At 54.1% G+C, this 57,671-nt stretch carries 50 protein-coding genes, 4 tRNA genes and 2 rRNA genes; 33 read left to right on the forward strand and 23 right to left on the reverse strand.

Going from position 1 to position 57,671, the window contains the following annotated elements; genetic code table 11:
* Positions 1–8: 8 nt before the first annotated feature.
* The 3 genes from rrf (AC790_RS05945) (at position 9) to rrf (AC790_RS05955) (ending at position 363) form a co-directional block, all read left to right on the forward strand.
* A 5S ribosomal RNA gene (rrf, locus tag AC790_RS05945) occupies positions 9–124 on the forward strand.
* A 14-nt stretch (positions 125–138) separates the two neighbouring features.
* Positions 139–214, forward strand: a tRNA-Thr gene (locus AC790_RS05950).
* A 33-nt stretch (positions 215–247) separates the two neighbouring features.
* A 5S ribosomal RNA gene (gene rrf / locus AC790_RS05955) occupies positions 248–363 on the forward strand.
* 158 nt (positions 364–521) lie between these two features.
* Here rrf (AC790_RS05955) and AC790_RS05960 read toward each other — a convergent pair.
* The 14 genes from AC790_RS05960 to msrP all read right to left on the reverse strand — a co-directional run bounded on the left by AC790_RS05960 (position 522) and on the right by msrP (position 13,695).
* On the reverse strand, positions 522–1,283 hold the full coding sequence (locus AC790_RS05960; protein WP_007891947.1) for an amino acid ABC transporter ATP-binding protein: 762 nt from the start codon (positions 1,281–1,283) through the stop codon (positions 522–524).
* An 8-nt stretch (positions 1,284–1,291) separates the two neighbouring features.
* On the reverse strand, positions 1,292–2,392 hold the full coding sequence (locus AC790_RS05965) for an amino acid ABC transporter permease (RefSeq protein WP_007891949.1): 1,101 nt from the start codon (positions 2,390–2,392) through the stop codon (positions 1,292–1,294).
* Positions 2,393–2,407: 15 nt separating this feature from the next.
* Entirely contained in the window at positions 2,408–3,586 is a 1,179-nt protein-coding gene (locus AC790_RS05970) for an amino acid ABC transporter permease (protein WP_049851229.1), read from the reverse strand.
* A gap of 66 nt (positions 3,587–3,652) precedes the next feature.
* A complete protein-coding gene (locus AC790_RS05975) occupies positions 3,653–4,678 on the reverse strand; it encodes an amino acid ABC transporter substrate-binding protein (RefSeq protein WP_007891952.1) in 1,026 nt (341 codons plus the stop codon).
* A 540-nt stretch (positions 4,679–5,218) separates the two neighbouring features.
* The gene (gene fis, locus AC790_RS05980) at positions 5,219–5,515 is read right to left on the reverse strand and encodes a DNA-binding transcriptional regulator Fis (protein ID WP_007891954.1); all 297 of its coding nucleotides are present in this window, start codon (positions 5,513–5,515) and stop codon (positions 5,219–5,221) included.
* Positions 5,516–5,539: 24 nt separating this feature from the next.
* Complete coding sequence (dusB, locus tag AC790_RS05985; RefSeq protein WP_007891958.1) at positions 5,540–6,505, reverse strand: tRNA dihydrouridine synthase DusB; 966 nt, start codon at positions 6,503–6,505, stop codon at positions 5,540–5,542.
* A gap of 404 nt (positions 6,506–6,909) precedes the next feature.
* Entirely contained in the window at positions 6,910–7,791 is an 882-nt protein-coding gene (gene prmA, locus AC790_RS05990) for a 50S ribosomal protein L11 methyltransferase (RefSeq protein ID WP_049851230.1), read from the reverse strand.
* An 11-nt stretch (positions 7,792–7,802) separates the two neighbouring features.
* Positions 7,803–9,248: a sodium/pantothenate symporter gene (panF, locus tag AC790_RS05995; protein ID WP_007891962.1), complete on the reverse strand. Its 1,446-nt coding sequence runs from the start codon at positions 9,246–9,248 to the stop codon at positions 7,803–7,805.
* Entirely contained in the window at positions 9,238–9,480 is a 243-nt protein-coding gene (locus AC790_RS06000; RefSeq protein ID WP_007891964.1) for a YhdT family protein, read from the reverse strand. Before AC790_RS06000 ends, panF begins: the two co-directional genes overlap by 11 nt.
* Before the next feature lie 72 nt (positions 9,481–9,552).
* Positions 9,553–10,902 (reverse strand): acetyl-CoA carboxylase biotin carboxylase subunit, encoded by a 1,350-nt coding sequence (gene accC, locus AC790_RS06005; protein WP_007891966.1) that lies wholly within the window; start codon positions 10,900–10,902, stop codon positions 9,553–9,555.
* Positions 10,903–10,913: 11 nt separating this feature from the next.
* The gene (accB, locus tag AC790_RS06010) at positions 10,914–11,381 is read right to left on the reverse strand and encodes an acetyl-CoA carboxylase biotin carboxyl carrier protein (protein ID WP_007891968.1); all 468 of its coding nucleotides are present in this window, start codon (positions 11,379–11,381) and stop codon (positions 10,914–10,916) included.
* A 21-nt stretch (positions 11,382–11,402) separates the two neighbouring features.
* Positions 11,403–11,855: a type II 3-dehydroquinate dehydratase gene (gene aroQ / locus AC790_RS06015; protein ID WP_007891972.1), complete on the reverse strand. Its 453-nt coding sequence runs from the start codon at positions 11,853–11,855 to the stop codon at positions 11,403–11,405.
* 232 nt (positions 11,856–12,087) lie between these two features.
* A complete protein-coding gene (gene msrQ / locus AC790_RS06020; RefSeq protein ID WP_049851231.1) occupies positions 12,088–12,690 on the reverse strand; it encodes a protein-methionine-sulfoxide reductase heme-binding subunit MsrQ in 603 nt (200 codons plus the stop codon).
* Complete coding sequence (gene msrP, locus AC790_RS06025) at positions 12,691–13,695, reverse strand: protein-methionine-sulfoxide reductase catalytic subunit MsrP (protein ID WP_007891974.1); 1,005 nt, start codon at positions 13,693–13,695, stop codon at positions 12,691–12,693.
* 324 nt (positions 13,696–14,019) lie between these two features.
* Between msrP and csrD the strand changes: the two genes are divergently transcribed.
* From csrD to tldD, 8 genes are all read left to right on the forward strand, one after another.
* A complete protein-coding gene (gene csrD, locus AC790_RS06030) occupies positions 14,020–15,966 on the forward strand; it encodes an RNase E specificity factor CsrD (protein WP_049851232.1) in 1,947 nt (648 codons plus the stop codon).
* A 308-nt stretch (positions 15,967–16,274) separates the two neighbouring features.
* The gene (gene mreB, locus AC790_RS06035; protein ID WP_007891976.1) at positions 16,275–17,318 is read left to right on the forward strand and encodes a rod shape-determining protein MreB; all 1,044 of its coding nucleotides are present in this window, start codon (positions 16,275–16,277) and stop codon (positions 17,316–17,318) included.
* 206 nt (positions 17,319–17,524) lie between these two features.
* Positions 17,525–18,559, forward strand: coding sequence for a rod shape-determining protein MreC (gene mreC, locus AC790_RS06040; protein WP_007891977.1), 1,035 nt, complete (start codon positions 17,525–17,527; stop codon positions 18,557–18,559).
* On the forward strand, positions 18,556–19,044 hold the full coding sequence (mreD, locus tag AC790_RS06045; protein WP_007891978.1) for a rod shape-determining protein MreD: 489 nt from the start codon (positions 18,556–18,558) through the stop codon (positions 19,042–19,044). Before mreC ends, mreD begins: the two co-directional genes overlap by 4 nt.
* Before the next feature lie 8 nt (positions 19,045–19,052).
* Positions 19,053–19,646 carry a nucleoside triphosphate pyrophosphatase gene (locus AC790_RS06050; protein WP_007891979.1) on the forward strand — a complete coding sequence of 198 codons (594 nt, stop codon included), beginning with the start codon at positions 19,053–19,055 and terminating at the stop codon, positions 19,644–19,646.
* Positions 19,636–21,105: a ribonuclease G gene (rng, locus tag AC790_RS06055; RefSeq protein WP_007891980.1), complete on the forward strand. Its 1,470-nt coding sequence runs from the start codon at positions 19,636–19,638 to the stop codon at positions 21,103–21,105. The genes AC790_RS06050 and rng overlap by 11 nt, the downstream gene beginning before the upstream one ends.
* 46 nt (positions 21,106–21,151) lie before the next feature.
* Entirely contained in the window at positions 21,152–24,970 is a 3,819-nt protein-coding gene (gene yhdP, locus AC790_RS06060) for an AsmA2 domain-containing protein YhdP (RefSeq protein WP_049851233.1), read from the forward strand.
* 64 nt (positions 24,971–25,034) lie between these two features.
* Complete coding sequence (gene tldD, locus AC790_RS06065) at positions 25,035–26,480, forward strand: metalloprotease TldD (protein WP_049851234.1); 1,446 nt, start codon at positions 25,035–25,037, stop codon at positions 26,478–26,480.
* A 41-nt stretch (positions 26,481–26,521) separates the two neighbouring features.
* Here tldD and aaeR read toward each other — a convergent pair whose 3' ends face one another.
* The gene (gene aaeR / locus AC790_RS06070; protein ID WP_036621938.1) at positions 26,522–27,439 is read right to left on the reverse strand and encodes an HTH-type transcriptional activator AaeR; all 918 of its coding nucleotides are present in this window, start codon (positions 27,437–27,439) and stop codon (positions 26,522–26,524) included.
* Positions 27,440–27,697: 258 nt separating this feature from the next.
* Here aaeR and aaeX point away from each other — a divergent pair, with 258 nt between their 5' ends.
* The 5 genes from aaeX (at position 27,698) to AC790_RS06095 (ending at position 32,665) form a co-directional block, all read left to right on the forward strand.
* Positions 27,698–27,901 (forward strand): p-hydroxybenzoic acid efflux pump operon protein AaeX, encoded by a 204-nt coding sequence (aaeX, locus tag AC790_RS06075; protein ID WP_007891984.1) that lies wholly within the window; start codon positions 27,698–27,700, stop codon positions 27,899–27,901.
* A gap of 9 nt (positions 27,902–27,910) precedes the next feature.
* Entirely contained in the window at positions 27,911–28,840 is a 930-nt protein-coding gene (gene aaeA, locus AC790_RS06080; RefSeq protein ID WP_007891985.1) for a p-hydroxybenzoic acid efflux pump subunit AaeA, read from the forward strand.
* Positions 28,841–28,851: 11 nt separating this feature from the next.
* Positions 28,852–30,804, forward strand: a complete 1,953-nt coding sequence (gene aaeB / locus AC790_RS06085) for a p-hydroxybenzoic acid efflux pump subunit AaeB (protein ID WP_049851235.1) — start codon at positions 28,852–28,854, stop codon at positions 30,802–30,804.
* Positions 30,805–30,915: 111 nt separating this feature from the next.
* A complete protein-coding gene (locus AC790_RS06090) occupies positions 30,916–32,370 on the forward strand; it encodes an NAD-dependent succinate-semialdehyde dehydrogenase (protein WP_007891987.1) in 1,455 nt (484 codons plus the stop codon).
* 25 nt (positions 32,371–32,395) lie between these two features.
* A complete protein-coding gene (locus tag AC790_RS06095) occupies positions 32,396–32,665 on the forward strand; it encodes a hypothetical protein (RefSeq protein WP_036621939.1) in 270 nt (89 codons plus the stop codon).
* 51 nt (positions 32,666–32,716) lie between these two features.
* On the opposite strand, the gene yhcN (AC790_RS06100) is transcribed toward AC790_RS06095, so the two are convergent.
* The 4 genes from yhcN (AC790_RS06100) to argR form a co-directional block, all read right to left on the reverse strand.
* Positions 32,717–32,983, reverse strand: a complete 267-nt coding sequence (gene yhcN / locus AC790_RS06100; protein WP_049851236.1) for a peroxide/acid stress response protein YhcN — start codon at positions 32,981–32,983, stop codon at positions 32,717–32,719.
* A 101-nt stretch (positions 32,984–33,084) separates the two neighbouring features.
* Positions 33,085–33,351 carry a YdgH/BhsA/McbA-like domain containing protein gene (locus AC790_RS06105; protein ID WP_007891990.1) on the reverse strand — a complete coding sequence of 89 codons (267 nt, stop codon included), beginning with the start codon at positions 33,349–33,351 and terminating at the stop codon, positions 33,085–33,087.
* 90 nt (positions 33,352–33,441) lie between these two features.
* Positions 33,442–33,705: a peroxide/acid stress response protein YhcN gene (gene yhcN, locus AC790_RS06110; RefSeq protein ID WP_049851237.1), complete on the reverse strand. Its 264-nt coding sequence runs from the start codon at positions 33,703–33,705 to the stop codon at positions 33,442–33,444.
* 489 nt (positions 33,706–34,194) lie between these two features.
* Positions 34,195–34,665: a transcriptional regulator ArgR gene (gene argR, locus AC790_RS06115; RefSeq protein ID WP_007891992.1), complete on the reverse strand. Its 471-nt coding sequence runs from the start codon at positions 34,663–34,665 to the stop codon at positions 34,195–34,197.
* Positions 34,666–35,087: 422 nt separating this feature from the next.
* Between argR and mdh the strand changes: the two genes are divergently transcribed.
* A complete protein-coding gene (gene mdh, locus AC790_RS06120) occupies positions 35,088–36,023 on the forward strand; it encodes a malate dehydrogenase (protein WP_049851238.1) in 936 nt (311 codons plus the stop codon).
* 52 nt (positions 36,024–36,075) lie between these two features.
* Here mdh and mscM read toward each other — a convergent pair whose 3' ends face one another.
* The 3 genes from mscM to rsgA form a co-directional block, all read right to left on the reverse strand.
* Positions 36,076–39,411 carry a miniconductance mechanosensitive channel MscM gene (gene mscM / locus AC790_RS06125; RefSeq protein WP_049851239.1) on the reverse strand — a complete coding sequence of 1,112 codons (3,336 nt, stop codon included), beginning with the start codon at positions 39,409–39,411 and terminating at the stop codon, positions 36,076–36,078.
* 15 nt (positions 39,412–39,426) lie between these two features.
* Entirely contained in the window at positions 39,427–40,323 is an 897-nt protein-coding gene (asd, locus tag AC790_RS06130) for an archaetidylserine decarboxylase (RefSeq protein ID WP_007891996.1), read from the reverse strand.
* Positions 40,324–40,416: 93 nt separating this feature from the next.
* The gene (rsgA, locus tag AC790_RS06135) at positions 40,417–41,460 is read right to left on the reverse strand and encodes a small ribosomal subunit biogenesis GTPase RsgA (RefSeq protein WP_007891997.1); all 1,044 of its coding nucleotides are present in this window, start codon (positions 41,458–41,460) and stop codon (positions 40,417–40,419) included.
* Positions 41,461–41,563: 103 nt separating this feature from the next.
* Between rsgA and orn the strand changes: the two genes are divergently transcribed.
* The 4 genes from orn (at position 41,564) to AC790_RS06155 (ending at position 42,855) form a co-directional block, all read left to right on the forward strand.
* Entirely contained in the window at positions 41,564–42,112 is a 549-nt protein-coding gene (orn, locus tag AC790_RS06140) for an oligoribonuclease (protein WP_049851240.1), read from the forward strand.
* Between the two features lie 292 nt (positions 42,113–42,404).
* Positions 42,405–42,480: transfer RNA gene (locus tag AC790_RS06145), tRNA-Gly, on the forward strand.
* Positions 42,481–42,506: 26 nt separating this feature from the next.
* A tRNA-Gly gene (locus AC790_RS06150) sits at positions 42,507–42,582 on the forward strand.
* Positions 42,583–42,779: 197 nt separating this feature from the next.
* Positions 42,780–42,855: transfer RNA gene (locus AC790_RS06155), tRNA-Gly, on the forward strand.
* 433 nt (positions 42,856–43,288) lie between these two features.
* On the opposite strand, the gene queG is transcribed toward AC790_RS06155, so the two are convergent.
* On the reverse strand, positions 43,289–44,428 hold the full coding sequence (queG, locus tag AC790_RS06160; RefSeq protein WP_007892000.1) for a tRNA epoxyqueuosine(34) reductase QueG: 1,140 nt from the start codon (positions 44,426–44,428) through the stop codon (positions 43,289–43,291).
* On the opposite strand from queG, the gene nnr reads away from it, so the two are divergent.
* From nnr to nsrR, 12 genes are all read left to right on the forward strand, one after another.
* A complete protein-coding gene (gene nnr, locus AC790_RS06165; protein WP_072093398.1) occupies positions 44,427–45,944 on the forward strand; it encodes a bifunctional ADP-dependent NAD(P)H-hydrate dehydratase/NAD(P)H-hydrate epimerase in 1,518 nt (505 codons plus the stop codon). The two genes, queG and nnr, sit on opposite strands and share 2 nt — an antisense overlap.
* Before the next feature lie 3 nt (positions 45,945–45,947).
* Positions 45,948–46,424 (forward strand): tRNA (adenosine(37)-N6)-threonylcarbamoyltransferase complex ATPase subunit type 1 TsaE, encoded by a 477-nt coding sequence (tsaE, locus tag AC790_RS06170; RefSeq protein WP_007892003.1) that lies wholly within the window; start codon positions 45,948–45,950, stop codon positions 46,422–46,424.
* Positions 46,421–48,082, forward strand: a complete 1,662-nt coding sequence (gene amiB / locus AC790_RS06175; RefSeq protein WP_049851241.1) for an N-acetylmuramoyl-L-alanine amidase AmiB — start codon at positions 46,421–46,423, stop codon at positions 48,080–48,082. The genes tsaE and amiB overlap by 4 nt, the downstream gene beginning before the upstream one ends.
* Before the next feature lie 42 nt (positions 48,083–48,124).
* Complete coding sequence (gene mutL / locus AC790_RS06180; RefSeq protein ID WP_049851242.1) at positions 48,125–49,981, forward strand: DNA mismatch repair endonuclease MutL; 1,857 nt, start codon at positions 48,125–48,127, stop codon at positions 49,979–49,981.
* Positions 49,974–50,915 carry a tRNA (adenosine(37)-N6)-dimethylallyltransferase MiaA gene (gene miaA / locus AC790_RS06185; protein WP_036621940.1) on the forward strand — a complete coding sequence of 314 codons (942 nt, stop codon included), beginning with the start codon at positions 49,974–49,976 and terminating at the stop codon, positions 50,913–50,915. Before mutL ends, miaA begins: the two co-directional genes overlap by 8 nt.
* A 110-nt stretch (positions 50,916–51,025) precedes the next feature.
* Entirely contained in the window at positions 51,026–51,343 is a 318-nt protein-coding gene (gene hfq / locus AC790_RS06190; RefSeq protein WP_007892010.1) for an RNA chaperone Hfq, read from the forward strand.
* A gap of 80 nt (positions 51,344–51,423) precedes the next feature.
* Positions 51,424–52,704: a ribosome rescue GTPase HflX gene (gene hflX / locus AC790_RS06195; RefSeq protein WP_007892011.1), complete on the forward strand. Its 1,281-nt coding sequence runs from the start codon at positions 51,424–51,426 to the stop codon at positions 52,702–52,704.
* Positions 52,705–52,933: 229 nt separating this feature from the next.
* The gene (hflK, locus tag AC790_RS06200; protein ID WP_007892012.1) at positions 52,934–54,166 is read left to right on the forward strand and encodes an FtsH protease activity modulator HflK; all 1,233 of its coding nucleotides are present in this window, start codon (positions 52,934–52,936) and stop codon (positions 54,164–54,166) included.
* Positions 54,167–54,169: 3 nt separating this feature from the next.
* Positions 54,170–55,174, forward strand: a complete 1,005-nt coding sequence (gene hflC, locus AC790_RS06205) for a protease modulator HflC (protein WP_007892013.1) — start codon at positions 54,170–54,172, stop codon at positions 55,172–55,174.
* 57 nt (positions 55,175–55,231) lie between these two features.
* Complete coding sequence (locus AC790_RS06210; RefSeq protein WP_007892014.1) at positions 55,232–55,432, forward strand: DUF2065 family protein; 201 nt, start codon at positions 55,232–55,234, stop codon at positions 55,430–55,432.
* 178 nt (positions 55,433–55,610) lie between these two features.
* Positions 55,611–56,909, forward strand: coding sequence for an adenylosuccinate synthase (locus AC790_RS06215; protein WP_007892015.1), 1,299 nt, complete (start codon positions 55,611–55,613; stop codon positions 56,907–56,909).
* A 314-nt stretch (positions 56,910–57,223) separates the two neighbouring features.
* A complete protein-coding gene (nsrR, locus tag AC790_RS06220; protein WP_007892016.1) occupies positions 57,224–57,667 on the forward strand; it encodes a nitric oxide-sensing transcriptional repressor NsrR in 444 nt (147 codons plus the stop codon).
* Positions 57,668–57,671: the final 4 nt, after the last annotated feature.

Below are 57,671 nucleotides of genomic sequence, written 5' to 3' on the forward strand. Positions count from 1 at the left end.
AGAATTTGCCTGGCGGCTTTAGCGCGGTGGTCCCACCTGACCCCATGCCGAACTCAGAAGTGAAACGCCGTAGCGCCGATGGTAGTGTGGGGTCTCCCCATGCGAGAGTAGGGAACTGCCAGGCATCAAATTTAGCGTGCTGATATGGCTCAGTTGGTAGAGCGCACCCTTGGTAAGGGTGAGGTCCCCAGTTCGACTCTGGGTATCAGCACCAGTTATAGGCATGAGTTCGGTTTAAAAGAATTTGCCTGGCGGCTTTAGCGCGGTGGTCCCACCTGACCCCATGCCGAACTCAGAAGTGAAACGCCGTAGCGCCGATGGTAGTGTGGGGTCTCCCCATGCGAGAGTAGGGAACTGCCAGGCATCAAACACAGAAGCCCTGAACGAAAGTTCAGGGCTTTTTTGTATGCGTAAACCCTTAAGCTGCCATCCAAAAGAAGCCCTTTGCGCGTTTCAAATTAAAGATATAAAAAAGCCTCTGCGGTAAAGCAGAGGCCATTTTCAACATAACTGACTGAATATTAGTGAATAACTTGCGAAAGGAAGGCTCGCGTACGTTCTGATCTCGGATTAGCGAAGAACTCCTGCGGCGGCGCCTCTTCGACTATTTCACCGCGGTCCATAAAGATCACGCGATCCGCCACGGTGCGCGCAAAACCCATTTCATGGGTTACGCACAGCATGGTCATGCCATCTTCTGCCAGGCCAATCATCGTATCGAGCACTTCCTTTACCATCTCTGGGTCGAGCGCTGATGTCGGCTCATCAAACAGCATAATTTTCGGCTTCATACAGAGTGAACGGGCGATCGCCACGCGCTGCTGCTGGCCACCAGAAAGTTGGCCAGGAAACTTATGCGCATGTTCAGCAATCCGCACTCGCTGCAAGTAATGCATAGCTAACTCTTCCGCTTCTTTCTTCGGCATTTTACGCACCCAAATCGGCGCCAGCGTACAGTTTTGCAGTACGGTAAGATGCGGGAAAAGATTGAAATGCTGGAATACCATGCCTACTTCAGTACGAACACGCTCAATATTGCGCACATCGTGATTAAGATGAATGCCATCAACCACGATGCGCCCTTGCTGATGCTCTTCCAGATGGTTGATGCAGCGAATAGTAGTGGATTTACCGGAACCCGATGGGCCGCACAGTACGATACGCTCGCGTGGTTTCACCTTTAAATTGATGTCTTTCAGTACGTGGAATTGGCCATACCATTTATTCACGTTTTCGAGTGTAATCATCATGGCATCAGCCGCATTAGTCATAGTTTGTGTCATGTTAAACCTCAGTGCGATGCACGCCCGGTGTGAAAACGCTTCTCCAGATACTGGCTATAGCGCGACATGCTAAAACAGAAAATCCAGTAAACCATGGCAGCAAAAACATAGCCCTCTGTCGACATACCCAACCATGTTGGGTCAACGGTGGCTTGCTGCACGCTACTGAAGAGATCGAATAAGCCGATGATGATCACCAGGCTGGTATCTTTAAACAACGCAATAATGGTGTTCACCAGGCCGGGAATGGTGAGCTTGAGCGCCTGTGGTAAAATCACTAGCGCCTGTGTTTTCCAATATCCCAATGACAGCGACTCGGCCGCTTCGTATTGACCTTTCGGCAGTGCCTGCAAACCGCCGCGCACCACTTCCGCGACATAAGCCGACTGGAATAGGATTACGCCGACCAGCGCCCGCACCAGCTTGTCGATGGTGGTACCTTCTGCCATAAACAGCGGCAGCATGACTGACGACATAAACAGCACGGTAATCAGCGGCACGCCGCGCCAGAACTCAATGAAGATGACCGATAGCGTACGCACCACCGGCATGTCTGAACGGCGTCCTAACGCCAGCAGAATGCCCAGCGGCAGTGCGCCGGCAATCCCCACTGAAGCGATAATCAGCGTTAACGTCAGACCGCCCCATTGGCGAGTTTCAACACGCTCTAAACCGAAGTATCCGCCGTACATCAGGAACCAAACTACGATCGGATATACCACCGCCCAGCAGGCGATATAACGGCCGCGGCGTGGCATCGCTTTGATAAACATCGGGATAATGGAGAGTAAACCGATGATTAGCGAAAGATTGATGCGCCAGCGCAACTCATGCGGATAGAGCCCATACATAAACTGGCCAAAGCGCGCATGGATGAACACCCAACAAGCGCCTTCTTTAGTGCAGTCTGCGCGCGTGTCGCCAATCCAGTTGGCTTGAAAAACCAGCCAGTTCAATGCCGGTGGGATCACGTTCCAAATCAGCCAGATGCTGAACAACGTCAGGAGTGTGTTCAGCCAGCTGGAAAACAAATTTTTTCGTGCCCATAGCCAAGCCTTACTGAGTGGATTGGTTGGGATCGGCGGTGTTTCGTGTGTGGTAACAGACATAATGATCCCGTTCTCTTAACGCTCAACCAGCGCAATTTTGCGATTGTAGAGGTTCATCAGCAGTGAAATGATCAGACTGATAATCAGGTAGACCGCCATGGTGATCGCGATGGTTTCTATCGCCTGGCCGGTTTGATTCAGCACGGTGCCGGCAAACAGCGAGACCATGTCTGGATAACCGATAGCTGCCGCCAGGGAGGAGTTTTTCACGATATTGAGATACTGACTGGTGAGTGGCGGAATAATCACACGCATCGCCTGCGGAATAATCACCTGACGCATCGTCACTGGATTAGGTAAACCGAGCGAACGTGCAGCCTCACTTTGACCATGCGGTACTGACTGAATACCCGAGCGAATCACTTCAGCGATAAACGATGAGGTATAGACCGACAGCGCTAGCGTTAAGGCAGCGAGCTCAGGAATCATCACGAAACCACCGCGGAAGTTAAATCCACGCAGCTCCGGCACATCCCAGTGCATAGCAGCACCAAACAAGGTATGGGCAATCAGCGGCAGCAAAATTACCAGCCCTACCGCAGCGGGCCAGGTGCGGCGCAGCTGGCCCGTTTTTAGCTGATGCTTGCGGTTATAACGAAATAACGCCAAGCAGCCGAGCACCGCAATAGCCAGTGCAATCACAAAGGGCCAGGTACCCGGCGCATATTCCGGCCAAGGGATATATAAGCCACGATTACTGACAAACGCCAGATCAAAGGCGTTCAGCGCCTGACGCGGCCCGGGCAGGTTACGCAGCACCGCAAAGTACCAAAAGAAGATTTGCAGCAGCGGCGGGATATTGCGGAAGGTCTCAATATAAATGGTTGAGAGCTTACGCAGCAGCCAGTTTTCTGACAAACGCGCCAGACCGATAGCAAAGCCAAGAATTGAGGCAAACACAATACAGAGCGCAGAAACCAGCAGGGTGTTGGTTAACCCCACCATAAATACGCGCGCGTAGGTGTCTCCTTCGGTGTAATCGATCAGGTGCTGGACAATGCCGAAGCCGGCACTGCGATCAAGAAACCCGAATCCGGACGTGATGCCACGATTGGCCAGGTTGATTACGGTGTTATGGATTAAATATCCCACCACAGCAAGCACGGCAACAATCGCGACGATCTGGTAAAGCCAGGCGCGAACCGTAGGATTACCGAACGAAAAATCCCTCTTTACGGTTGGGCGTTGCGACATGTTAAAACCTCAGTGAAGATTACGCGTGGGCACCGCAGGATGCGGTGCCCGACTGGCAGGACGAAATTAACGCACTGGTGGAGCGTACTGGATGCCGCCCTGGTTCCAGAGCGCATTCTGGCCGCGTTTGATTTTCAGCGCGCTATCTTTACCGACGTTACGGTCGAACACTTCCTGATAGTTACCCACTTGTTTGATGATGTTGTAAGCCCACTTGTTATCGAGCTTCAGGTCTTTACCGAAGTCACCTTCCGCGCCCAGCAGATGTGCCATATCCGGTGTAGTTGGCTTCGCCACCATGTCATCGACATTTTTAGAGCTGATACCCATCTCTTCCGCATTCAGCATGGCGTACAGTGACCATTTGACGATGGTGAACCAATCATCATCACCGCGGCGTACTACCGGGCCCAGCGGCTCTTTAGAGATCACTTCCGGCAGCACGATGAACTCATCTGGTTTGCCGAGCTTAATGCGCAGCGCATACAGCTGTGATTGGTCGGAAGCGAGGGTGTCACAACGACCGCTGTCGAGTGCCTTGGCGGATTCGTCAGAACGGTCAAAGGTCACTGGCGTGTACTGCATTTTATGGGTCTTAAAGTAGTCAGCCACGTTCAGCTCGGTATCGGTACCGGCCTGAATACATACGGTGGCGCCATCCAGCTCTTTAGCGCTTTTTAAACCGGCTTTCTGGTGAGTCAGGAAGCCGATGCCGTCGTAATAGTTCACGCCAGCAAACAGGAAGCCCATGCCGCCATCGCGCGACGACGTCCAGGTGGTGTTGCGTGACAGGATGTCCACTTCGCCCGACTGCAACGCGGTGAAGCGCTCTTTAGCGGTGAGCGGGGTGTATTTCACTTTGGTTGCGTCGCCAAATACAGCAGCAGCGGCAGCGCGGCACACATCCACGTCGATACCCGTGAATTTGCCGTTGGAGTCAGCATAAGAGAAGCCTGGCAGGCCATCGCTGATGCCGCACTGTACAAAACCTTTCTTCTTAATGGCATCCAATGTGGTGCCGGCGTGCGCTTGTTGAGCAACAGCTAACAGCGAGGCTGCAGCGACCAGAGTGGAAAGCATCATCTTTTTCATAAAGCATCCTGTGTGGCGATATCGTGTGTTGTTATGTTTGCGCGCACTTTAATGTGCACTTTTTTATGTCTGTGGTGGTTAGCCATCCACAACTCTGCAAACCTGATGCCAGGTTTGCAGAATCCTGAATTCTCTGGAAAGATCTTTTAATAAACTGAAGCACTCAGAAGATTCTGGCTAATATGGCGCACCAAAAGGCAGCATGACGAGACGACACGATCACAAATAGTGCAAAAAGTTTCACTATATGGAAGCAGTGTGAGCTAACGCTCACGAGTGGATGTATGACTTTGCACACTTACGGCTGAAGCGGTTGATGATCACAGAGATAGCGGCTTGAGGTCGGGTGGATGGATTAATATCTGAGTAACTGAAGAAAGAGAATAAGGTGCTGAGAAGGGCTAAATATCACTGATGCAATTGCAACTATCGTTACCATTATCGCGACAATTGTTTCATGCGTTGCTACCGCTACGGAACTAAAAGCATAAAAACAAAAACGCCAGCCGCAGGGCTGGCGTTATCGCAGCAACGAACGAATTAGTTCATGCCGTATTTTTTCAGCTTCTTACGCAGGGTACCGCGGTTGATACCCATCATCAGAGCTGCACGGGTCTGGTTGCCACGGGTGTACTGCATCACCATGTCCAACAGAGGCTGCTCGACTTCTGCCAATACCAGCTCATACAGGTCACTAACGTCCTGACCGTTCAGTTGAGCAAAATAGTTCTTCAGTGACTGTTTAACCGAATCACGCAGTGGCTTTTGAGTCACCTGATCCTGAGAGTTAACGGTAGAAACGGTGAGTACGTCAGAATTTACGCGTTGTTCGAACATAGTTCTTTCAGCTCTTTATTTCGTTTACGCAAGATTTTCGAAGTATGCCTCCAACGCCTCCAGCTGTTCGCTGGCATCCTCTATGGCGTTGAATGTGCGCCGAAACTGGTCATCAGGAGCACTTTCCTGCAAATACCAGGAAACGTGTTTTCGGGCAATACGGTATCCTTTGCGCTGACCGTAAAAGTCGTGCAGCTCCCGTATATGTCCAATCAGCATTTGCTTCACTTCAGCCAGCGGCTTCGGTGCCAGCAGCTCCCCTGTGTCCAGATAATGCTGGATTTCCCGGAAGATCCACGGTCTTCCCTGAGCGGCACGGCCAACCATAAGAGCATCGGCTCCGGTATAGTCGAGCACCGCTCTGGCTTTATGCGGGTCAGTAATGTCGCCATTCGCGATAATCGGAATGGAAACACTCTGCTTAACTGTCCGAATGCTATCGTATTCAGCAAACCCCTCAAACAAACAGGCGCGCGTGCGGCCATGAATGGTGAGAGCCTGAATGCCACAGCGTTCAGCCAATTGGGCAATCTCTACACAATTACGATTTTCTTTGTCCCAGCCGGTGCGAATCTTCAGCGTAACCGGTACATCAACTGCGTTAACGACCGCGGTGAGAATCGACTCCACCAGTTGCGGATGTTGCAGCAGCGCAGAACCTGCCATCTTACGATTCACTTTTTTGGCCGGGCAGCCCATGTTGATATCGATAACCTGCGCGCCAGACGCCACATTAATGCGCGCGGCAGCAGCCATCTCATCAGGATCGCAACCGGCAATTTGCACGGCACGAATACCAGGCTCGTCACTATGCACCATACGCAAACGGGATTTGTCACTGGCCCAAACTTCCGGGTTAGATGACAGCATCTCGGAGACAGTCATACCGGCGCCGTTCTCATAACACAGGGTGCGAAATGGCTTATCGGATACTCCGGCCATAGGCGCAGCAATGAGTCGATTACGTAGCTGATGATGTCCAATGCGCATGAAAAAGAAGTGACCCCAACTGTTCGCAAGGCGGCGTATATTACGCATTTTTTAAAGAAGATGAAAGGCCAAACTTTGAACAATTCGCCGTTAAACAACAGGGGAAATGGCTCAAAGGTGTGGGTGATGGATAATATTCTTTATAATTCAGTTAATTAAAAAAATATGATGAAATTGTGTACAAAAATTTTTCTCAAAACATGAGCTAAATCACAACATAAAAACCGCCACATCTGGTAATTAGCCAGAGAAATGACGGCAATATGATTATTAAATGTACTAATTGAGCTAAAGCTGAAAGTCCTGATTAACTTTATCAAGCAATAATCGCGAACGAAAATTATGCCTTTCGGTTATTACCTGAAAGCGCCGAACCGGCCAACCACCGCTGGCCGGTCGGTGAGTTAGCGAAGCACGCCCGTGATACGGCACCACTCTTCTTTCTCAGCTACCGGATCTAAGTCGAAACGATCTACGTAGGCTTCACACACACCTTCCGCCTGGCTCGCTAACACGCCCGATAGCCCAAGATGGCCACCGGCTTTTGGCAGCACGCTAATCAGCGGCGCCAGTTCGCGCAGCGGGCCTGCAAGAATGTTGGCGACCACCACATCTGCCTGCAGGTTTTCCGGCTGCTGGTGCGGCAGATAGAGCGCTAAGCGCTCGGACACGCCATTACGTTCGGCGTTATCACGGCTAGCCTGAATCGCCTGGGGATCGATATCAATACCGATGGCTTGTGCGGCACCCAGTTTCAGCGCGGCGATGGCGAGAATGCCGGATCCACAGCCAAAGTCGATCACCGTTTTACCCTGCAGATCCAGCCCGTCGAGCCAGGTTAAGCACAACGATGTGGTGGGATGGGTGCCCGTACCGAACGCGAGGCCCGGATCCAGCATCACATTGACGGCATCTGGATCGGGCACGTCGCGCCAGCTTGGGCAGATCCACAAACGCTCGCCGAAACGCATCGGGTGGAAGTTATCCATCCATTCGCGCTCCCAATCTTTATCCTCGATCTGTTCGATCTTATGGCGAAAAGCCGATCCCAGCAGAGGATGCTGGCTGAGCTCTGCTACCACATCGCGCATCTCGGTTTCGGCGTCAAACAGGCCGATCACATCGGTATCGCCCCATAAAAGCGTTTCACCGGGCAGCGGCTCATAAACCGGATTGTCGTGGGTATCCTGGAAAGTCACCGACACGGCACCCACATCCATCAGCGCATCGCTTAGGGTCTCGGCATTGGCGCCGGTGCTATTAATTTTGATTTGAATCCAAGGCATCGCGTTTCTCTTTATTCCAGTGTCGCAGCCTGCGTTGCAGGCGTGCGACCAAACAGATTGCCTACCAGGAAGGCCAGCAGGCTTAAGGTCAATGACGGAACGATCGGGTGGAATCCCCACCATTCAATATTCAGGCTGGCCAGCAGCGTATAGCATCCGGCGCCGACCAGCATGCCGCTGATTGCGCCGGTAGAATTGGCACGTTCCCAGTATAAACCCAGCACCAGCGGCCACAGGAATACGGCTTCCAGGCCACCAAAGGCCAGCAGGTTTAACCAGATAATCATGTCGGGTGGATTCCACGCGGCTAGCAGCAGCAACACGCCGAGCACGAAGGTGATGGTGCCCGACAGCATGCGCAGGCGCGCCTCATTTTCACTGTGCTGCGGCGCGATACGCAGATAGAGATCTTTGATCAGCGTAGCGGAGGATTGAAGCAGCTGCGCGTTAATGGTCGACATAATGGCCGCCATGGGTGCCGCAAGAAATACGCCCGCCGCCATCGGCGGTAATACCGTGATCATCAACGTGGGAATCACACGATCGGGAATGGTCAGATCCGGCAGGATGACCCGTCCTAGCGCGCCGGCCAGATGCATGCCGAACATCAGAATCACCACGACGATAGTGCCGAGCACGATACCGCGATGCATGGCTTTGCTGTCTTTATACGAAATACAGCGCACGGCAGTATGCGGCAGGCCAATCACGCCAAAACACACCAGCACCGCAAAGGAGCTCAGGAAGGTGGGGTTGATGACATTACCAACACCTTCCGGTGACGTCAGCTGCGGATCGATAGTGTGCAATTTGCTCACCGCAGACGCCAATCCGCCGGCATGGTGGATCACCGCGAACAGCAGTAAGAAAGTGCCGATCAGCATTACCAGGCCTTGCATGGCGTCGTTTAACACGCTGGCGCGGAAGCCGCCGAAAGCGGTGTAGAGCGCGATGGTGCCGCCGAAAATCAGCAGGCCGGTATCGTAAGGAATGCCCGCCGCCGTCTCAAGCAGGCGCGCGCCGCCGATGAACTGCACGGTCATGGCACCGATAAAGGCAACTAACAGACTAATGCTGGAGAGCCAGATCAGCAGCGTGCTGCCATAGCGTCCATACAACATATCGTTAAGCGTGACGGCATTGTAGCGGCGCGCCAGAATCGCGAATTTCTTCCCTAACACGCCCAGGGAGAGCCAGACGGCCGGTACCTGAATCATCGCTAGCAGCACCCATCCGAGGCCATATTTATAGGCCGCACCAGGGCCGCCAATAAACGAGCTGGCGCTGATATAGGTAGTGGTGATAGTCATGGCCAGCACAAAGCCGCCCATCGAACGGCTCCCAAGGAAGTATTCACTGAGGAAGTTGCCCTGACGCTGTTTGCGCATGGCAAACACCGACAGCGCGGCAATCAGCACCAGGTAGGCTAATAGCGGAAGAATGATTTCAGAGTCCATCGTTATCCTCCAGCGACATGTCGCGGAACAGCACGCGCACCATCAGCCAGCACAACACAATAAACAGCAGCGGCGCGAACACACACGAAAGCTCAAACCAGCGTGGTAAGCCAAACAAGCCGATCTCATTGCCGCCCAGCCAGGCAGAAAGTCCCCATACGGCGAGGTAGGCCAGCGTCAGATAAAATGACCAACGCGCCTCTTTGTTTGCTTGCAAAAAACGCCAATCCATTATGTAACCTCAAAGGCAACAAAAATGAAAAAGGCCGGAGTTAACCGGCCTCTGTTTTGCTCTGCGCTGCAATTACTTCTCTTGCAGGCCGAGTTTCTTCTCCAGATAGTGGATGTTAGTCCCACCTTGCTGGAAGTTTTCGTCGGACATGATTTTCATCTGCAGCTCAATGTTGGTCTTGATGCCATCGATGATCAGTTCCGCCAGCGCATTCTTCATGCGCGAGATTGCCACGTCACGATTTTCACCATAGGTAATCAGCTTACCAATCATGGAATCGTAGTACGGTGGCACGCTGTAACCGGCATAGATATGCGATTCCCAACGCACGCCAAAACCGCCTGGCGCGTGGAAACGAGTGATCTTGCCCGGGCTTGGCAGGAAGGTGTTAGGATCTTCGGCGTTGATACGGCATTCCACCGCATGACCGCGAATAATCACGTCTTCCTGTTTAATTGACAGCGGCTGACCAGCAGCGATGCGCAACTGCTCTTTGATTAGATCCACGCCGGTGATCATCTCGGTTACCGGATGCTCAACCTGAATACGGGTGTTCATCTCGATGAAGTAGAACTCACCGTTTTCGTACAGGAACTCGAAGGTACCCGCACCGCGATAGCCAATGTCGATACAGGCTTTGGAGCAGCGCTCGCCGATGTAGCGACGCAGTTCCGGCGTGATGCCTGGCGCTGGTGCTTCTTCGACAACTTTCTGGTGACGTCGCTGCATAGAGCAGTCACGTTCGGCCAGATAGATGGCGTTACCCTGGCCATCGGCCAGTACCTGAATCTCGATGTGGCGTGGGTTCTCGAGGTATTTCTCCATGTACACCATGTCGTTGTTGAAAGCCGCTTTGGCTTCCGCTTTCGTCATGTTGATGGATTGCTCAAGATCCTTGTCGCTGCGCACGACGCGCATACCGCGACCGCCGCCGCCGCCGGAGGCTTTAATGATCACCGGATAACCGATGCGCTTGGCGAAGGCACGGTTTTTTTCCATGTCGTCGGTCAGCGAGCCGTCAGAGCCTGGTACGGTTGGCACGCCGGCTTTCTTCATGGCGGTGATAGCTGACACTTTGTCGCCCATCAGGCGAATGGTGTCGGCTTTCGGGCCGATGAAGATAAAGCCTGAGCGCTCAACCTGCTCGGCGAAATCGGCGTTCTCAGAGAGGAAGCCGTAACCCGGGTGGATGGCAACCGCGCCGGTAATTTCGGCGGCGGAAATCAGTGCCGGGATGTTCAGATAGCTTTTGACCGAAGGTGGCGGGCCGATGCAGACAGTTTCGTCCGCCAGCAGCACGTGCTTCAGGTCACGGTCCGCGGTGGAGTGCACAGCAACAGTCTTGATACCCAGCTCTTTACAGGCACGCAGAATGCGCAGCGCGATCTCACCACGGTTAGCAATGACAATTTTATCCAGCATGCTTCGCCTCGTTATTCGATGATGACCAGCGGCTCGTCAAATTCAACCGGTTGGCCGCTTTCGACCAGGATTGCCTTCACAACGCCGGATTTGTCGGCTTCGATCTGGTTCATCATTTTCATCGCTTCAACGATGCACAGCGTGTCGCCGGCGTTCACTTTCTGGCCGACTTCAATGAAGGCTTTCGCGTCCGGGCTTGGGGTGCGATAGAAGGTGCCAACCATCGGTGAACGCACGATGTGGCCACTGATTTCTGGTTTTGCGGCTTCTGCTGCAACCGGTGCCGCAGGAGCAACGGCGGTCGCCAGCGCAGGCTGCTGCATCATTGGTGCAGCGTACGCCTGCTGCATCATCGGGTAGCCGGCATTTGCAGGTGAACGGCTGATACGAACGGACTCTTCGCCCTCGGAGATTTCCAGCTCGGAGATGCCAGACTCTTCAACCAGTTCGATCAGTTTCTTAATTTTACGAATATCCATGAGTGTGGTTCCGTACTCTGTTTAATTGGAATGTGACAGGCGTTTTACTGCCGTTTGTAAAGCCCAAGAGTATCCATCAGCGCCAAGTCCACAGATGACGCCGGCAGATACATCGGAAAGATAGGAGTGATGTCGGAACGGCTCGCGTGCATGCACATTTGAGAGATGCACCTCTATAAAAGGAATGCTAACCGCCAACAGGGCATCACGCAGTGCAACGCTGGTATGCGTGAACGCAGCAGGATTGATGATGATGTAATCCACATTGCCGCGGGCTTCGTGAATACGGTCAATCAACTGAAACTCTGCGTTCGATTGCAAATGACTCAATTTCACATGGTGCTGATCGGCCTGTTGCGTCAGATCGCCGACGATTTGCGCCAGCGTGGTGTGACCATATTTATCAGGCTCGCGCGTTCCCAGTAAATTCAGATTGGGACCGTTCAAAAGCAGTATGTGAAATTTGTGCGCCATCTTGCTGCTATCTCCTGCAATCAGTAAGGCATCGCGTAAAATACCGCGGCGTCTTGCATTTGTCACCCTTGCGGATGAAAAAGAAGACGTGGCTTGCAATAAAGCCGGGCATTATATCCGTTTCGTCGCCATTCGCAGCAAAATACTGGTCTTATCTGCGAAGTTGATCGGATGTGGCCCGAAGGCCACACGTTTTAACAGATCTCGCGGGAGGAACACAACCTTGCGGGGATTATCTCTGCAGAAGTTTACGCAACTTATTGTAACGGCACGCTAACAGCCCAATCGCCAGTACTGCGTAGATCACGGGCTGCGGTGACAGCACTTTCACTGACCATAAATAGTGAATTGGCGCGAGGATCGCCACAAGATAGATGCCATTGTGCAGCGTTTGCCAGCGACGGCCCAGTTTGCGCTGCATACGCTGGAATGAGGTGATGGCGAGGGCGCAAAGAGTGATCCAGCTGATCATTCCCAGTAACAGATAAGGACGCGAAATGATCTCACTGCCCAGTAAACCGAGATGATCGTAACCTAGCTCCAGCAGATAATAGCTGGTGAGATGCAAGCTCGCCCAGGCGAAACACCACACGCCGAGCAGGCGGCGGGTACGAATCAGCAGCGGATGTTTAAGATAGCGGGTCAGCGGAGTGACCAGCAGCGTGGCTAAAAGCAACTTTAGCGCCATTCTGCCGGTAAAATGCTGGATATCTTTCGCCGGATCGGCGCTGAGCCAGCCCTGGCTCGCCGCCATAAAGAGATAGACGAACGGCAGGAAAGCCGCCAGATGCAGCACGACTTTTAGGCCGGTGATGTGGCGTAAAGAGAGGCGCACTCAATAGTTCTCCCGTAAATCCAGGCCACGATACAGTGAAGCCACTTCTTTAGCGTAGCCATTAAACAGCAGCGTAGGTTGGCGATCCACCTTAAGAATGCCGCCCGCACCGATGAAACGTTCGGTGGCCTGTGACCAACGCGGATGATTCACATGTGGGTTCACGTTGGCGTAGAAGCCATACTCATTGGCGGCGATCTGGCTCCAGGTGGTTGGCGGGCGATCGTGCGTCAGGGTGATCTTCACAATCGATTTAATGCCTTTAAAGCCGTATTTCCACGGCACCGTCAGGCGAATGGGCGCGCCATTCTGGGGTGGCAGCGCTTTGCCATACACGCCGGTGCTCAGCAGCGTCAGCGGATGCATCGCTTCATCAAGGCGCAAACCTTCAACGTAGGGATAATCCAGCCCACCGCCGATAAAGCGATCTTTCTGACCCGGCATTTGGTCTGGCGCGTACAGCGTTTCGAATGCGACATAGCGCGCATTGCTGGTGGGTTCCACCAGCTTCAGTAGCTTGTTCAGTTCAAAACCAACCCATGGAATGACCATCGACCAGGCTTCGACACAGCGCATGCGATAAATGCGCTGTTCCATCGCAAAACGCTTGAAGATGTCATCCATATCCAGCGTCATTGGTTTGGCGACTTCACCCTCAATGCGCAACTGCCATGGATCGGTTTTCAGCGTTCCGGCGTTGGCAGCAGGATCGGCTTTATCCAGACCAAATTCATAGAAGTTGTTGTAGCCGGAAACCTTATCAAAGGGCGTAAGCGGCAAATCCGCCTGCCATTCGGCCGGTTTAGTAAAATCTAACTCTCTACCTGCAGGCGCGGGCGGGCGGTTATTGCCTTTAAACCAGCTCAGTACATCGGCCTGCGCCGTTCCCGGCAAGCTGGCTGCGGCTGCGCCTAATCCTAACGCTTTCAACACCTGGCGGCGGCGCATATTAAAGACGCTTTCTGGCGTGACGTCGGCTTCTGTCAGCAAGTGCTTCAGGTTCATGACGTGCTCCTGTAAATAGTAAATTAGCGTTAGCATGCGCAACTTCAGCTTCGGGCGCGAACCTGGCGGAAAAAATGTGAAATTTCCTGGCCAAATCCTCCTTTTGAGAATAGGACGAAAAAGCCCACGTCAAAGTCGGGCGATCATCGTTTGACGCTATACTCGCGCCGTAGCGCTTATTAAGTTTTGCAGGGTGCGATTTTGATGTCAGTCTGGCGCTGAATCACACCATGATATGTGCTATTTTGCTCAGGTTTGCGCCAATGCTAAAACTGGCGTCGACGGATTAACACCGTTCATAACCGCAGTGATGCAGGCACAGGGATGCGATTAACAACTAAATTTTCTGCGTTTATTACCTTTTTAAGCTTACTGGCAATGTTATTAATGCTGGTTGGCTGCGTTTTTAGTTTTATCTGGCTGTCGCAGCAGCGGGTGGAAACACGGATGCAAACGCTGGCAACCGAAGTGGATAAAGCGCTTGCTACACAATCGCCGCAGGAGATGACGCAGTGGCTGACGCGCATGATGCCCGTGGTCAACGCCGAACAAATGCAATTGATCAACGGCGATACGGTAGTGTTCAGTTTAGCCCGCCACGAAAATCCAATGTTAGAAGATGAGCCCAATCGCTTCGTTCAGTTCGATTTGCCGCTGACGCACTCGCCAGGGCTTGAGCTGCGCGTAGTGGTACTCGATCCCGCTAAAACCTGGTTTCGTTCCTTTACGGGGGCTTATACGCTGATCGTGCTGCTCACCGTCGTGGCCATCATGTCTGCGCTGCTGGTGATGACCCATCGCTGGCTTAATCGCCGCTGGCAGAATATGGAACTGCTAGAAGCGCGTGCCGATCGTATTTTGGCGGGTGAACGCGTTCCGCGCAGCGACAATGCCGCTGAGTGGCCGCCAAAAGCCAGCCGCGCAATCGATACGCTGCTGGGAGATTTACGCGAAGCGGGTGAGCAGCGTTTACGCATCGATACCTTAATTCGTGCCTTTGCCGCCCAGGATTCACGCACCGGTCTGAATAATCGCTTGTTCTTCGATAACCAGCTCGCGACGTTGCTGGAGGATCAGGAGGATGTCGGTACGCACGGCGTAGTCATGATGGTGCGTCTACCCGATCTCGACACGCTGCACGAAACGCTCGGTCCGACACTGGTGGAAGAGTATCTGTTTGACCTGATTAATATGTTATCGACCTTTGTGCTGCGCTATCCGGGTGCTTTGCTGGCGCGTTATTTCCGCAGTGATTTCGCTGTACTGCTACCGCACCGCACCTTAAAAGAAGCCAACAGCATTGCCGATCAGTTGATTAATGCCGTCGATTCGCTGCCGCCAATGCGCATGGTCGATCGCGATGACCTGATTCACATCGGCATCAGCGCATGGCGCAGCGGACAAAGCGTGTCGCAGGTGATGGAAAATGTCGAGATGGCAACGCGCCGCGCAGCTTTGCAGGGCGGCAATAGCTGGTCGGTTGGCGAAGGTAATACGCTCGATATGGGACGTGGCAGCGTGCGCTGGCGTACATTGCTCGAGAATACCCTGAACCGCGGCGGCCCGCGTTTGTACCAAAAACCGGCGGTGCTGCTGGATGGGAAAGTCCATCATCGTGAAGTTCTGGCGCGGGTGTTCGATGGCGATAAAGAAGTGGTTTCGGCGGAATTCATGCCCTTAGTGTTACAGCTTGGCATGACGGATAGCTGGGATCGCCAGCTTGTTACACGTATCGCCGCGCTGTCTGAAGTGTGGCCGGATGAAACGCTGGCACTACCGGTGAATATTGATTCCCTGCTGCAGCGGCCCTTCCAGCGTTGGCTGCAGAAACTGCTGCTGCAGTGCAGCAAATCGCAAAGAAAACGTTTTTTATTTGAACTTGCTGAGGCTGACGTTTGTCAACACCTCAACCGTTTAGAGCCGGTTTTCCATATGTTAACCACATTTGGCTGCCGCATTGCGGTGGATCAGGCGGGTTTGACGGTGGTGAGCAGCGCTTACATCAAGCAATTCACGATTGAGGTGATCAAGCTTGCGCCGGGTTTAGTGCGAAATATTGAACGACGTACTGAAAATCAGCTGTTTGTGCAGAGTTTGCTGGAAGTATGTAAATCGTCCTCGACGCAGGTTTTTGCCGCGGGCGTGCGCACACGCGCAGAGTGGCAAACGCTGTCGGGATTGGGTGTTTCGGGCGGGCAGGGCGATTTCTTTGCGCCATCGTTGCCGGTCAATAGTAATGTGAAGAAACACTCACAACGTTATCGAATTTAAACCTTCAGCTCGAGAAAAGCAGGCTGAGGTCTGTTTTTAACTTATTTGTGCCGGAGCGCGCGATCCTGGCGGCTGGAAATGTTAGATTTTATGTCGAAATTGCCCCGTTAACGCCGGGTAAATTTAGGTTAAAACGGCGTGTTAACGCCATTTAACAGCGGCGTAAGGCGAGACTATCAGGCCAAAAAATTATTCAGCGTATTTTTTCACCGAAGCAGAACGTTTTTGCGCCTTGTAGCGGCTTCGCGTGGTTGGTAAAGTAGGCGGATTTTATTTTCCGCCCCCAGCTTGCAGGATTATCCCTTAGTATGTTTAAAAAATTTCGTGGCATGTTTTCCAATGACTTGTCCATTGACCTGGGTACCGCGAATACCCTGATTTACGTAAAAGGACAAGGCATCGTGTTGAACGAGCCTTCTGTGGTTGCCATTCGTCAGGATCGTGCCGGCTCCCCAAAGAGCGTAGCGGCTGTCGGTCATGACGCTAAGCAGATGCTTGGCCGTACGCCGGGCAACATCGCTGCTATCCGTCCTATGAAAGATGGCGTTATCGCTGACTTCTTCGTTACTGAAAAAATGCTCCAGCACTTTATCAAACAAGTGCACAGCAACAGCTTTATGCGTCCAAGCCCACGCGTGCTGGTCTGCGTACCGGTGGGTGCGACCCAGGTTGAGCGTCGTGCCATCCGTGAATCTGCGCAGGGCGCAGGCGCACGTGAAGTCTTCCTGATCGAAGAACCTATGGCCGCGGCGATTGGTGCTGGCTTGCCGGTTTCAGAAGCGACCGGTTCAATGGTGGTTGATATCGGTGGTGGTACCACTGAAGTGGCGGTGATCTCGCTGAACGGCGTGGTTTACTCCTCTTCTGTACGTATTGGTGGTGACCGCTTCGATGAAGCTATCATTAATTATGTGCGCCGCAACTACGGTTCACTGATCGGTGAAGCAACGGCTGAACGTATCAAGCATGGCATTGGCTCTGCCTACCCGGGTGACGAAGTGCACGAGATTGAAGTGCGCGGTCGTAATCTGGCTGAGGGTGTTCCGCGTGGCTTTACGCTGAACTCCAATGAGATTCTTGAAGCGCTGCAGGAACCGCTGACCGGCATCGTGAGTGCGGTGATGGTTGCGCTGGAACAGTGCCCGCCGGAACTGGCTTCTGACATCTCCGAGCGCGGTATGGTACTGACCGGTGGTGGCGCCTTGCTGCGTAACCTCGATCGTCTGCTGATGGAAGAGACCGGAATTCCGGTGGTTGTCGCAGAAGATCCGCTGACTTGCGTAGCGCGCGGTGGTGGTAAAGCGTTGGAAATGATCGACATGCATGGCGGCGATTTGTTCAGCGAGGAGTAACTCCTCACCGGCTGAGGCCCTGGTCAAATTGCGCAGGGAATAGCGCCTATACCCAAAGTCATTCAAACGCATCTGAAGTTTGAAGGACGAGGGATATATGCTGACGCTGGTGCTCCTGCGCACCACGGCGAGATGCGTCCAGCCCTGGAGGCGTTGGCGATTTAGGCTAACGCTTCTTCCCTGATGTCGAGGAACACGCAGAATTTATGAAGCCGATTTTTAGCAGGGGACCTTCCCTGCAGTTGCGCCTCTTTCTGGCAGTCATCGTAGCTATCGCGATTATTATCGCTGATAGCCGCGTGAGCTCCTTTTCCCAGATCCGCAACTACCTGGACACGTCGGTCAGTCCATTTTACTTTTTGGCCAACGGCCCAAGACAGCTGCTTGATGGCGTTTCCGAAACGCTGGCATCACGTCAGCAGCTGGAGCTGGAAAATAAAGCACTGCGCCGTGAGCTCTTCCTGAAGAACAGCGACTTGCTGATGCTGGGGCAATATAAGCAGGAAAACGCGCGTCTGCGTGAACTGCTCGGCTCGCCGCTGCGCCAGGATGAGCACAAGATGGTGACTCAGGTTATTTCAACCGGAACCGATCCTTATACCGACCAGGTGGTTATCGATAAAGGCAGCGTAAACGGTGTTTACGAAGGTCAGCCGGTGATTAGCGATAAAGGTGTAGTAGGGCAGGTCGTTGCGGTCGGTCAGGTGACCAGCCGCGTCTTGTTGATTTGCGATGCCTCGCATGCGTTGCCAATTCAGGTTCTGCGTAATGATATTCGTGTGATTGCGGCTGGCAACGGTTGTAGCGAAGATCTGCAGCTTGAGCATCTGCCGGGCAACACGGATATTCGCGTGGGCGATGTGCTGGTGACTTCCGGCCTTGGCGGACGTTTCCCGGAAGGTTATCCGGTCGGCGTGGTCTCCTCGGTTAAAGTCGATACACAGCGTGCTTACACGGTGATTCAGGCGCGTCCGGCTGCAGGTCTGCAGCGTCTGCGCTATTTGCTGCTGTTGTGGGGCGCGGATCGCAATGGCGAAACGCCGATGGCGCCAGATGAAGTACATCGCGTTGCCAATGAACGTCTGATGCAGATGATGCCGCAGGTTCTGCCGCCAGCAGGCGAAATGGGCCCGCCGGCACCGGACATGATGCAACCCGCGCAGCAAATGGGGCCCCCGCAGCCGGCTAACAGCAGTCGTTCGCAAGGGAATTCTGCGAACACACGCGGAGGCCAGCCTTGAGTCGATATCGCAGCCAGGGCCGATGGGTTATCTGGCTGTCCTTTCTGATTGCCCTCATCCTGCAAATCATGCCCTGGCCGGAACAAATCTTTATGTTCCGGCCTTCATGGCTATTGCTGATCCTCATTTACTGGGTGCTGGCGCTACCGCATCGGGTGAATGTCGGCACGGGTTTCTTCCTGGGTGCGATTATGGATCTGGTGGCAGGTTCAACGCTGGGCGTGCGTGCTCTGGCGTTTAGCATCATCGCGTATCTGGTGGCCTTTAAATTTCAGTTATTCCGAAACTTAGCGTTGTGGCAGCAGGCATTAATGGTTATGGTGCTGTCCCTTGCGGTGGATGTGATTGTTTTCTGGGCAGAATTCCTGGTGATCAACGTCTCTTTCCGGCCAGAGATCTTCTGGAGTAGCGTGGTCGACGGCATCCTTTGGCCCTGGCTATTCTTATTGATGAGAAAGATTCGCCGTCAATTCGCTGTTCAGTAAGGAATACTATGATTAGCCTGTACCTCGCGTCTGGTTCACCGCGTCGCCGTGAGCTGTTAACGCAGCTTGGTCTGCAATTTGAACGCCTGATCACCCACGTAGAAGAGCAGCGTCAGCCAGAAGAAGCGGCTGAAGCCTACGTGCGTCGTCTGGCGTCTGATAAGGCGCGCGCGGGAGTCGCGGTAGCACCACAGGATCTGCCGGTTCTCGGTGCCGATACCATTGTGGTACTAAACGGTGAAGTACTGGAAAAACCGTGCGATGCCGCCCACGCCGCCGAGATGCTGAGCAAGCTGTCTGGACAAACTCATCAGGTGATGACCGCCGTGGCACTGGCCGATACGCAGCGCGAGCTGGATTGCCTGGTGACCACCGACGTGACATTCCGCAAGATGTCGGCGCAAGAAATTTCGCACTATATCGCCAGCGGCGAGCCGATGGATAAAGCCGGCGCGTACGGAATTCAGGGCCTTGGCGGCAATTTTGTCCGCAAGATTAATGGAAGCTATCACGCTGTAGTGGGATTGCCGCTGGTTGAGACCGGCGAGCTGCTGAGTCATTTTCAGTCACTGCGCGCGTTAAGGGGACAAGATGACGGCTGAACTGCTGGTAAATGTGACACCTTCGGAAACGCGTGTTGCTTATATTGATGGCGGCATTCTGCAGGAAATCCACATTGAGCGCGAAGCACGACGCGGCATTGTGGGCAATATCTATAAAGGACGCGTCAGTCGCGTCTTGCCGGGCATGCAGGCGGCCTTTGTCGATATCGGCATGGATAAAGCCGCCTTCCTGCACGCCTCTGACATCATGCCGCACACCGAATGCGTGGCGGGTGATGAGAAGAAAAATTTTGTGGTGCGCGACATCGGTGAACTGGTGCGTCCTGGCCAGGATTTGATGGTGCAGGTGGTAAAAGATCCGTTGGGCACCAAAGGCGCGCGCCTTACCACCGACATTACTTTACCTTCGCGCTATCTGGTGTTTATGCCTGGCGCCTCGCACGTTGGCGTGTCACAGCGTATTGAGAGTGAAGCGGAGCGTGAACGCCTGAAAGCGGTGGTTGCAGCTTACTGTGACGATCTCGGTGGTTTTATTATTCGTACCGCCGCAGAAGGTATTGGTTCTGAAGAGCTGGCGCAGGATGCTGCGTTCCTCAAGCGTTTGTGGACCAAAGTCAGCGAACGTAAAAAGCGCAATCAGACGCGCTGCCTGCTGTACGGTGAGCTGGCGTTAGCACAGCGCGTGCTGCGTGATTTCGCTGGCGCGGCGCTGGATCGCATTCGCGTGGACTCGCGCCTGACCTGCGATTTGCTGGTGGAATTCACCAGTGAATATATTCCGGAAATGGCCAGCAAGCTGGAACTGTACAGCGGCAAACAGCCGATTTTTGATCTGTTCGATGTTGAGAACGAAATCCAGCGCTCGCTGGAGCGTAAGGTGGAGCTGAAGTCCGGCGGCTATTTGATCATCGATCAAACCGAAGCGATGACCACGGTAGATATCAACACCGGCGCGTTTGTCGGACACCGCAACCTCGACGAAACTATTTTCAATACTAATATCGAAGCGACGCAAGCTATCGCGCGTCAGCTGCGGCTGCGCAATCTCGGCGGCATTATCATTATCGATTTCATCGACATGAGTAATGATGAACACCGTCGTCGCGTGCTGCATTCGCTGGAAAGCGCGCTGAGCAAAGATCGGGTGAAAACCGGCATTAACGGATTCTCGGCGCTGGGTTTGGTGGAAATGACGCGTAAACGTACGCGTGAAAGCATTGAGCATGTGCTGTGTGCCGATTGCCCGGTGTGCAAAGGACGCGGCACGTTAAAAACGGTTGAAACCGTCTGTTATGAGATCATGCGTGAAATTGTGCGCGTGCATCACGCCTACGATTCCGACCGCTTCCTGGTGTACGTTTCACCTGCAGTGGGTGATGCCCTGAAGGGTGAAGAGTCACATGCGCTGGCGGAAGTGGAGATCTTCGTCGGCAAACAGGTCAAAGTTCATGTTGAGCCGCTCTATACCCAAGAGCAGTTTGACGTCGTCATGATGTGATCGTGAGGTTCAGCTCCGTAAGCCAACGGACAGCAAGGAGAGGTGTGTGAGGCGGTTGCCGAGGATTTTGTTACTGCTGCTCGCCGCAATCATCGTTATTGTGGCGCTGCTGGTCAGCGGGTTGCGCCTCGTGATGCCGCACCTCAACCATTATCGCAGCGATATTCTGCAGACGATCTCGCGCGTCAGCGGCGTCACAGTGGACGCCAGCGAGCTGCAGGGTAAATGGGAGAATTTTGGCCCCACGCTGCAGGTGCGTAACCTTAACGTTTCGATGCAGGAGGATGGTCAACTGACCATCGGCCGCGTCAATCTGGCACTCAACGTCTGGCAATCGCTGTTGCACTGGCGCTGGCAATTCCGCGATCTCACCTTCTGGCAACTGCGCCTCGAAACCAATCACCCGTTGCTCACCAGCGACGAACAGAAAAACAGCTTCAAACCAGCACAAATCAACGATCTGTTTTTGCGTCAGTTCGACCACTTCGATCTGCGTGATAGCAGCATTCGCTTTCTTACGCCGTCCGGCCAACACGCCGAACTGGCGATTCCGCGCCTCACCTGGTTAAACGAAAATACCCGTCACCGCGCCGAAGGTGAAGTGAGCCTTTCCAGCTTTACCGGGCAGCATGGCGTGGTGCAGGTACGGCTCGATCTCAACGATAACAACGGCTTGCTTAGCGATGGTCGCATCTGGATGCAGGCCGATGATGTTGATGTGCGGCCGTGGATTGGCCCATGGCTACGCGATAATACCAGCCTCGAAAGCGCGCGTTTCAGCCTCGCCGCATGGGTGAATTTGCGCGATGGCGACGTCTACGCCGGCGATCTGCTGCTGCGGAAAGGCGGGGCGCGCTGGCGCGGCGAGCAGGGCGATCATCAACTGCAGGTCGATGGTTTAACTGCACATATGTCGCGATTCCAGAACGGCTGGAGCCTTTCCGTACCGCAAACCCGTTTGAGCACCGACGGCATCGCATGGGCGCCGGGACATTTTTCACTGCTGTGGAAACCGGAAGATAAGCAAATGCTCGGTGCCAACAGTGCGCCGGAAGTACGCGTACGTGCTACGCAACTTGATTTAGAACGTCTGGCGCCGATCCTTCCGCTGTTTGCCCCGCTTTCACCGACCTTGCTGGACAACTGGCGTTCGCTGCAACCGCGTGGCCACATCGACGCGCTGGCGCTGGATATTCCACTGCAGCAGCCAGACCAGACGCGCCTGCAGGCGAAATGGCGCGATCTCGCCTGGCAACAGTGGGAACTGCTGCCGGGCATCAGTAACCTCAGCGGTAGCGCCAGCGGCAGCTTGAACAACGGCTTGCTGGATGTGGCGATGGGCCAGGCCGAAGTGCCATACGGTGATATGTTCCAGGCGCCGCTGCAGATTAAGCAGATCACCGGTCAGCTTAACTGGTTGCGCGATGCCAATGGCTTGACGCTGGATGGACATCAGCTTGATGTGCAGGCGCGTTCGCTGTGGGCGCACGGTGATTTCCGCTACCAGCAAAATCTTGGCAAGGCGCCGCGCCTTGATATTCTCGCCGGGATTCGCGTCACCGATGCCGGCGATGCCTGGCGCTATTTCCCACAACAGCTGATGGGGCACGATCTCACGCACTATCTTAGTGATGCGATTAAAGGCGGGCAGGTGGATAACGCCACGCTGCTGTTTGCCGGCGATCCCTCGCTGTTCCCGTTCAAGCACAATGACGGCATGTTTGAAGTCTGGGTGCCGCTGCGCAACTCCACCTTCCAGTTCCAGCCCGGCTGGCCGGCATTGGAAAACCTCGACATCAATCTCGACTTCCTCAACAACGGTTTGTGGATGAAGGCGGAGAAAACCAAACTCGGCGAAGTGGATGCACGTAACGTCAGCGCGGTAATTCCGGATTACCTGAAAGAGAAGCTGATCGTTGATGGCGATATCAGCGGTGAAGGCAAACAGATCGCTGACTATTTCGAGCAAACCCCGCTGAAACCGACACTCGGCGCAGCGCTGGAGCAGTTGCAGATAGGCGGCAATGTGCGCGGCTCGCTGAATCTCGACATCCCGTTGGATGGCGAACAGGTGCACGCCAGCGGCAATGTGGTGATGAACAACAACACTCTGCACATCAAGCCTTTAAATACCACGCTCAATAACCTCACCGGCCGGTTCCGTTACAACAACGGTAATCTGGAGAGTGAAGAGATGCAGGCGAACTGGTTCGGTCAGCCGACGGGCGTTAGCTTTAGTACTCAGGAAAATCCAGACGATTTCGGCGTTAACGTTAAGCTGCTGGGGGATTGGCAGCCAGGTAAACTGAAAATGCTGCCGCAAGCGATGGCTCGCCAACTGGGCGGAAGTTTGCCGTGGCAGGGGAATGTCGATATTACGTTGCCGCATAAAGGTGGCGCGAGTTACAAGGTTGAACTGAAAGGCGATGGCAAAACAGTAAGCAGTCACTTACCTGCGCCGCTGGATAAACCAGCCGGTAAAGCGATGCCGATTACCATCAACGCCAACGGTGATTTAAAAGGCTTTACCTTGAGCGGCAGCGTGCGCGACCAGCATCGTTTCAACAGTCGCTGGATTCTGGAGCCACAGCTGCGCGTTGATCGCGGTATCTGGCTGAACGATGCGAAAACGACGCCGAAACTGCCGGAAAAACGTGGCATGGAGCTGAATCTTCCTGCGCTGGATGGTGAAGCCTGGATGGGAATGCTGGCTGGTTCGGGCGGCTCACGCAATGCGCAGGGCGAACCTGAAGTGGGTGGCGCGCTGCTGCCGGGCGATTTCATTATCCGCACGCCAGCGTTGACGCTCGGCGGTCAGCAATGGCATGACGTTAATGCCACCGTTACTCAGGGCCCAAGTGGCAACACGCGTTTGCAGCTGGAGAGCCGTGAAGCACGCGGCAGTTTGCAGACGGCGCAGCATGCCCCCTGGCAGATCGACCTAAGCTATCTTTACTACAATCCTGAATGGGCCGATAAAAACGACGATAAATCCTCGCCGTTTAGCGGTGGCAGCAGCAACATCAATTTCAGCAGCTGGCCCGCATTGCAGCTTAATTGTGATGAGTGCTGGCTGCGTGGGCAGAAGTTTGGCCACATGCAGGCGAAGCTGCAGCCACAGGGAGATACGTTAGCACTTACTAACGGGTCAATCGACTCCGGCAGCTCGAAGCTCAATGTGGCGGGCGAATGGGTGAATAAACCCGGCAATCAGCGCACCTCGTTGAAGGGCAGCCTGAGCGGCGAGAATATCAATGACGCGGCTAACTGGTTCGGCATGAACACGCCGCTGCGCGATGCGCCGTTTAAACTCGATTACGACCTGCATTGGCGTTCTGCACCCTGGCAGCCTTCGGAACAGACGCTGAGCGGCACGCTGAAAACCCACTTTGGCAAAGGACAGATCGCCGATGTGAATACCGGTCGCGCCGGGCAGCTGCTGCGTCTGTTTAGCTTCGATGCCTTGCTGCGTAAGCTGCGTTTCGATTTCAGCGATACCTTTAACGACGGCTTCTATTTTGATTCCATCAACGGCACCGCGTGGATTGAAAACGGCGTGATGCGCACCGATAACCTGCTGGTGGATGGTCTGGAAGCGGATATCGCCATGAAGGGCAACATTGATTTAGTGAAGCGTCAGATTGATATGGAAGCGGTGGTCGCACCGGAAATCTCCGCTTCGGTCGGTGTGGCAACCGCCTTCGTCATCAACCCGGTGGTTGGCGCCGCGGTGTTTGCCGCCAGTAAAGTATTGGGGCCGCTGTGGAACAAGATTTCACTGCTGCGTTACCACATCAGCGGGCCGCTGGATAAGCCGGAAATCAACGAAGTACTGCGCAAACCGCGCGAAGACGAGAAGAAGTGAATTTGACGCCGTCGGGTAATTGCCGCAGGCTATGACTATCCGAGCACATAATGAGTGAGAAACGATGACTCTGAATCTGGTAAGTGAGCAGTTGCTAACTGCGAACAGCATTAATCAGCAGGACCTTTATTCCCTGTTAGGGCAGCTTTCAGAACGTCGTCTGGATTATGCCGATCTCTATTTCCAGTCCAGTTTCCACGAATCCTGGGTGCTGGAAGACAAAATTATCAAAGATGGTTCTTACCACATCGATCAGGGCGTTGGCGTGCGTGCCGTGAGCGGTGAGAAAACCGGTTTTGCCTATGCCGACCAAATCTCCCTGAATGCACTGCGTCAGTCATCTGAAGCGGCGCGCAGTATCGTGCGTGAGCAAGGCAATGGCAAAGCGCATACGTTGTCGGCGGTACTGAACCGTTCGCTGTATGCGCCAGTGAACCCACTGGATAGCCTGACGCGCGAAGACAAAATCGCCCTGCTACATCGTGTTGATCAAGTGGCGCGCGCTGCCGATCCGCGCGTGCAGGAAGTGAATGCCAGCCTGAGCGGCGTTTACGAACAAGTGCTGGTGGCCGCCACTGATGGCACGCTGGCGGCGGATATCCGTCCGCTGGTGCGTCTTTCCATCAGCGTACAGGTGGAAGACCAGGGCAAGCGTGAGCGCGGCTCGAGCGGCGGCGGTGCGCGTACCGGTTATGAATTCTTCCTCGCCGATGAAAGCGGTGATGTGCGTGCCGATGCCTGGGCGCGTGAAGCGGTACGTATGGCGCTGGTGAATCTGTCTGCCGTTGCGGCGCCAGCCGGTATGTTGCCGGTGGTGTTGGGCGCGGGCTGGCCAGGCGTGCTGCTGCACGAAGCGGTTGGACATGGTCTGGAAGGGGATTTTAACCGTCGCGCGACATCGGTATTCAGCGGCAAAATGGGCCAGCTGGTGGCTTCAGAACTCTGCACCGTGGTTGATGATGGCACTATTGAAGGTCTGCGCGGTTCATTGGCGGTTGATGATGAAGGTGTACCGGGCCAGTACAACATGCTGATTGAAAATGGCGTGCTGAAAGGCTACATGCAGGACAAGTTGAATGCGCGCCTGATGGGCGTTAATCCAACCGGTAACGGTCGCCGTGAGTCCTATGCGCACCTGCCCATGCCGCGTATGACCAACACCTATATGCTGGCAGGTAAATCAACGCCGCAGGATATCATCGAAAGCGTGGAATACGGCATCTATGCGCCGAACTTTGGCGGCGGTCAGGTTGATATCACCTCCGGCAAGTTCGTGTTCTCCACCTCGGAAGCCTATCTGATCGAGAACGGTAAAGTGACCACTCCGGTGAAAGGTGCAACGCTGATTGGCTCTGGCATTGAAGCGATGCAGCAGATTTCGATGGTCGGCAACGACCTGGCGCTGGATAAAGGCGTCGGCGTGTGTGGCAAAGAGGGCCAGAGCGTGCCAGTGGGCGTCGGCCAGCCAACGCTGAAGCTGGATAAAATCACCGTTGGTGGTACCGCTTAATCCGCTGTAAGGTCGCCATTTCCGGCGACCTTAATCTCTCTTCACCCTTTCCGATGCTGCTGATATTGCTGCGCCACCTGTTTGAAATACTCCGTCAGATAATCAATACACACCTGTACTTTCAGCGGCAGCTTATCCTTCTCGGTATAGAGCGCATAGACCGGGCGCGGCTCCGAGTGGTATTGCGGGAACAGAATATCGATCTCACCGGCGCCGATCTCATCAATCACCCACATCAGCGGCACATAGGCGATGCCACAACCGGCTTTCAGCCAGCGAATCAGCGTTTGTGAATCGTTGGTCACAAAACGGCCCTGCGGCGTGAGACGCGTCACCAATCCTTCCGGTGCCACCAGTTCAAAGGTGTTATCTGGCCGCACGCTATATTCCAGCCAGGAAAAATTGTCGATCTCACCCGGCTTTTCCGGCGTGCCGTGCTGTGCCAGATAGCTTTTGGCCGCACACACCACCATCGGCATTGCCCCCAGACGGCGTGAGAACAGATTCGAATCCTGCAACGCACCTACACGTACCACTAAATCGAGGCCATTGGCGATCAGGTCCGGTGCCGGAATGCCGGTCACCAGATTGACGCTTAAACCCGGATATTCACGTAACATTTCGCTGGTCATCGCCGATAAAACATTCTGCGCCATCGTTGATGAGCAGCCGATGCGAAGAATACCTATCGGCGTGTTATTAAAGGCATACAGCTGCTCGTGCACCTGTGATGCCTCAGCTAACATGCGGCGGCAGCCTTGAAAATAGATTTTCCCGGCTTCAGTCAGTCCAAGGCTGCGCGTGCTGCGGTTGAGCAATTTAACCTGTAGCTCATCTTCCAGTTTGGCGACAATCTGGCTGATAGACGAAACGCTAAGCTGAAGCTGGCGTGCTGCGGCGGTAAATGAGCCCAATTCAACCACTTTGGCGAAAATGGACATGCTTTTAAGTCGATCCATTGTTTACTCTGACTAAAAAGTGATTTAGCTCACAATATGTAGAAAACGTATAGTCAAGCGCGTTACTATACGCGCGCTGGGTCTCTTCACTGCACCTGAACACGGCTGTGTTAACCCGATGATACGCTATGATTAGCTCAACGCGGCCTGAATGTTGCCATCAGTTTATCCGTCTTCCCCTGAGCATAAACCCAACGTGCCGCTCGGCATGTGGGCAGGTATCGGTGCAATCCGGCAAGGTCGAACTAAGGATCCGAAATGAGTGTGCTTCCGGTATTTGTCGTATTCGGGCTGTCTTTTCCGCCCATCTTCGTAGAACTATTGGTTTCTCTGGCGCTGTTCTGGCTGGTGAAACGCGTGCTAACGCCTAGCGGGATCTACGATCTGGTTTGGCATCCAGCACTGTTTAACACCGCGTTGTATTGCTGTGTGTTTTACCTTGTATCCCGTTTATTCGTCTGAGGTTTTTAAGTGAAAGCGCTAATAAGAAAAATCGCGCGATACGCGATTACGCTCCTGCTGGTTGTCATCGCAATCGTGATCATCTTCCGCGCCTGGGTGTTCTACACCGAATCACCGTGGACGCGTGATGCTAAATTCTCCGCCGATGTCGTGGCGATCTCGCCAGACGTCACCGGCATCATCACTGACGTGCCAGTGCACGATAACCAGCTGGTGAAAAAAGGCGACACGCTGTTTGTGGTCGATCGTCCACGTTACCAAAAAGCATTGGATGAAGCGCAGGCAGACGTTGAATATTACCAGGCGTTGGTAAGCGAAAAACGTCGTGAAGCCAGCCGCCGCAATCAGTTGGGCACCAGCGCCATGTCGCGTGAAGCGATTGAGCAATCCAATAACGATCTGCAAACCAGCGAACATCAGCTGGCCAAATCGGTTGCGACGCGCGATCTGGCGGTAATCGACCTCGATCGTACCACCATCAAAGCGCCATCAGATGGCTGGGTCACTAACCTCAACGTGTATCAGGGCGAATTTATTACGCGTGGTTCAGTGGCGGTCGCGCTGGTACAGCAGCACTCCTTCTATGTGCTGGCCTACATGGAAGAGACCAAGCTGGATGGCGTGCGTCCCGGCTTCCGCGCGCAGATTACGCCGTTGGGTAGCAATGTGGTGCTGCGCGGTACCGTCGACAGTATTGCTGCGGGTGTCACGAACAGCAGCAGCACCAGCGACAGCAAAGGCATGGCGACCATTGACTCGAATCTGGAGTGGGTTCGTCTGGCGCAGCGTGTGCCGGTACGCATTCGTCTCGACGATCAGCCAGGCAACCGCTTCCCGGCAGGTACTACCGCGACGGTGGTGATCACCGGCGCGCAGGACCGCGAAACCAAAGTCTCGCCGCTGACGCAGTTGTTCAACCGCCTGCGTGAGTTTGGTTAAGCGAGGGCGATATGATTGAGTTTTTGCGTTTCCCGGTAAAGCTAACCTTCGCGCTGGTTGCGGCGTTGATGATTGGCTTTCACTTCAATCTGGAAACGCCGCGTTGGGCGGTGATGACCGCCGGCATCGTGGCCGGTGGTACCGCTTTTGCTGCAGGGGGCGATCCCTACTCTGGCGCACTGCGCTATCGCGGCATCTTGCGCATCATTGGTACCTTTATTGGCTGTATCGCCGCGCTCACCATCATGATTGCCACGGTACGCGCGCCGGTGGTCATGTTGCTGATCTGCTGTCTGTGGGCGGGCATGTGCGTCTGGCTCTCTTCGCTAATCAAAGTGGAAAACTCCTACGCACTTGGCCTTGCGGGTTACACCGCGCTGATCATTGTGGTGACGGCGGATGCCAGCGGCGGCTTAACGCTGGCGCCGCAATATGCGGTTGAGCGCTGCAGTGAAATCGTTATCGGTATTCTGTGTGCGATTCTCGCCGACATGCTGTTCTCGCCGCGCTCAATCAAAAAAGTGATTGAGCAGGAAGTCGATGCGCTGCTGGTGGCGCACTACAAGCTGCTGCAAATGTGCGTGGCTCATGCTGATAAAGACGAAGTGGACAAAGCCTGGAGCGCGTTAGTGCGTCGCACCACGGCACTCAACGGCATGCGTAGCCAACTGCTAATGGAGTCGTCACGCTGGAAAAATTCCAGCCGCCGTCTGCAAATGCTGAATACGTTGTCGCTGACGCTGATCACTCAGGCCGCCGAAACCTTTCTGATTCAAAATTCACGTCCGGAATACATTCCACCGCACTACCGCTTGCTGATTGAAAAAGAGGTCAACAACGTCAACGATGTGCATAAACGCATGAAGTTGATGCGTCGCTTAATTGGCGTGAGCAGTAAAACCGTGCCGGTCACGCTGGCGAGTTGGGTGGGTGCGGCAACCGAATATCTGCTGCTCATCAATGGCATAAAAAGCAACAGCCGTATCACCACGCTCGAAGAGAGCATACTGCAACGCGAAGTGGTGATTCAGGCGCGCTCGGCCGAAACGCATCACGCGATGATTAACGGCGTGCGTACCTTTGTCGCCACCGCACTGGGTTCGCTGTTCTGGTTGTATACCGGCTGGACGTCGGGCAGCGGCTGCATGGTGATGCTGGCGGTGATTACCGCGCTCGCGATGCGCATGCCAAATCCGCTGATGGTGGCGAAAGATTTCCTTTACGGCATGACGGTGGCGGTACCGCTCGGTGCGCTCTACTTCATCTTTATTCTGCCCGCTACCCAGCAAAGTATCTTACTGCTATGCATCGCCATTGGTGCGCTGGGCTTTATCGGTGGCATTTTTGTACAGCGCCGTCAGTTGGGAACGTTGGGCGCGCTGATTGGCACCCTAAACGTACTGGTACTCGATAACCCGATGAAGTTTGAGTTCAACGTGTTCCTCGATAACGTGCTGGGCCAGGTTATCGGCTGCTTCGTGGCGATGATGGTGATTCTGCTGATTCGCGATAAATCGAAAGACCGTACCGGACGTAAACTGCTCAATCGCTTTATGTATGCTGCTGTGGCTGCTCTTACCACTAATCAGGCGCGTCGGCGTGAAAACCATCTGCCGGCGCTGTATCAGCAACTGTTCTTGCTGCTCAATCTGTTCCCCGGCGATATTAATAAATATCGCATCGCGCTGACGCTGATTATCGGGCATCAACGCCTGCGAAATGCCGAAGTGCCGGTCAATGCAGATTTGTCAGCCTATCACCGCCAGTTGCGCTCTACCGCCGATCGCATCGTTTCTGCGACCAGCGATGACAAGCGGCGTTACTATTTCGAGCGCTTGCTGCAAGAGTTAGAGGTTTATCAGGAGAAGCTGCAGCACTATTCAGCGCCGGATAACGTCACCGAGCCGGTGAAACGGTTGGCACTGATGTTGGATAAGTACCAGAACACGCTAATACAAATCTGAAACTGGCCGCTGCAGCATGCAGCGGCCTTTTAGATCCCACGCTGACACAAAAACCTCTGATAATGGCATCTATACTTTCCTGACAGGACGTAAACTGACAGGAGAAAACCGATGTCCACTTCCCTGCAACAACACGAATTATTCAAAACCGGCTACTTCGCCGATGGCCAATGGCAAAAAGCCAGCGCGACCTTTGATGTCACTAATCCCGCCACCGGCGAGGTATTGGCGCAGGTAGCGAAAGCCGGCACAAAAGAAACTGAACAGGCGATTGCCGCTGCGCAGCGAGCCTTTCCCGCCTGGCGCGATAAAACCGCTAAGGCGCGTGCCGAAATCCTCAATCGCTGGTATCAGCTAATCATCGAAAACAAAAGCTGGCTGGGCCAACTGATGACGGCGGAGCAGGGTAAACCGCTCAAAGAAGCCGAAGGCGAAGTGGAATATGCCGCCAGTTTTATTCAGTGGTTTGCTGAGCAGGCAAAGCGCGTTAATGGAGAAATTATCCCGCCCGCTAAACCTGGCTCGCGCATTCTGGCAACGCGCGAACCGATTGGCGTGGTTGCCGCGATCACGCCGTGGAATTTCCCGATGGCGATGCTGACGCGCAAACTCGGTCCCGCTTTGGCCGCCGGATGTACTGGCATCATTAAACCTGCCAATAACACGCCGTTAAGCGCGTTTGCGCTGCTGGCTCTGGCGCAGAAAGCCGGCGTGCCGGATGGTGTGCTCAATGCGGTAGCGGGCGATACGCATGCGATCAGTGATGCGATTATGGCCAGCAAGGCGGTACGTAAAATCTCCTTCACCGGTTCAACCGCCGTGGGTAAAACGCTGATGCGTAACGCTGCGGAAACCATGAAAAAAGTCTCGATGGAGTTAGGCGGGAACGCGCCCTATATCGTGTTTGAAGACGCGGATATCGATGCCGCGGTGCAGGGTGCGATTGCCAATAAGTTCCGTAATGCCGGACAGGTGTGCGTCAGTGTTAATCGCTTCTATGTACACAACGCCGTGTACGATCGTTTCGTCAACCAGCTGGCCGAGGCGGTGGGGAAACTTAAAGTCGGTAACGGCGCAGAAGAGGGCGTCATTGTAGGCCCGCTGATTGAACAGTCCGCGTTGGAAAAGGTGGAAGAGCATGTCAAAGACGCGCTGAGCAAAGGTGGCAAACTGCTGGTCGGCGGTGAGCGTCATCCGCTCGGCGGTAATTTCTGGCAGCCGACGGTTATCGCGGAAGCGCATGAAGCGATGAAGCTAGCGCAGGAAGAGACGTTTGGGCCGGTAGCGGCTTGCTTCCGTTTTGACGATGAAGACGATGTCATTCAGCGCGCCAATAACACTGAATATGGTTTAGCGGCCTATTTCTACACGCAGAATCTTCAACGCGTATTCCGGGTTTCTTCGGCGCTGGAAGCCGGCATGATTGGCATTAACGAATGTGCGGTGTCCACCGAACTGGCGCCGTTCGGCGGCGTGAAAGAGTCCGGACTGGGACGCGAAGGTTCGGTACTGGGTATGGAAGAGTATTTGGAAGTGAAAGCGCTGCACCTCGGCGGACTAAATTAGCCGCTGCGATTAAGAGGGCGTCATGATGAGAACCGAGCGTTTCGATTTCGACGAAATTGTCGATCAAGCCCATTTCTATCGCCAGTTTAGCGATCGTTTTGCACTGGCCGATCTCACCATCAACGATCTTGATGATCTTTGGGATGCGATCGTCGGTGAGCAACTGCCGTTGCCGCTGGAGATTGAGTTTGTAAATCTGGGGAAAGGGCAGAAACGGCGGTATGGCGCATTGATTCTGCTATTTGATGAAGCAGAAGAGGAGCTGGAAGGCCAGCTCCGCTTCAATGTAAAGTAAAAAAGGGCCCCGGCGAGCGGGGCCAAAGGGTTCGTCTTAATTGACGAGGAATTACTTATACAGCTCAGCGGTGACGTGATAGCTGTCGCCGGTTTTAGCTTCAATAACTTTGTAGGCGCTGGCACCTTGCTCATCCGCTTTCTGTGAAAGCTCGGCACGGTAATCCATCGGTGAACCGCCGGTTCCGCTAATTGAAATAGTGCTGCCGGTAGGTTGCAGATTCTGCGCCTGTTGTTCGGTAACCAGTTGTGCTGCAGAAGCACCAAAGGCGAACAGGGAAAGCAGGCTAGCAGTTGCGATGGTTGTTTTGATTTTCATAATTTTCTCCTCGTTTAATCAACAACCTGCGGCAGAAAGGGGTGGGCGGGTCGTCGATCTATTGCCTGGCGCCGTCTGGGCGCCGGACGTTCAATTAATAATTATTTATACAGTTCAGCAGTCACGTGGAAGGTATCGCCACGGTTGCTCTCAATGATGCGGTAATGGCTGGCACCTTGAGCATCGGCCTTCTGCGACAGTTCCTGGCGAACATTGGTCTGGTCGCCATCAACACCGCTTACGCTGATGGTTTGGTTCAGAGATTGCAGCTGTTCAGCTTGTTGATTGGAAACCAGGCTTGCGGCGCTTGCGCCAAAAGAAAGAACAGAAGCCAGGCCCAGTACTGCGATAGCTAATTTGGTTTTCATGATTCACTCTCCTGAAATTTGGGTCGGCAACCTGAGAGGCAAGTGCGTCTCAAACGGGTCGCCGTTCGCATTGCGTCTTGAATCTGTAACTTATTTGTACAGTTCAGCGGTCGCGTGGTAGTTGTCACCGGTATTCACTTCGATCACTCGGTAAGCTTTTGCCCCTTGCTGATCGGCTTTGTCATTTAACTGCTGACGAATATCCATTGGGGAGCCACCCACGCCGCTGACGCTGATGGTGCCAGCGGGTTGCAGATTCGCAGCCTGTTCGGCATTGATAGAATCTGCTGCAAAAGCACCAAATGACAGGGCAGAGAGAACACTTAGCGTTGCGATAGTAGTTTTAACGTTCATGATATTTTTCCTCGTCGTCTACTTTTATCTTTTTCTTTCGTGTGATTTGCATCACGAAACTAAGTATAGATCTAATCACTCACGAAATTAATATCTAGCTAATAATGTTTGGTTGTAATTCTTTATCCTTATGGCACTTTTTTAGAACCGGAAGTTATAAAAAACGCCTGGATCTTAACCAATGACAGCTATTTCAATGTAAAAACAATGATCTACATCAAATTATCTTTTAGTGCGAAAGATCATGGTTGATCTCGCTGGCTGATACGCTGCGGGTAGGTAATGACACTTAGGACCATATGTAAAGCAGCGTAAAATAGCGCATTAGGCTAAGCAGGCGCAAAGGTCGTACCAATATTCATGGAGGAAAAGAACCGCTGGGTATATGGATAACTTATTATTTACAAAGGAATTTGTAACAGCATGGTTACGGATGATGCGGGTGAGGAGAAATAACCGGCAGAGATTCTGCCGGCATGCAGCAGGTTTTTATAGCTCTTGTTCGAATAAAACCAGTACAGCATCGTGCAGCTGTTTCACCGAGAAGGTGCGCGCAGGAGTAATAAAGATGGTGTCATCACCAGCGATGGTACCGAGGATACCTTCGGCTTTGCCGAGCGAATCCAGCAGGCGTGCAATCAGCTGCGCCGCGCCGGGGCTGGTGTGAATTACCACCAGGGCATCGTTGTAGTCGATATCCAGTACCAGATTTTTCAGCGGGCTGGTGGTGGTGGGGACGCCGAGCTCGGCGGGCAGGCAGTAAACCATCTCCATCTTGGCATTGCGCGTGCGCACCGCGCCAAACTTGGTCAGCATACGAGAAACTTTGGACTGATTGATGTTCTCGAAGCCGTCTTCCTGCAGCGCCTGCACAATTTCGCCCTGGGAGCTGAATTTCTCTTCCTTCAATAAGGCTTTAAACGCCTTAATCAAGTCGTCTTGTTTTGATGGGTTTCGCATAAGCTACCAATAAAAGAGGGTTGCAGCAGGCAACAGGCCTACGGCAGATAAATTATTATGCATTTAGATGAATTTTTATGCAATAAGTCTGGTGAGAGAATCGCGGTTACATCCTGCGGGGGCGAGATGATACCAGAGTTTTACGCTGCGCCAAAATAGCGGGTTGGCGCGCAAAGCGAAGGTTGCAAAGTTGTTATATTATTGATGTGGTAACAACTATATCGATGATCATTGCCGTCCATTGTCTTCTGGCTGCGAATGTATCATTCAGGCGACTTCTGAAGTGGAGATGTCTCGGGAGCCGATTGCGGCGTAGTTTAAGTGCGCGACAGGTTTAGTCGCTATCGCCTGAGAAGTTGATTAAACTCGTAACCTGATGGATTTTCGGCATATCTCTGCCCCACCTTAATAAGGAGTTCAGGATGAAAGTTGCCGTTCTCGGTGCCGCTGGTGGTATTGGCCAGGCGCTCGCACTGCTGCTCAAAACGCAATTACCCGCAGGCTCAGCTCTCTCACTTTATGACATCGCGCCGGTAACGCCGGGTGTGGCGGTGGATCTCAGCCATATCCCAACGGCAGTCACCGTTGAAGGGTTCAGCGGTGAAGATGCCACGCCAGCGCTGCATGGTGCCGATGTGGTGCTGATCTCTGCGGGTGTGGCACGTAAACCGGGCATGGATCGCGCCGACCTGTTTAACGTCAACGCCGGCATCGTGCGTAACCTGATCGAACAGGTTGCCAGCACCGCGCCGAAAGCCCTGATTGGCGTCATCACCAACCCGGTGAATACTACGGTGGCCATTGCGGCCGAAGTGCTGAAGAAAGCTGGCGTGTATGACAAAAATCGCCTGTTTGGCGTTTCAACCCTCGATATTATCCGCGCCAATACTTTTGTGGCCGCGCTGAAAGGCAAGCAGCCGAACGAGATTGAAGTGCCGGTTGTTGGCGGCCATTCAGGCGTGACTATCTTGCCGCTGCTGTCGCAGGTTAAAGGCGTGAGTTTTAGCGAACAGGAAGTGGCGGATCTGACTAAACGAATTCAGAATGCCGGCACCGAAGTGGTGGAAGCCAAAGCCGGCGGCGGGTCGGCTACGCTGTCGATGGGACAAGCGGCGGCACGTTTTGGCCTGTCGCTGATTCGCGCATTGCAAGGTGAAGCTAACGTGGTGGAGTGTGCGTATGTGGAAGGCGAGGGTGAATACGCGCGCTTCTTCTCGCAGCCGCTGCTGTTGGGTAAAAATGGCATTGTCGAACGCCGCCCGCTTGGGACGTTGAGTGCGTTTGAACAGCAGGCACTGAAGGGCATGCTGGAAACGCTGAAGAAAGATATCGCGCAGGGCGAAGAGTTTGTGAAGTGATTGGCTCTGTGCTGCAGTGAATAACGCCCGGCTTCTGCCGGGCGTTTTGTTTTTATAATCCGCCGGACTTAAACGTCTGGCTGGAGGGGGTTCCGTTGCTGGCGGGGGTTTTCCTGCCCAGCGTTTCCATACGCACCTGGAACGGTGGGAACGGCATCTCAATCCCGTGCTCTTCAAAGCCGCGCAGAATCAGCTGATGCAGTTCATGGCGTAGCGGCATGCGATGTCCCATCTCCGCAGCATGCACACGCAGTTCAAACAGCTGAATACCCTGCTGCAAATCGACCAGGAATACATCCGGCGCCGGCATATCGAGCACATAAGTACAGCGATCGGCTGCCTGCTTAAGAATATTGGTCACTTCATCACTGTTAACCCGCGCGGGAGCAGGAATGGTCAGCACCACGCGCGTGACCGAATCCGACAGCGACCAGTTAACGAATTGCTCAGTGATAAAGGCCTTATTCGGCACGATAATCTCTTTGCGGTCCCAATCGGTAATGGTGGTGGCGCGCGTGTTGATGCGGGTAATGCTGCCGGTCAGGTCGCGAATGGTAACGGTATCGCCGATACGAATCGGTTTTTCGAACAGGATAATCAAGCCGGAGATAAAGTTGGCGAAGATCTCCTGCATACCGAAGCCCAATCCCAGACCTAACGCGGCAACCAGCCACTGCAGCTTCGACCACTCAATGCCCATCATCGAGAAGCCAATCAAACCGCCAATCAGCATCAGCGCATATTTGGTCAAGGTGGTAATCGCGTAGCCGGTGCCGGGCGCCAGGCTGAGATGCTGTAACAGCGCCAGCTCCAGCAGAGCAGGCATATTGCGCACCAGCTGCGTGGTGATAATCAGCACCAGAATCGCGATCAGCACCGCGCCCAGCGTAATCGCCTGCACGCTATCAACGCCCTGAATAGTGGTGCTGGCATTCCACAGCGGAATGTTATCGAGGAAGCTAAACGCCGAATGAATTTCTGACCACAGCACAATCACCGACACCAGGGCAATCAGCGTGAGAAGTGAACGCACCAGACGCAGCGACTGCGCGCTGATCTCATCCAGATCGATGCTCGGCTCCTCAATTTCGATGGTGTCCGCATTCACCGGCGTTTGTTGCTCTTTCTCTTCTTCACTGCGCGCGCGGTTGGCCAGCATATCGGCACGACGCTGGCGCGCACGATCAAAGGCGATACGGCGACGTTGAATCAGCATCCAGCGGCGGATGATGTGATACACCACCAACAAGAAGAACCAAATACCTACCGAGGTTTCCAGACGCGCCAGCAGCGCTTGCGCCGTAGCGAGATAACCGATGCAGGAGGCGAAGGCGGCGACCAGCGGCAGGGCGATCATCAGGTTCCACAGAATGCGGTTAACGAAATTGTCGCCGTTGCCTTCTTTATCCAGATAGAGCGGAATGCCGGCGCGTTTCAGGCTAACGGTGACGATACTCAGCGCGCCACAAATCAGGATGAAGCACACGCGTCCCAGCGTGCCTGAGAATTGCGGATCGTCGAGATTCGCAAAGGCGATCAGCAACATGATTAGCGGCACAATCAGCCCAACGGACAGCGAGTAATAGCGCATCGCACGCGCCACGCGCGCCTGAGGCCAACGGAAATGCACCACAAATAAACCATCAGGGCGGGCAAACGCGGCGCTGATCATAAAGGCCCACAGCAGCGGCAGCGTAGCGGTGATGCCGTCGCCAATCGCTACGGCAAATGGATAGGGCCAGGCGTGCTGCAAACCATAACCGAGCGCGGCCCACAGCACTGGCAGCGGCACCGCCACCAGAATCGACCAGAATACCGTGCGCAGCGTCAGGCTAAAGCGATCCTGGGTCACTTTACCGACGCGGCTGGCCGAGCGCTCCATAAAAGCGTTGTAATGACGACGTGAACTGATGCTGAAGCCAACCAGCAAAATTGCGCCAATGATCGGCAACACGGTTTCGCGATTCGTGAACATCATCGCCAGCGCTTTGCCGAGCTGGCCGGCAGTATCCAGCGACAGCAGACGCTTAAGATCATGCGCCATCTCTACCGGGAAATTCAGGCCGATGGTGTTTACGTCGGCGGTCCAGAAGAGATAGCGATGCGTCGCATCTTTTACTTCGGCTAAGGCATCCTGCAACTGCGTATTGGAAACTTTAAGTTTGGTGATTTCCAGAATCAGCGTATCGCAGCCGGAAATCAGGGAATTCAGCAGTTCGCGCTGAGTTTTGAGTTGTGCTTCAAGGATGCGCACCTGATCGCTGCTGAATGGCGTGCCATCATCCTGCTTGGCTTTGCGCAGGTCCTGCTGGCGTTCTAGTAAGTCTTCATAATGCAGGCGCTGCACCCGCAGCTGGCCCATTTCGCTATCAATCTGTTGAGATTTCGGCATCTCCGGCAGACGCGCCACCTGAGCTCGCAGCGCTTCACCTAACAGATTGGAGGCGCCCAGCCATTGCGACTGCTCGCGCAGCGTGCTTAACGCCTGACGCACCTGCAGAGTTTGATTGGTGGCAAGGCGCTGCTGCGAAGCGACGAGATCCATGCGCTGCGCTTGCTGATTGAGGTCTGCCGACAATTCGCGGTTAACGCGGAACTGATCGCTGATGGCGCTCGGCAGATCGCCGCTGTTTTCCGCCAGTTGCTCGGTGCGCTCCAGCGCCAGTTCAGCCTCGCGCTGGCGCTGGTTATTCAGTTGATTGCGTAGCGCCTGCAGATAGTTATCCAGCTGAGTGGCTTTACGCTGGTGCACTTCGGCACGCATGCGCGCCAGCTCCTGGCGATTATTCGCCGACAGCTGCGCCAGCTCTAACTCATCAACGCGCGCTTTGTTAGCGGCATTCTCTGCCTGACGTGCGTAAATCTGCGCCTGCGCGAGCGGCGTGGTCGCCGCAGATGAGCTCTGCGCGCGGCGATCGCTTTCGGTCATCGCCCGGCGCGCATCGGTTTGCTGCTGCGGCAGTTGCGACAGTGAATCGCTGATTTCGCGAGCACGATCCTGCTCTTGCTGTGCCTGGCGGCCTTCCTCCAACAGCTGGCTGCTCACCTGCAACAGCTCTTGATCCAGCTCGGCGCTGCTCATATTGCTGCGTACCGCCTTGCTGCTATCGGTTAGCGTGGCAACCTGCTGACGCAGTTCGCGCGCCAGTCGCGGGAAATCATCGATCACCTGTTGATACTGCTTCGCGCGCTCCAGCGACTCATCGCGCTCGTTGAGGAAGTTGATTGCCGCTTCCAGCGCCTGAACCTGTTCGGTTTGAGCAGGTGAGCTTTTCGCGGATTTAGCCGCATCCAGTTCCTGCTTAAGCTGACTGGATTGCGGAACGGTAGCGGCAAAGACAGAACTGCTGAGCACAAGGCTCAGCAGCAGAGAGAGGAGAACGCGCACGGGAGAGGTTCCGGGTTATTTGCTAAGTGAGACGCTGTCGCCGGGCTGAGGCAGGGCGATGGCCAGCGGCTGACCGAGGCGGGTTTTACTTTCGGCTTCGAGGCTTTCGGCCAGCTTCACGCGATGAGGCGCGAACAGGTTGATAACCGTTGAACCCAATTTGAAGCGGCCCATTTCCTGGCCTTTCAGCAGCACCACCGCACCGTCATGTTCAGCAGAAGGATAGCGCCAGCGTTTGATCACCCCTTCGCGCGGTGGCGTAATGGTTCCCGCCCACACGGTTTCGATGCTGCCAACAATGGTGGCGCCGACCAGGATCTGCACCATCGGGCCATGATCGGTATCGAAAACGCAGATCACGCGTTCATTACGTGCGAAGAGGTTGGGAATGTTGCGCGCGGTCAGCGGGTTCACCGAATAGAGATCGCCAGGCACGTAGATCATCTCACGCAGGATGCCGTTACAGGGCATGTGCACGCGGTGATAATCGCGCGGGGCGAGGTAAGTGGTAACGAACTCACCGTCGTTAAACTGCGCCGCCAAATCGTCGTTACCCGCCAGCAGCGCCTGCAGGCTGTAGGTGTGGCCTTTGGCCTGGAAGATCTGATCGCCGGCAATGCGGCCCAGCTGGCTAATCGCGCCATCGGCTGGCAGCGCCAATAAAGTGGCATCAGGATCGATGGGACGCGCGCCCTCTTTTAACGGACGCACAAAGAAATCGTTGAAGGTGCGGTAGCTGCCGGTATGTGGCTTGCTGGCTTCTGCCATATCCACTTTGTAGTACCAGACAAAGATGTCGATGACCGCTTTGGTGAGCCAGCCACCACGACGGCTAGCGCCCCAACCGGCGAGCTCGGTGAGCCCTTTTTTAGGCAAAATATGATTCAGGCCGAGTTTAAAACGATCAAACACCGTTGCCTCCTGGCTTAATTACGTGTCGTTAACAAAAAGGGGGGCGGATTGTAGCAGCGCCCCAGCTCGTTGGCGAATGTGCCGTTGTACTCGTTAATCTGCGTCGGAGGAAAAGTTTTTACGCGTCTTTACCTGCGCCATACTCTCCAGAATTCGGTGGTAGTTATCGAAGCGGGAGATATCAATTTTGCCTTCTTCTACCGCTTCGCGAATCGCGCAGCCGGGATCGGTATCATGCTTACAGTCGCGGAAACGACAACTGCCGAGAAACTCACGGAATTCGACAAATCCACGCGTCACTTGTTCCGGCTCCAGGTGCCATAAACCGAACTCGCGCACGCCCGGGGAGTCGATCACGTCGCCACCTGCCGGGAAGTGATAGAGGCGTGAAGCGGTGGTGGTGTGTTGTCCAAGACCAGAAACGTTCGAGACATCGTTGGTCAGAATTTCAGCCGCCACATCCAGGCCAAGCAGGTTATTCAACAGGCTGGATTTGCCCACGCCGGATTGACCAGCAAAGATGCTGACGCGACCGGTTAAGGCGCTTTCCAGCTCAACCAGGCCATCTTTGGCGTGGCTGGACACCATCAATACGCGATAACCAATGTTGCGATAGATCTCCATCTGTTCGTCGACAAACGCGCGACCTTCGGCATCCAGCAGATCGGTTTTATTGAGAACCAGCAGTGGCTCGACGCCAAGGGTTTCGCTGGCCACCAGATAGCGATCGATGATGTTAAGCGACAGCTCCGGCAGGATCGCCGAAACAATAATGATCTGATCGATGTTAGCGGCGATCGGTTTCACGCCGTCATAGAAGTCGGGGCGGGTTAGCACCGTTTTGCGATCGTGCACCGCTTCAACGATCCCTTTGCCGCCGCCAATGGCCACGCGCCACAACACACGATCGCCGGTGACCAGCGAGCGAATGGTGCGGCGGATGTTGCAGCGATGCACAACGCCTTCGCTATCTTCCACGTCTGCGTGCATGCCGAAACGGCTGATCACCACGCCATCAGCCGCTTCTCCAAACAGGCTATCATCCGGCTCCGGCTTATCACTCCGTTGCTGCAGACGACGCTGATGGTTGGCGCTTACGCGACGTTGTTGACCTTTCGACAGTTTGTTTTTACTCACGCATCCTCTCACGGCTTTCGCCAGGCTTCGCCCTGCTGGGCAAAACGTCTATGATACACCTGAAATGAGTTTAATGACGACTTTGGCAACAGGCGGGAAACGCATGACAGCTGGAAATGAAAACAACCTGATTTGGATCGACCTCGAAATGACCGGATTAGATCCGGAGCGCGATCGCATTATTGAGATCGCCACCATCGTCACCGATGCCAATCTCAACATCCTGGCAGAAGGTCCGGTATTCGCGGTGCATCAATCTGACGATCAGCTGGCGCTGATGGATGACTGGAACGTTCGTACCCACACCAATAGCGGTTTAGTGGCGCGCGTAAAGGCCAGCCAGCACGACGATCGCGCTGCGGAGCTGGCCACCATCGAATTCCTGAAACAGTGGGTGCCGGCCAATACCTCGCCGATTTGCGGCAATAGCATTGGTCAGGATCGCCGCTTTCTTTTCAAGTACATGCCTGAGCTGGAAGCCTATTTCCACTATCGCTATCTTGACGTCAGCACGCTGAAAGAGCTGGCTCGCCGCTGGAAACCGGATATTTTGCCAGGCTTCAAAAAATCCGGCAGCCACCAGGCGCTGGATGATATTCGTGAGTCTGTCGCAGAGTTGGCTTACTACCGCGAACACTTCTTGCAGCTTTAATCGACGGTGGGTGCGCAGGAAATCATCAGGTTGTCGATTAAAGCAGCGATCGAGCGGAAAGCGCAAAATTTTGCTTTTAGACTCTTGCGACTGAAAGGATTTCTCGTATAATGCGCACCCCGTACCGGTGAAGAATTTTATACGGAACGAAGCAGTACAGCGAAATACAGAATCGAGTAGTTAAGTTGGCAACAAGGCGGCAACTGAGCGAATATCTGGGAGCTTACTTCAGTAAGTGACCTGATTGAGTGAAGGCAGCCAACGCAGTCGCCAGCTTAAATACGAAGATTATGCGGGAATAGCTCAGTTGGTAGAGCACGACCTTGCCAAGGTCGGGGTCGCGAGTTCGAGTCTCGTTTCCCGCTCCAATTTCGTTTAGCAGTAAACCTCTAATGCGGGAATAGCTCAGTTGGTAGAGCACGACCTTGCCAAGGTCGGGGTCGCGAGTTCGAGTCTCGTTTCCCGCTCCAGAGTTTGTAGTAAACCATCCAAATCACGGATTTAGTCGTTAGCGTGGTTGTTGTGACAAAAATACGAAGAGTCAGAATCGCGTATTTTAGTTTGCAACAAGGCAGCAACTGAACGAATCCCTGGGAGCTTACATGAGTAAGTAACCTGGGTGAGTGAAGGCAGCCAACGCAGTAGCAGACTAAAATACGAAGATTATGCGGGAATAGCTCAGTTGGTAGAGCACGACCTTGCCAAGGTCGGGGTCGCGAGTTCGAGTCTCGTTTCCCGCTCCAGATTTTTATATTCACTAATGTTATTTGCCCTTAGGCGCAATCAGAATTAAAACAGCTGCAGATCTTTATCGATCTCATGTGACATGGTTTTTTCTGGAAATTTTACACGCCTTGCTTGCACTCATGATGCCTGAGTCTGTCGCAGTTAGCTTACAGGTTATCCACAATGTGCCTGCATCGTGCTGACGGCGTTTTCCCCGATATACAAAACTGTTTTGAACAGAGTTATCCACAGGCTCTGGAATAACCCCTGCGCGCTAAACATGACGCAATTATTTACAGAAATACAACAAGTCCATGATTTATAATAATTTTTGGTTATTTCAGACTGTAATTTTACTCTTTAGACGAAATTACGATCTCCGTCACTATTCAGTTGGATAATTTTATTCACAGCATGTGGAAAAGAGTTTTATCCTGTGCAACTGCTCAATCACGCATCACGTGGCAGGCCTTTTTCGACGGCGCGCACCAGCCGCTGTTTCTTCGCTGGCTGCACTTCTACTGCCTGCGCTGCGCGTTTTTGCAACTGCTGTGCCATCGCCCACTCAATATGCTCATCAAGCAGCGGATGCTCGCCACTGCGTGATGCTAATGCCGCCATATTTTCCTCTGTCCACGGCGCATTGCCTAAAGCCACGGCAATGTTTCGCAACCAGCGTAAATGCCCAATACGTCGAATCGCTGACCCTTCGGTAATGCGCAGGAACTTGGCTTCATCCCATTTGAACAGATCGGTCAGCGGCGGCGCGTGTAGTACGGCGCGCGGGGAGAAATCATCTTCATCGGTCAGTTGGCCGTAGCGATTCCACGGGCAAATCAGCTGGCAATCGTCGCAACCATAAATTCGATTACCAATCAGCGGACGGAACTCTTCGGGAATTGCGCCTTCCAATTCGATGGTGAGATAGGAGATGCAGCGGCGCGCATCCACTACGTAAGGCTCGACGATAGCGGCAGTAGGGCAGATGGTGATGCAGGCGACACAGCGCCCACACTGCTCTTCCTGGGGCTGATCGACCGGCAGCGGCAGATCAATTAGCAGCTCGCCAAGGAAGAACCATGAGCCGGCTTCACGATTGAGAATCAGCGAATGTTTACCGGTCCAGCCCAGTCCCGCTTTAGCGGCAATCGGGCGTTCGAGAATGGGCGCGGAATCGACGAACGGACGAAAATTGAGTTCGCCGCAGTGCGCCTGAATCATTTCTCCGAGCTTTTTCAGTCGATTGCGTAATACTTTGTGATAGTCGCGGCCAAGGGCATAGCGGCTAACATAGCCAAGCTGAGGATTTTTTAACGTGCTGGCAAAAGCGGCTTTGGCAGGAAGGTAGTTCATGCGCACGCTAATCACGCGCAGCGTGCCAGGCAGCAGTTCATGCGGACGCGCGCGCATCATGCCGTGGCGCGCCATCCAATCCATCTCGCCGTGATACTGCTTATCCAGCCACGCCTGCAGTTTGGGCTCTTCGGCGCTGAGATCGGTATCGCAAATACCAACCTGTTGGAAACCGAGTTCGCGTCCCCACTGTTTAATTTGTTGAGCGAGCTGCTGAAGATCGAGAGGGTATGACATGAGAAACCAGGCAATTGAAGCAAACGCGCGCAGTTTAACACACTCTGTCTGGCCTGCGCAGGCGATGGCACAACTGGAACGTGATGCTGCCGATAGCCTGGGCTTAACGCTGTTTGAGTTGATGCAACGCGCCGGACAGGCGAGCTATGAATTAGCTCGCCACCTCTGGCCGCAGGCGCAGCACTGGTTGGTTCTGTGCGGGCACGGCAATAACGGCGGCGATGGTTATGTGGTGGCGCGATTAGCGCAGGCAGCAGGCGTAAATGTGACGCTGCTGGCGTGTGAAAGCAGCAAGGCTTTGCCGGAAGAGGCGCAGCAAGCGCAAGACGCATGGCTGGCGGCGGGCGGCGTGATCCATGCAGCGGATGCGCCCTGGCCACAGCAAGTTGATGTGATAGTCGATGCGCTGCTCGGCACCGGGCTCAATCGCGCGCCAGCCGCGCCCTACGATCGCTTAATCGACATGGCTAATTCGCACGCCGCGCCGGTGCTGGCGATTGATATTCCTTCTGGTCTGGTGGCGGCAAATGGCACGGCGCCGGGCGCGACCATCATCGCCGATCACACGCTTAGCATGATTGCCCTCAAACCCGGCCAGTTAACCGGCAAGGCGCGTGATTACGTGGGCATTTTGCATAATGATGAGTTGGGCTTGTCCTCCTTCCTGTGCGCTGAACAGGCACCTGTTTCACGCTATGACGCCAATGATTTAGCGCGCTGGCTTAAACCGCGCCGCGCCACCTCACATAAAGGCGATCAGGGGCGTTTGTTAGTCGTCGGCGGCGATAGCGGCACGGCGGGTGCCATTCGCATGACCGGTGAAGCGGCTCTGCGCAGTGGCGCCGGGCTTGTACGTGTGCTCACGCATGAAGATAATATTGGCCCGATTCTCACCGCGCGGCCGGAATTAATGGTTGATGCGCTCAGTGATGAGCGTCTCGAACGGGCACTGGAGTGGGCCGATGTGATTGCCGTTGGACCGGGACTCGGCCAGCGCGATTGGGCTCAGAAGGCACTGAAAAAGATTGCGGCCAGTGAAAAGCCAATGCTTTGGGATGCGGATGCGCTTAACCTGCTGGCAATCAAGCAGGATAACCGTCAGAATCGCATCATTACGCCCCATCCTGGTGAAGCTGCGCGCTTGCTGGGGATGAAAACCAGTGAAATTGAAAGTGACCGCTTACATGCAGCGCATGCCTTGGTAAAACGCTACGGCGGCGTGGTGGTACTGAAAGGCGCGGGCACGATCATTGCCAGCGCGGCGGGTGAAGTTGCCATTGCCGATGTCGGCAATGCGGGCATGGCATCCGGCGGCATGGGCGATGTATTGAGCGGTATTATTGCGGCCCTGCTGGGCCAGAAATTGACACTATTTGAGGCAGCCTGCGCAGGCTGTGTCGCGCATGGGGCAACTGCCGATGCCATTGCGCGTCAGCGTGGTACGCGCGGCATGTTAGCCACTGATTTGTTCGAACTGCTGTGGCAGTTTGTTAATCCAGAGATGATCCAACAATAAAGCATGAAGAGCTGTGTTATCCCTTTGCCCGATGAGGCGGCAACCCTGAATCTGGGTGCGCAATTGGCGCGCGTCTGCAATAGCGCGCTGGTGATCTATCTTTATGGCGATCTGGGTGCCGGAAAAACCACCTTTAGTCGTGGCTTTCTGCAGGCGCTCGGCCATCAAGGTAACGTTAAAAGTCCAACTTACACCTTGGTTGAGCCCTACGAATTGGGTTCGCGCACGCTCTACCATTTCGATCTCTATCGTCTCGCCGATCCCGAAGAGCTGGAGTTTATGGGCATTCGTGACTATTTCACCGGCGATGCGCTATGTCTGGTGGAGTGGCCGCAACAGGGCACTGGCGTATTGCCTGAACCCGATTTAGCGCTGACGCTGCGCTACGTTGACGCGGCACGTGAAGCCGAAATAAGTGCAGTTTCCGCTATTGGCGAAGCGCTGTTACACCAATTCCAGCAAGGCAGGGATCAGGCATGATGTCACGGATGAAAATCATTGTACTGGGCTTGCTGTGCCTGTTTTCTGTCTCGGCGCTCTCTGCCACTTTGTCAGATATCAAAGTCGAGAATGGCGATAGCCAGGCTACCGTCACGCTGAGCTTTAATGGCCAGCCGGTGTATGGTTTTTTCCCGCTGCATAATCCCAATCGCGTGGTGCTGGATATTCGTCAAAGCGGCGCCATCAAAGGTTTGCCGTTGAATTTCAGCGGTGAAAACATTGTGCAGCGCATTCGTCACAGCCAGCCGAAAGATAAGCAGAGCCTGCGTCTGGTGTTCGAACTGACGCAGGCCGCACAAACTCGCGCCAGCACGCAGCGTGATGGCAATAATTATCGCGTGGTGTTCACTATTCGCGGCACGCAGCCAGCGAAACGTACCACCGCCGCGGCGCCGGTCACAACGGCGCGTGAAAGCCAGAATCAGAGCCGCAGCCAAAGCAATCCCTTTAACGCCAATCAGGTTACCGCCGTCACCAGCAGCGATACCACCGTTCGTCCCGGCGGAGCGTTAAGCCGCAACGATGTGGTGATTGTGGCGATTGATGCCGGACACGGCGGTCAGGATCCAGGTGCATCCGGCCAGCACGGTTTGCACGAGAAAAACGTCACCATCTCAATTGCGCGGAAATTGAAGGCGCTAATGGATCGGGATCCGATGTTCAAGCCGGTTCTGACGCGTAATGGCGACTACTTCATCTCGGTAATGGGCCGTTCCGAGGTTGCGCGTAAAGAGAACGCCAACCTGTTGGTTTCGATTCACGCGGACGCCGCGCCAAACCACTCGGCCACGGGCGCATCGGTTTGGGTGCTGTCAAATCGTCGCGCCAATAACGAAATGGCTAACTGGCTGGAGCAAAAAGAGAAACAATCTGAGCTGCTGGGTGGCGCAGGCGATTTGCTGGCGAACAGCCAGGCCGATCCCTATCTCAGCCAGGCAGTATTGGATCTGCAGTTTGGTCATTCACAGCGCGTAGGCTATGACGTTGCCGTCAAAGTCTTGCAGCAACTGCGCGGTATTACGCCGCTGCATAAACGTCTGCCGGAACATGCCAGCCTTGGCGTATTACGTTCCCCGGATATTCCTTCTTTACTGGTCGAAACCGGCTTTATCAGTAATGCCGCGGAGGAGCGGCTGCTTGGCAGCAGCGCGTATCAGGAGAAAATTGCTCAGTCGATTTATAAAGGCTTGCGCAATTATTTCCTCACGCATCCGCTGCAATCGATCCCAAAGGAGGAAAACCGGCCGCTGGACAGCGCACCAGCGGTTAGCGTCGCCAGCAACCCGGCGACCGGCACGGTGCAATATACCGGCGCGACGCAGCGTCATACCGTCACGCGGGGCGAAACGCTGTCAGGCATTGCGGCAAAATATGGCGTGAGCATGGCGACGTTACGTGAGATGAATAGTCTGAAGCGCGATGTGGTTTGGGTTGGTCAGCGCCTGAAGGTGCCAGCGAAATCCAGCGTCAGCGTTGCGGCCACGAGCCGTCCAACGCGACATAAAGTGGTGCGCGGCGATTCGCTAACGGCCATTGCCGCACACTATGGCGTGAGCTCGAAAGCCATCATGCAGGCGAATAACATGAAGTCGAGCAATGTGATGCTGGGGCAAAACTTAAAAATTCCGCAATCCTGATTATTGGCTCCCTGTGAGCCAATCCGCAGAAGGATCACCACCATGCCAATACAGATTTTACCGCCGCAGCTGGCGAACCAAATTGCCGCAGGCGAAGTGGTTGAGCGCCCGGCGTCGGTCGTAAAAGAGCTGGTGGAAAACAGCCTCGACGCCGGTGCCACGCGCATTGATGTCGATATCGAGAAAGGCGGCGCTAAGCTTATCCGCATTCGCGACAACGGCTGTGGTATCGCTAAAGCTGAACTGGCGATGGCGCTGGCGCGGCATGCGACCAGTAAAATTGCGTCACTTGACGACCTTGAAGCGATAATGAGCCTCGGTTTCCGTGGCGAAGCGCTCGCCAGTATCAGCTCCGTTTCGCGCTTAACCCTGACTTCGCGCACGGCCGATCAAACTGAAGCGTGGCAAGCCTATGCCGAAGGGCGCGATATGGATGTGACGGTGAAACCGGCTGCGCATCCGGTGGGCACCTCGCTGGAAGTGCTCGACCTGTTCTACAACACGCCCGCACGCCGCAAATTCATGCGCACCGAAAAGACCGAATTTACCCATATCGACGAGGTGATCCGTCGCATTGCGTTGGCCCGCTTTGATGTGGCGATTTCGCTGAGCCACAACGGCAAGCTGATGCGCCAGTATCGCGCGGTGAGTGAAGATGCGCAGCGGGAGCGGCGGCTAGGTGCGATTTGTGGCACCACATTTATGCAGCATGCGTTGCGTATTGAGTGGCAGCATGACGATTTAGCGCTGCGCGGTTGGGTCGCCGATCCAAACGGTTCGCGTCAGGTTACCGATCTGCAATATTGCTACGTCAACGGACGCATGATGCGTGACAAGCTGATCAATCACGCGATTCGCCAGGCGTATCAAACACAGCTTGGCGACGATCAGCAGCCGGCATATGTGCTCTATCTGGAGATCGATCCACATCAGGTGGATGTTAATGTGCACCCGGCTAAGCATGAGGTGCGTTTCCACCAGTCACGTTTGGTACACGACTTTATCTGGCAAGGCGTGATGAGTGCACTGCAAGCCAGCCGCGCCGCGGAATTACCCATTTCACATGCTGAAGAACCTGCACCCAAGTGGCAGCCAGAAAATCGTCAGGCGGCGGGGGCTAATCACTTTGCCCAGCCGGGCAACACGCCACGCAGCGGTGGTGGTCCTGCTGCTGGCGCCAGTGCGAGTTGGCAAAGTAAGGAACCCAGTTACAGTGCGCGTGAAGGGTCGGCCTACAAGCAGTTGATCAAAACGCCAGTCGCCGAGGTCGCGCGTGCTGCGCCCGTTCCTGCGCCGATACCCGCCAGGCAGCCTGAAGCGCGTGAAGCCCCGTTGGCTGCTCACGCACAAAGTTTCGGGCGCGTGTTAAGTGTGTTGCAGGAACGCTACGCGCTGCTGGAACGCGGTAATCAACTGCAACTATTATCGTTGGCGGTTGCCGCTCGCTGGCTAAAACAGGCCCAACTGCAACCAGGGGAAGAGGGATTAAAACCGCAGCCGTTACTGATCCCGGTTCGCCTGAAAATTGCTGCGCCGGAGCTGGCTGTTATTGATGCGCAATCGACGCTGCTACGCTTAATGGGCATTGATTTACAACGAGAAGGGCAGCATGTGACGCTACGCGCGGTTCCTTTACCGTTACGAACACAAAATTTACAAATCTTGATTCCAGAACTGTTAGGCTACCTGGCCCGGCAGCAAGAGATTTCTGTATCCGCGTTGGCTCAATGGCTGGCGCGTCGAGATGATGCAGAAGACGCTCACTGGAATCACTCGCAGGCGATTGCACTGCTGGCAGAGCTGGAAAGGCTCTGTCCGCAACTGCTGAAGTCGCCGCCTTCAGGTCTGTTACAGACCATTGAGATTGAGAGCGCGATTAACGCGTTGAAGCATGAGTGAACTAAACCAGGCTAGCCGGCCAAAGGCAATTTTTTTGATGGGGCCTACCGCCTCCGGTAAGACGGCATTAGCGATTTCGCTGCGTCAGGAGCTTCCGGTGGAACTTATTAGCGTTGACTCTGCCTTAATCTATCGCGGGATGGATATTGGCACGGCGAAACCGTCGGCAGAAGAGTTAGCACTGGCGCCCCATCGTTTGCTGGACATTCGCGATCCTGCGGAAGCGTATTCCGCCGCAGAGTTTCGTCGCGATGCGTTGGCAGAAATGGCGGAAATCACCCGGAAGGGAAAGATTCCGTTGCTTGTTGGTGGAACCATGCTCTATTTCAAGGCTTTGCTTGAAGGATTGTCGCCGTTGCCCTCGGCCGATCCCGAGGTGCGTCAGCGGATAGAGCAAATGGCGGCGGAGAAAGGTTGGGAAGCCTTGCACCGCCAGCTGTGTGAAATCGATCCGGTCGCCGGTAGTCGTATTCATCCGAATGATCCGCAGAGACTTTCGCGAGCACTGGAAGTTTTTTTTATTTCGGGTAAAACTTTAACGGAACTGACAAAAACTTCCGGCGAAGCGTTACCCTACGACGTGTACCAGTTTGCTATCGCTCCTGCGAGTCGTGAGCTGATACATCAACGCATTGCGTTGCGTTACGACCAGATGCTAGCGTCAGGATTTGAAGCGGAGGCTCGTGCACTGTTTGCGCGAGGTGATTTGCATACGGACATGCCTTCCATTCGTTGTGTGGGTTATCGCCAGATGTGGTCTTATCTATCAGGTGAAATCGATTACGACGAAATGGTTTATCGGGGAATTTGCGCCACTCGGCAGCTCGCTAAACGCCAGATGACCTGGTTACGTGGCTGGCCTGAAGTACACTGGTTAAACAGTGATGAGCCAGAGTTAGCGCGTAATGCGGTGCTTAAGGTAGTTAGTGCGTAGCAGGGATGATTGTGTACAATTGGTTCGTTATCGTGCGCAAATTTTTACGCAGTTTTTCTGAACCACGGTTCTTAAAGCAACAAACAACAAGCATATAAGGAAAAGATAGAATGGCTAAGGGGCAATCTTTACAAGACCCGTTTTTGAACGCATTGCGTCGTGAACGTGTACCGGTTTCGATCTATTTGGTGAATGGTATTAAGCTGCAAGGGCAAATTGAATCCTTTGATCAGTTCGTCATTCTGTTAAAAAACACGGTTAGCCAGATGGTGTATAAGCACGCCATCTCTACAGTGGTTCCTTCTCGTCCAGTGTCGCACCATAGCAATAACGCGGGCGGCAGCGGTGGTAGCAGCAACTATCATCACAGCGGAAGCAGCCAAGGCGCTCAGTCGCAGCCACAACAAGACGGCGATAACGCAGAATAATTTTGCGCTGCCGTAAAGCCAGGGCTGGAGAACGAGAGCGTTTTCCTGTCCTGGTTATTTTATTTTAGCGAGGTTATAGCTTGTTTGACCGTTATGATGCCGGTGAGCAGGCCGTACTGGTACACATCTGGTTCTCCCAAGACAAAGAGCTGGAAGATTTGCAGGAGTTTGAAACTCTTGTCTCTTCTGCGGGCGTCGAAGCGCTGCAAGTCATTACGGGCAGCCGTAAAGCGCCACATCCCAAATATTTTGTCGGTGAAGGAAAGGCAGTTGAAATTGCCGATGCGGTAAAAGCGAGTGGAGCATCGGTCGTTTTATTCGATCATGCCTTAACTCCTGCTCAGGAACGTAATCTTGAACGGCTGTGCGAATGTCGCGTAATCGATCGCACCGGCTTAATTCTCGATATTTTCGCCCAGCGCGCCCGCACCCATGAGGGGAAATTGCAGGTCGAGCTGGCACAACTACGCCATTTAGCAACCCGTTTGGTTCGCGGATGGACACACCTTGAACGCCAGAAAGGCGGTATCGGTTTGCGTGGTCCAGGTGAAACTCAGCTGGAAACGGACCGCCGCTTGCTGCGTGGTCGTATTAGTCAGATTCTCTCCCGTCTTGAACGCGTCGAAAAACAGCGCGATCAGGGTAGGCAAGCGCGCGCCAAAGCTGACGTGCCAACAGTTTCGCTGGTGGGATACACCAACGCCGGCAAATCCACTCTGTTTAACGCGATTACCTCTGCGGATGTCTACGTAGCGGACCAACTGTTCGCGACACTGGATCCGACTCTGCGCCGCCTTAACGTGGCGGATGTGGGTGAAGTGGTGTTAGCCGATACGGTAGGTTTTATTCGTCACTTGCCGCATGATTTAGTGGCGGCATTTAAAGCCACCCTGCAGGAAACGCGGCAGGCGACACTGCTGTTGCACGTGATTGACGCTGCCGATTTACGCGTGAATGATAACATTGATGCCGTTAACGAAGTTCTGGAAGAGATTGAAGCCGATGAAATTCCGGCTCTGTTGATCATGAACAAAATCGATATGCTGGAGGATTTTGTGCCGCGTATCGATCGTAACGAAGAGAACCAGCCGATACGTGTTTGGTTATCTGCACAGAGCGGCGTAGGCCTACCGCTGTTGTGGCAGGCGCTCTCAGAGCGTTTAGCCGGTGAAATTGCGCAGTACGATTTGCGTCTGCCGCCGGAAGCAGGCCGTTTACGCAGTCGTTTTTACCAGCTACACGCAATAGAAAAAGAATGGAATGAAGATGATGGCTGTGTAAGTTTGCACGTGCGTATGCCGATTGTTGACTGGCGTCGTCTGTGTAAGCAAGAGCCGTCGCTAGCCAGTTATATTGTTTGATATTGCCCAATCGCACTTACCCAAAAAAGATTTCAGGTTGTAGTAATTATCGTTGCAGGCCGAAATATTATGGTTTTACGCGAATATTTCGGATTGCGGCAAGGCGGCAACTGAGCAAATCCCCAGGAGCTTACATCGGTAAGTGACTGGGGTGCGTGAAGGCAGCCAACGCAGCTGCAATCCGAAAGATGAAGGGTAAAACCGTAAATACAATAAATGGAGTAGAGACATGGCGTGGAATCAGCCCGGAAATAACGGACAGGACCGCGACCCGTGGGGAAGCAGCAATAATCAAGGCGGCAACTCTGGGGGAAATAAAGGAGGTCGCGATCAGGGACCACCTGATCTGGATGATATCTTCCGTAAGCTGAGTAAAAAACTCGGCGGACTGGGCGGTGGCAAACAGAATGATAACGGTCAGCGCAGCGGCGGTAGCGGTGGCAAAGTTGTTGGCATCGTTGCCGTAGCGGCAGTGGTTATCTGGGCGGCTAGCGGTTTCTACACTATCAAAGAAGCGGAACGTGGCGTCGTCACCCGCTTTGGCAAATTCAGCCATCTGGTTGAGCCAGGCCTTAACTGGAAACCGACCTTTATCGATCAGGTTCGTGCGGTGAACGTTGAAGCCGTACGTGAACTGGCGGCGTCTGGCGTGATGCTGACCTCGGACGAGAACGTGGTGCGCGTTGAGATGAACGTGCAGTACCGCGTAACCGATCCAGAACGTTATCTGTATGCGGTAACCAGCGCCGACGACAGTCTGCGTCAGGCCACTGACAGCGCCTTACGTGGCGTGATTGGGCGCTCGACCATGGACCGCATCCTGACGGAAGGCCGTACCGTGGTGCGTAGCGAAACGCAGCGTGAGCTCGACGAAACCATCCGTCCGTACAACATGGGTATTACCCTGCTGGATGTAAACTTCCAGGCGGCGCGTCCACCGGAAGAAGTAAAAGCATCGTTTGATGATGCAATTGCCGCGCGTGAAAACCGTGAACAGTATGTGCGTGAAGCCGAAGCGTATTCGAATGAAGTCCAGCCGCGTGCCAATGGTCAGGCGCAGCGTATCCTTGAAGAAGGTCGTGCCTACAAAGAACGTACGGTGCTAGAAGCGCAGGGTGAAGTTGCCCGTTTCGCTCGCTTGCTGCCGGAATACAAAGCCGCACCGGAAATCACCAAAGAGCGTCTCTACATTGAAACCATGGAACGCGTGTTGAGCCATACCCGCAAAGTATTGATCAGCGATCGTGGCAGCAATTTGACGGTTCTGCCATTGGATCAGTTGATGCGCGGTGGTCAATCTGGCCAGGGCGGTCAAAAAATGACTAATTTAATGAAGTCACCTTCGTCTTCTGATAGCAATGCAAGCCGTAGTGATACCTCATCATACAGTCCAGACAGCATCATGGATCAGCGTCGCGCCAATGCGCTGCGCAACGATACCCAGCGCCAAGGGAGGGAGTAATCGATGCGTAAGCCAATCATCGCCGTAATTATTGTAGTGCTGGTGGTGCTTTACGCGTCACTGTTCGTGGTGCAGGAAGGCCAACGTGGCATCGTGCTGCGCTTTGGTAAGGTTCTGCGTGATGACGAAAACAAACCGCTGGTGTATGCACCGGGTCTGCATTTCAAGATTCCGTTTATTGAAACCATGAAGTCACTGGATGCGCGCATTCAGACCATGGACAATCAGGCCGACCGTTTTGTCACCAAAGAGAAGAAAGACCTGATCGTTGATTCCTACATCAAATGGCGCATCAGCGATTTCAGCCGTTACTACCTGGCAACCGGCGGTGGCGACGTTTCTCAGGCCGAAGTGTTGCTGAAACGTAAGTTCAGTGACCGTCTGCGCTCTGAAATGGGCCGTCTGGATGTGAAAGACATCGTGACCGATTCGCGTGGTCGCTTGACCACCGACGTGCGTGATGCGCTGAACACCGGCAGCGCCGGCAATGATGATGACGTTCAGACGCCAGCTGCGGATGATGCGATTGCTAATGCGGCGGCACGTGTAGAGCGTGAAACCAACAGCAGTGAACCAGCACCTAATCCGAACAGCATGGCAGCGTTGGGTATCCAGGTCGTCGACGTGCGTATTAAGCAGATCAACCTGCCAACGGAAGTTTCTGACGCGATCTACAATCGTATGCGCGCCGAGCGTGAAGCGGTAGCGCGTAGTCAGCGTTCACAAGGCCAGGAAGAGGCAGAAAAATTGCGTGCGCAGGCTGATTATCAGGTGACGCGTACGCTGGCAGAAGCTCAGCGTGAAGCGCTGATTTCCCGGGGTGAAGGTGATGGTGAAGCGGCAAAACTGTTTGCTGATGCCTTTAGCAAGGATCCGGATTTCTACGCCTTTATCCGCAGTCTGCGTGCCTATGAGAATAGTTTCTCAGATAATCAGGATGTGTTGGTATTGAGCCCGGATAGCGATTTCTTCCGCTATATGAAAGCGCCCTCTAACGCCACGCGTTAAGAACTGATATAAAGTCCAGGCCGACAATGTTGTCGGCCTTTTTTTTGGGAAAAAATCATGAACACAACCATCTGGATGGCGCTGGCTTTAGTTTTGGTGCTGGAAGGACTTGGGCCGATGTTTATGCCACGAGCCTGGCGGCGCATGATACTGGCAATGACACAGTTACCCGATCGCCTTTTGCATCGTTTTGGCGGTGGTTTAGTCGTTGCTGGCGTGGTGATTTACGCGATGATCAGCATGCATACGCGATCGTAAATGAAAAATTATGTGAGGTCGCAGGGGTTCAATTGTGTCTGATGGCCGTTGTGTACCCAACATGTTGTGAGCTGAGCAAAACTCAGGCAAAAAACAGCGCAATCGTATGCTAAAAGTGCTGAAAGAGTAAAAGTCAGGTGGTAGAATCCATTTTTAAGCAATCGGTGATTTTGAAAAAATGGGTAAGAACGTCGTCGTACTGGGCACCCAATGGGGTGACGAAGGTAAAGGTAAGATCGTAGACCTTCTGACAGAGCGCGCGAATTACGTCGTGCGTTACCAAGGTGGCCACAATGCAGGCCATACACTTGTCATCAACGGTGAAAAAACCGTCCTTCACTTAATTCCATCTGGCATCTTGCGTGAAAACGTCACCAGCATCATTGGTAACGGCGTTGTGCTGTCGCCTGAAGCGCTGATGAAAGAGATGAAAGGCCTTGAAGAACGCGGTGTGCCGGTACGTGAACGTCTGCTGATCTCTGAAGCCTGCCCATTGATTCTGCAATACCACGTAGCAATGGATGTAGCACGTGAAAAAGCGCGCGGCGCCAAAGCTATCGGCACCACCGGTCGTGGTATCGGTCCAGCTTATGAAGACAAAGTGGCACGTCGCGGTCTGCGCGTGAGCGATCTCTTCAACAAAGAAACCTTCGCGGTGAAGCTGAAAGAGATCGTCGATTTCTACAACTTCCAGCTGGTTAACTACTACAAAACTGATGCAGTTGACTACGAAAAAGTGCTGAGTGATACGCTGGCAGTTGCCGATATCATTACCAGCATGGTCGTTGATGTGTCTGATCTGCTGGATGGCGCGCGCAAGCGTGGCGATCTGATCATGTTCGAAGGTGCGCAGGGTACGCTGCTGGATATCGATCACGGTACCTATCCGTACGTGACCTCTTCTAACACCACCGCAGGTGGCGTGGCGACCGGTTCAGGCATTGGTCCACGTTACGTTGATTACGTGCTGGGTATCGTGAAGGCGTATTCAACGCGTGTTGGCGCTGGTCCATTCCCGACCGAACTGTTCGACGAAACCGGCGAATTCCTGTGCGCGCAGGGCCACGAGTTTGGCGCGACTACCGGTCGTCGTCGTCGCACCGGCTGGCTGGATGCGGTGGCAGTTCGCCGTGCAGTGCAGATCAACTCGCTGTCAGGTTTCTGCATGACCAAGCTGGACGTGCTGGATGGCCTGAAAGAAGTAAAAATCTGCGTGGCTTATCGCATGCCAGATGGCCGCGAAATGACCACCACGCCGCTGGCTGCGGAAGGCTGGGAAGGCATTGAGCCGATTTACGAAACCATGCCAGGCTGGAGCGAGACCACGTTCGGCGTTAAGACGCTGGAAGGTTTGCCGCAAGCTGCACGCGACTACATCAAGCGTGTAGAAGAAGTGACCGGTGTGCCGATTGATATTATTTCTACCGGCCCAGACCGCAGTGAGACCATGATTTTGCGCGATCCGTTCGACGCATAATCTTTTGAGGCCGGGCATCGCCCGGCCTCAATATAACCTAAATACTTCAAGCTGCAGGCGCGTTGGCTGCGCGTGCTCACCCCAGTCACTTACTTGAGTAAGCGCTTGGGGATTCACCCACTTGCCGCCTTCCTCCAGCTCGAATTATTTAGGCTATAGACAATATTTGACTCCACTCACTCTATTTTTTCTTGCAAATATCGATACTTGCAGGAAAAAAACGCACCGGCCACCACGCTCTGGTTTATCATCATATTTAAACATCACGCCGACCGGCGCATAACCATAACGTCCGATGATTCACTGAGGTCTATGTGCAGCTAACAAGTTTTACCGATTATGGTCTGCGTGCCCTGATTTACATGGCGACGTTGCCGGAAGGTAAGCAGACTAACATTACCGAAGTCACCGATACCTACGGGGTGTCGCGTAACCATATGGTTAAAATCATCAACCAACTTAGCCGGGCTGGCTTTGTCGCCGCAACACGCGGTAAAAACGGCGGAATTCGTTTAGGCATGGACCCGGAAAAAATCGTGATTGGCGATGTGGTGAGAAAAATGGAGCCCTTGCAGCTCGTGAACTGCGAAGAGTGCTCCATCACACCAGCCTGTCGTTTGCGTAAAGCGCTACACGATGCGGTCCAGCTATTCCTCAAGGAACTGGACAGGTACACGCTGGCCGATTTGGTCAGAAACAACGATGCGTTGTACCAACTTTTATTGTCCGAACCGCCGGTGGCAATCCAAATTAAATGACATC

Source organism: Pantoea sp. RIT-PI-b (assembly GCF_001187905.1).
Lineage (GTDB): Bacteria > Pseudomonadota > Gammaproteobacteria > Enterobacterales > Enterobacteriaceae > Pantoea > Pantoea nemavictus.

Excerpts from the sequence above, each read along its gene's own strand:
- aaeB (WP_049851235.1), top strand. The coding sequence starts at position 28,852 with ATGATTGAGTTTTTGCGTTTCCCGGTAAAGCTAACCTTCGCGCTGGTT.
- hfq (WP_007892010.1), top strand. The coding sequence starts at position 51,026 with ATGGCTAAGGGGCAATCTTTACAAGACCCGTTTTTGAACGCATTGCGT.
- AC790_RS06050 (WP_007891979.1), top strand. The coding sequence starts at position 19,053 with ATGATTAGCCTGTACCTCGCGTCTGGTTCACCGCGTCGCCGTGAGCTG.
- argR (WP_007891992.1), bottom strand. The coding sequence starts at position 34,665 with ATGCGAAACCCATCAAAACAAGACGACTTGATTAAGGCGTTTAAAGCC.
- nnr (WP_072093398.1), top strand. The coding sequence starts at position 44,427 with ATGAGAAACCAGGCAATTGAAGCAAACGCGCGCAGTTTAACACACTCT.
- aaeR (WP_036621938.1), bottom strand. The coding sequence starts at position 27,439 with ATGGATCGACTTAAAAGCATGTCCATTTTCGCCAAAGTGGTTGAATTG.
- yhcN (WP_049851236.1), bottom strand. The coding sequence starts at position 32,983 with ATGAAAATCAAAACAACCATCGCAACTGCTAGCCTGCTTTCCCTGTTC.
- AC790_RS05965 (WP_007891949.1), bottom strand. The coding sequence starts at position 2,392 with ATGTCTGTTACCACACACGAAACACCGCCGATCCCAACCAATCCACTC.
- AC790_RS06215 (WP_007892015.1), top strand. The coding sequence starts at position 55,611 with ATGGGTAAGAACGTCGTCGTACTGGGCACCCAATGGGGTGACGAAGGT.
- queG (WP_007892000.1), bottom strand. The coding sequence starts at position 44,428 with ATGTCATACCCTCTCGATCTTCAGCAGCTCGCTCAACAAATTAAACAG.
- AC790_RS06105 (WP_007891990.1), bottom strand. The coding sequence starts at position 33,351 with ATGAAAACCAAATTAGCTATCGCAGTACTGGGCCTGGCTTCTGTTCTT.
- accB (WP_007891968.1), bottom strand. The coding sequence starts at position 11,381 with ATGGATATTCGTAAAATTAAGAAACTGATCGAACTGGTTGAAGAGTCT.
- yhcN (WP_049851237.1), bottom strand. The coding sequence starts at position 33,705 with ATGAACGTTAAAACTACTATCGCAACGCTAAGTGTTCTCTCTGCCCTG.
- dusB (WP_007891958.1), bottom strand. The coding sequence starts at position 6,505 with ATGCGCATTGGACATCATCAGCTACGTAATCGACTCATTGCTGCGCCT.
- prmA (WP_049851230.1), bottom strand. The coding sequence starts at position 7,791 with ATGCCTTGGATTCAAATCAAAATTAATAGCACCGGCGCCAATGCCGAG.
- mdh (WP_049851238.1), top strand. The coding sequence starts at position 35,088 with ATGAAAGTTGCCGTTCTCGGTGCCGCTGGTGGTATTGGCCAGGCGCTC.
- AC790_RS05970 (WP_049851229.1), bottom strand. The coding sequence starts at position 3,586 with ATGTCGCAACGCCCAACCGTAAAGAGGGATTTTTCGTTCGGTAATCCT.
- accC (WP_007891966.1), bottom strand. The coding sequence starts at position 10,902 with ATGCTGGATAAAATTGTCATTGCTAACCGTGGTGAGATCGCGCTGCGC.
- aroQ (WP_007891972.1), bottom strand. The coding sequence starts at position 11,855 with ATGGCGCACAAATTTCACATACTGCTTTTGAACGGTCCCAATCTGAAT.
- mutL (WP_049851242.1), top strand. The coding sequence starts at position 48,125 with ATGCCAATACAGATTTTACCGCCGCAGCTGGCGAACCAAATTGCCGCA.
- fis (WP_007891954.1), bottom strand. The coding sequence starts at position 5,515 with ATGTTCGAACAACGCGTAAATTCTGACGTACTCACCGTTTCTACCGTT.
- AC790_RS06090 (WP_007891987.1), top strand. The coding sequence starts at position 30,916 with ATGTCCACTTCCCTGCAACAACACGAATTATTCAAAACCGGCTACTTC.
- rng (WP_007891980.1), top strand. The coding sequence starts at position 19,636 with ATGACGGCTGAACTGCTGGTAAATGTGACACCTTCGGAAACGCGTGTT.
- AC790_RS06210 (WP_007892014.1), top strand. The coding sequence starts at position 55,232 with ATGAACACAACCATCTGGATGGCGCTGGCTTTAGTTTTGGTGCTGGAA.
- AC790_RS05960 (WP_007891947.1), bottom strand. The coding sequence starts at position 1,283 with ATGACACAAACTATGACTAATGCGGCTGATGCCATGATGATTACACTC.
- mreB (WP_007891976.1), top strand. The coding sequence starts at position 16,275 with ATGTTTAAAAAATTTCGTGGCATGTTTTCCAATGACTTGTCCATTGAC.
- hflC (WP_007892013.1), top strand. The coding sequence starts at position 54,170 with ATGCGTAAGCCAATCATCGCCGTAATTATTGTAGTGCTGGTGGTGCTT.
- csrD (WP_049851232.1), top strand. The coding sequence starts at position 14,020 with ATGCGATTAACAACTAAATTTTCTGCGTTTATTACCTTTTTAAGCTTA.
- hflK (WP_007892012.1), top strand. The coding sequence starts at position 52,934 with ATGGCGTGGAATCAGCCCGGAAATAACGGACAGGACCGCGACCCGTGG.
- panF (WP_007891962.1), bottom strand. The coding sequence starts at position 9,248 with ATGGACTCTGAAATCATTCTTCCGCTATTAGCCTACCTGGTGCTGATT.
- mreC (WP_007891977.1), top strand. The coding sequence starts at position 17,525 with ATGAAGCCGATTTTTAGCAGGGGACCTTCCCTGCAGTTGCGCCTCTTT.
- tsaE (WP_007892003.1), top strand. The coding sequence starts at position 45,948 with ATGAAGAGCTGTGTTATCCCTTTGCCCGATGAGGCGGCAACCCTGAAT.
- tldD (WP_049851234.1), top strand. The coding sequence starts at position 25,035 with ATGACTCTGAATCTGGTAAGTGAGCAGTTGCTAACTGCGAACAGCATT.
- AC790_RS06000 (WP_007891964.1), bottom strand. The coding sequence starts at position 9,480 with ATGGATTGGCGTTTTTTGCAAGCAAACAAAGAGGCGCGTTGGTCATTT.
- AC790_RS05975 (WP_007891952.1), bottom strand. The coding sequence starts at position 4,678 with ATGAAAAAGATGATGCTTTCCACTCTGGTCGCTGCAGCCTCGCTGTTA.
- AC790_RS06095 (WP_036621939.1), top strand. The coding sequence starts at position 32,396 with ATGAGAACCGAGCGTTTCGATTTCGACGAAATTGTCGATCAAGCCCAT.
- amiB (WP_049851241.1), top strand. The coding sequence starts at position 46,421 with ATGATGTCACGGATGAAAATCATTGTACTGGGCTTGCTGTGCCTGTTT.
- miaA (WP_036621940.1), top strand. The coding sequence starts at position 49,974 with ATGAGTGAACTAAACCAGGCTAGCCGGCCAAAGGCAATTTTTTTGATG.
- msrP (WP_007891974.1), bottom strand. The coding sequence starts at position 13,695 with ATGAACCTGAAGCACTTGCTGACAGAAGCCGACGTCACGCCAGAAAGC.
- orn (WP_049851240.1), top strand. The coding sequence starts at position 41,564 with ATGACAGCTGGAAATGAAAACAACCTGATTTGGATCGACCTCGAAATG.
- aaeX (WP_007891984.1), top strand. The coding sequence starts at position 27,698 with ATGAGTGTGCTTCCGGTATTTGTCGTATTCGGGCTGTCTTTTCCGCCC.